General features: G+C 73.7%; 47 protein-coding genes and 1 pseudogene (1 of these 48 only partly in view). 20 read left to right on the top strand and 28 right to left on the bottom strand.

Going from position 1 to position 55,818, the window contains the following annotated elements:
- Positions 1-74 precede the first annotated feature (74 nt).
- The 4 genes from ACFVXH_RS26140 to ACFVXH_RS26155 form a co-directional block, all read right to left on the bottom strand.
- Positions 75-1,604: an FG-GAP-like repeat-containing protein gene (locus tag ACFVXH_RS26140; protein WP_387827614.1), complete on the bottom strand. Its 1,530-nt coding sequence runs from the start codon at positions 1,602-1,604 to the stop codon at positions 75-77.
- 29 nt (positions 1,605-1,633) lie between these two features.
- On the bottom strand, positions 1,634-2,650 hold the full coding sequence (locus ACFVXH_RS26145) for an FG-GAP-like repeat-containing protein (protein WP_387827617.1): 1,017 nt from the start codon (positions 2,648-2,650) through the stop codon (positions 1,634-1,636).
- Positions 2,651-2,838: 188 nt separating this feature from the next.
- The gene (locus ACFVXH_RS26150) at positions 2,839-2,997 is read right to left on the bottom strand and encodes a hypothetical protein (RefSeq protein WP_387827619.1); all 159 of its coding nucleotides are present in this window, start codon (positions 2,995-2,997) and stop codon (positions 2,839-2,841) included.
- Between the two features lie 234 nt (positions 2,998-3,231).
- Entirely contained in the window at positions 3,232-4,467 is a 1,236-nt protein-coding gene (locus tag ACFVXH_RS26155) for an RNA-guided endonuclease InsQ/TnpB family protein (protein ID WP_387828010.1), read from the bottom strand.
- 25 nt (positions 4,468-4,492) lie between these two features.
- Between ACFVXH_RS26155 and tnpA the strand changes: the two are divergent.
- Positions 4,493-4,783: pseudogene (tnpA, locus tag ACFVXH_RS26160) on the top strand (IS200/IS605 family transposase); the annotation flags it as partial.
- Positions 4,784-4,804: 21 nt separating this feature from the next.
- Positions 4,805-5,176 (top strand): LuxR C-terminal-related transcriptional regulator, encoded by a 372-nt coding sequence (locus ACFVXH_RS26165; protein WP_387828013.1) that lies wholly within the window; start codon positions 4,805-4,807, stop codon positions 5,174-5,176.
- Between the two features lie 54 nt (positions 5,177-5,230).
- Here ACFVXH_RS26165 and ACFVXH_RS26170 read toward each other — a convergent pair whose 3' ends face one another.
- On the bottom strand, positions 5,231-6,295 hold the full coding sequence (locus ACFVXH_RS26170; protein WP_387828016.1) for a polyprenyl synthetase family protein: 1,065 nt from the start codon (positions 6,293-6,295) through the stop codon (positions 5,231-5,233).
- 352 nt (positions 6,296-6,647) lie between these two features.
- Here ACFVXH_RS26170 and ACFVXH_RS26175 point away from each other — a divergent pair, with 352 nt between their 5' ends.
- The 10 genes from ACFVXH_RS26175 (at position 6,648) to ACFVXH_RS26220 (ending at position 18,116) form a co-directional block, all read left to right on the top strand.
- A complete protein-coding gene (locus ACFVXH_RS26175) occupies positions 6,648-8,564 on the top strand; it encodes an alpha/beta hydrolase family protein (RefSeq protein ID WP_387827622.1) in 1,917 nt (638 codons plus the stop codon).
- Positions 8,561-8,719: a hypothetical protein gene (locus ACFVXH_RS26180; protein WP_181970410.1), complete on the top strand. Its 159-nt coding sequence runs from the start codon at positions 8,561-8,563 to the stop codon at positions 8,717-8,719. Before ACFVXH_RS26175 ends, ACFVXH_RS26180 begins: the two co-directional genes overlap by 4 nt.
- Before the next feature lie 92 nt (positions 8,720-8,811).
- Positions 8,812-10,737 (top strand): RiPP maturation radical SAM C-methyltransferase, encoded by a 1,926-nt coding sequence (locus ACFVXH_RS26185; protein WP_387827625.1) that lies wholly within the window; start codon positions 8,812-8,814, stop codon positions 10,735-10,737.
- Entirely contained in the window at positions 10,718-11,434 is a 717-nt protein-coding gene (locus tag ACFVXH_RS26190) for a DUF5825 family protein (RefSeq protein ID WP_387827628.1), read from the top strand. Before ACFVXH_RS26185 ends, ACFVXH_RS26190 begins: the two co-directional genes overlap by 20 nt.
- Positions 11,435-11,481: 47 nt before the next feature.
- On the top strand, positions 11,482-12,681 hold the full coding sequence (locus ACFVXH_RS26195) for a cytochrome P450 (protein WP_387827631.1): 1,200 nt from the start codon (positions 11,482-11,484) through the stop codon (positions 12,679-12,681).
- Positions 12,674-13,945, top strand: coding sequence for an MFS transporter (locus ACFVXH_RS26200; RefSeq protein WP_375873009.1), 1,272 nt, complete (start codon positions 12,674-12,676; stop codon positions 13,943-13,945). Before ACFVXH_RS26195 ends, ACFVXH_RS26200 begins: the two co-directional genes overlap by 8 nt.
- Before the next feature lie 282 nt (positions 13,946-14,227).
- A complete protein-coding gene (locus tag ACFVXH_RS26205; RefSeq protein ID WP_387827634.1) occupies positions 14,228-15,064 on the top strand; it encodes an alpha/beta fold hydrolase in 837 nt (278 codons plus the stop codon).
- A gap of 144 nt (positions 15,065-15,208) precedes the next feature.
- Positions 15,209-16,819: a benzoylformate decarboxylase gene (gene mdlC, locus ACFVXH_RS26210; RefSeq protein ID WP_387827637.1), complete on the top strand. Its 1,611-nt coding sequence runs from the start codon at positions 15,209-15,211 to the stop codon at positions 16,817-16,819.
- A gap of 79 nt (positions 16,820-16,898) precedes the next feature.
- Positions 16,899-17,534 (top strand): TetR/AcrR family transcriptional regulator, encoded by a 636-nt coding sequence (locus tag ACFVXH_RS26215; RefSeq protein ID WP_387827640.1) that lies wholly within the window; start codon positions 16,899-16,901, stop codon positions 17,532-17,534.
- 114 nt (positions 17,535-17,648) lie between these two features.
- A complete protein-coding gene (locus tag ACFVXH_RS26220) occupies positions 17,649-18,116 on the top strand; it encodes a nuclear transport factor 2 family protein (protein ID WP_387827643.1) in 468 nt (155 codons plus the stop codon).
- Between the two features lie 39 nt (positions 18,117-18,155).
- Here ACFVXH_RS26220 and ACFVXH_RS26225 read toward each other — a convergent pair whose 3' ends face one another.
- The 3 genes from ACFVXH_RS26225 to ACFVXH_RS26235 are packed head-to-tail and all read right to left on the bottom strand — an operon-like array spanning position 18,156 to position 19,535.
- Positions 18,156-18,470 carry a DUF6968 family protein gene (locus tag ACFVXH_RS26225; RefSeq protein WP_387827646.1) on the bottom strand — a complete coding sequence of 105 codons (315 nt, stop codon included), beginning with the start codon at positions 18,468-18,470 and terminating at the stop codon, positions 18,156-18,158.
- Positions 18,460-18,963, bottom strand: a complete 504-nt coding sequence (locus tag ACFVXH_RS26230) for a hypothetical protein (protein ID WP_387827648.1) — start codon at positions 18,961-18,963, stop codon at positions 18,460-18,462. The genes ACFVXH_RS26225 and ACFVXH_RS26230 overlap by 11 nt, the downstream gene beginning before the upstream one ends.
- Positions 18,960-19,535, bottom strand: coding sequence for a hypothetical protein (locus ACFVXH_RS26235; protein ID WP_387827651.1), 576 nt, complete (start codon positions 19,533-19,535; stop codon positions 18,960-18,962). The genes ACFVXH_RS26230 and ACFVXH_RS26235 overlap by 4 nt, the downstream gene beginning before the upstream one ends.
- Before the next feature lie 188 nt (positions 19,536-19,723).
- On the opposite strand from ACFVXH_RS26235, the gene ACFVXH_RS26240 reads away from it, so the two are divergent.
- Together ACFVXH_RS26240 and ACFVXH_RS26245 are read left to right on the top strand one after the other, a co-directional pair.
- Positions 19,724-20,095, top strand: a complete 372-nt coding sequence (locus tag ACFVXH_RS26240) for a hypothetical protein (RefSeq protein WP_375873002.1) — start codon at positions 19,724-19,726, stop codon at positions 20,093-20,095.
- A gap of 11 nt (positions 20,096-20,106) precedes the next feature.
- The gene (locus ACFVXH_RS26245; RefSeq protein ID WP_387827655.1) at positions 20,107-21,471 is read left to right on the top strand and encodes an ammonium transporter; all 1,365 of its coding nucleotides are present in this window, start codon (positions 20,107-20,109) and stop codon (positions 21,469-21,471) included.
- A gap of 45 nt (positions 21,472-21,516) precedes the next feature.
- On the opposite strand, the gene ACFVXH_RS26250 is transcribed toward ACFVXH_RS26245, so the two are convergent.
- The 8 genes from ACFVXH_RS26250 to ACFVXH_RS26285 all read right to left on the bottom strand — a co-directional run bounded on the left by ACFVXH_RS26250 (position 21,517) and on the right by ACFVXH_RS26285 (position 34,501).
- The gene (locus ACFVXH_RS26250; RefSeq protein ID WP_079272181.1) at positions 21,517-22,701 is read right to left on the bottom strand and encodes a cytochrome P450; all 1,185 of its coding nucleotides are present in this window, start codon (positions 22,699-22,701) and stop codon (positions 21,517-21,519) included.
- A gap of 160 nt (positions 22,702-22,861) precedes the next feature.
- Positions 22,862-23,893 (bottom strand): NAD-dependent epimerase/dehydratase family protein, encoded by a 1,032-nt coding sequence (locus ACFVXH_RS26255; RefSeq protein ID WP_387827658.1) that lies wholly within the window; start codon positions 23,891-23,893, stop codon positions 22,862-22,864.
- A gap of 16 nt (positions 23,894-23,909) precedes the next feature.
- Entirely contained in the window at positions 23,910-24,386 is a 477-nt protein-coding gene (locus tag ACFVXH_RS26260; RefSeq protein WP_387828018.1) for a flavin reductase family protein, read from the bottom strand.
- A gap of 98 nt (positions 24,387-24,484) precedes the next feature.
- Positions 24,485-24,982, bottom strand: coding sequence for a thioesterase family protein (locus tag ACFVXH_RS26265; protein WP_074002823.1), 498 nt, complete (start codon positions 24,980-24,982; stop codon positions 24,485-24,487).
- Positions 24,982-30,864 (bottom strand): SDR family NAD(P)-dependent oxidoreductase, encoded by a 5,883-nt coding sequence (locus ACFVXH_RS26270; RefSeq protein WP_387827661.1) that lies wholly within the window; start codon positions 30,862-30,864, stop codon positions 24,982-24,984. The genes ACFVXH_RS26265 and ACFVXH_RS26270 overlap by 1 nt, the downstream gene beginning before the upstream one ends.
- A 289-nt stretch (positions 30,865-31,153) precedes the next feature.
- On the bottom strand, positions 31,154-32,221 hold the full coding sequence (locus tag ACFVXH_RS26275) for a carboxymuconolactone decarboxylase family protein (protein WP_387827664.1): 1,068 nt from the start codon (positions 32,219-32,221) through the stop codon (positions 31,154-31,156).
- A 97-nt stretch (positions 32,222-32,318) separates the two neighbouring features.
- The gene (locus ACFVXH_RS26280) at positions 32,319-33,974 is read right to left on the bottom strand and encodes an FAD-dependent oxidoreductase (RefSeq protein ID WP_074002826.1); all 1,656 of its coding nucleotides are present in this window, start codon (positions 33,972-33,974) and stop codon (positions 32,319-32,321) included.
- On the bottom strand, positions 33,971-34,501 hold the full coding sequence (locus ACFVXH_RS26285; RefSeq protein WP_387827667.1) for a DUF5987 family protein: 531 nt from the start codon (positions 34,499-34,501) through the stop codon (positions 33,971-33,973). The genes ACFVXH_RS26280 and ACFVXH_RS26285 overlap by 4 nt, the downstream gene beginning before the upstream one ends.
- Before the next feature lie 578 nt (positions 34,502-35,079).
- On the opposite strand from ACFVXH_RS26285, the gene ACFVXH_RS26290 reads away from it, so the two are divergent.
- Complete coding sequence (locus ACFVXH_RS26290; RefSeq protein ID WP_234348608.1) at positions 35,080-35,871, top strand: helix-turn-helix transcriptional regulator; 792 nt, start codon at positions 35,080-35,082, stop codon at positions 35,869-35,871.
- A gap of 117 nt (positions 35,872-35,988) precedes the next feature.
- Here the strand turns inward: ACFVXH_RS26290 and ACFVXH_RS26295 are convergent, their stop codons facing one another.
- The 3 genes from ACFVXH_RS26295 to ACFVXH_RS26305 form a co-directional block, all read right to left on the bottom strand.
- On the bottom strand, positions 35,989-37,347 hold the full coding sequence (locus tag ACFVXH_RS26295) for a cytochrome P450 (RefSeq protein WP_387827670.1): 1,359 nt from the start codon (positions 37,345-37,347) through the stop codon (positions 35,989-35,991).
- A gap of 2 nt (positions 37,348-37,349) precedes the next feature.
- Complete coding sequence (locus tag ACFVXH_RS26300) at positions 37,350-38,324, bottom strand: DUF1702 family protein (RefSeq protein ID WP_380740991.1); 975 nt, start codon at positions 38,322-38,324, stop codon at positions 37,350-37,352.
- An 88-nt stretch (positions 38,325-38,412) separates the two neighbouring features.
- On the bottom strand, positions 38,413-39,450 hold the full coding sequence (locus ACFVXH_RS26305; RefSeq protein ID WP_387827673.1) for a DUF1702 family protein: 1,038 nt from the start codon (positions 39,448-39,450) through the stop codon (positions 38,413-38,415).
- 318 nt (positions 39,451-39,768) lie between these two features.
- Here ACFVXH_RS26305 and ACFVXH_RS26310 point away from each other — a divergent pair, with 318 nt between their 5' ends.
- The gene (locus ACFVXH_RS26310; protein ID WP_387827675.1) at positions 39,769-40,500 is read left to right on the top strand and encodes a maleylpyruvate isomerase family mycothiol-dependent enzyme; all 732 of its coding nucleotides are present in this window, start codon (positions 39,769-39,771) and stop codon (positions 40,498-40,500) included.
- A gap of 90 nt (positions 40,501-40,590) precedes the next feature.
- Here the strand turns inward: ACFVXH_RS26310 and ACFVXH_RS26315 are convergent, their stop codons facing one another.
- The 4 genes from ACFVXH_RS26315 to ACFVXH_RS26330 all read right to left on the bottom strand — a co-directional run bounded on the left by ACFVXH_RS26315 (position 40,591) and on the right by ACFVXH_RS26330 (position 46,214).
- Positions 40,591-41,604, bottom strand: coding sequence for an enediyne biosynthesis protein (locus ACFVXH_RS26315; RefSeq protein ID WP_375872994.1), 1,014 nt, complete (start codon positions 41,602-41,604; stop codon positions 40,591-40,593).
- Positions 41,601-43,529, bottom strand: coding sequence for a CRTAC1 family protein (locus tag ACFVXH_RS26320; RefSeq protein WP_181970774.1), 1,929 nt, complete (start codon positions 43,527-43,529; stop codon positions 41,601-41,603). Before ACFVXH_RS26320 ends, ACFVXH_RS26315 begins: the two co-directional genes overlap by 4 nt.
- A gap of 412 nt (positions 43,530-43,941) precedes the next feature.
- On the bottom strand, positions 43,942-44,961 hold the full coding sequence (locus ACFVXH_RS26325; protein ID WP_387827677.1) for an alcohol dehydrogenase catalytic domain-containing protein: 1,020 nt from the start codon (positions 44,959-44,961) through the stop codon (positions 43,942-43,944).
- A gap of 20 nt (positions 44,962-44,981) precedes the next feature.
- The gene (locus ACFVXH_RS26330) at positions 44,982-46,214 is read right to left on the bottom strand and encodes a cytochrome P450 (protein ID WP_387827680.1); all 1,233 of its coding nucleotides are present in this window, start codon (positions 46,212-46,214) and stop codon (positions 44,982-44,984) included.
- A gap of 279 nt (positions 46,215-46,493) precedes the next feature.
- Between ACFVXH_RS26330 and ACFVXH_RS26335 the strand changes: the two genes are divergently transcribed.
- Both ACFVXH_RS26335 and ACFVXH_RS26340 read left to right on the top strand, forming a co-directional pair.
- Positions 46,494-46,907 carry an SgcJ/EcaC family oxidoreductase gene (locus ACFVXH_RS26335; RefSeq protein WP_049650275.1) on the top strand — a complete coding sequence of 138 codons (414 nt, stop codon included), beginning with the start codon at positions 46,494-46,496 and terminating at the stop codon, positions 46,905-46,907.
- A gap of 257 nt (positions 46,908-47,164) precedes the next feature.
- Positions 47,165-48,322 carry an epoxide hydrolase family protein gene (locus ACFVXH_RS26340; protein WP_387827683.1) on the top strand — a complete coding sequence of 386 codons (1,158 nt, stop codon included), beginning with the start codon at positions 47,165-47,167 and terminating at the stop codon, positions 48,320-48,322.
- A 106-nt stretch (positions 48,323-48,428) separates the two neighbouring features.
- On the opposite strand, the gene ACFVXH_RS26345 is transcribed toward ACFVXH_RS26340, so the two are convergent.
- The 3 genes from ACFVXH_RS26345 to ACFVXH_RS26355 form a co-directional block, all read right to left on the bottom strand.
- Positions 48,429-49,820 (bottom strand): FAD-dependent oxidoreductase, encoded by a 1,392-nt coding sequence (locus ACFVXH_RS26345; protein WP_387827686.1) that lies wholly within the window; start codon positions 49,818-49,820, stop codon positions 48,429-48,431.
- 153 nt (positions 49,821-49,973) lie between these two features.
- A complete protein-coding gene (locus ACFVXH_RS26350; RefSeq protein ID WP_387827689.1) occupies positions 49,974-50,777 on the bottom strand; it encodes a TIGR03084 family metal-binding protein in 804 nt (267 codons plus the stop codon).
- Positions 50,778-50,959: 182 nt separating this feature from the next.
- The gene (locus ACFVXH_RS26355) at positions 50,960-52,450 is read right to left on the bottom strand and encodes an MFS transporter (protein ID WP_387827692.1); all 1,491 of its coding nucleotides are present in this window, start codon (positions 52,448-52,450) and stop codon (positions 50,960-50,962) included.
- Positions 52,451-52,602: 152 nt separating this feature from the next.
- Between ACFVXH_RS26355 and ACFVXH_RS26360 the strand changes: the two genes are divergently transcribed.
- Positions 52,603-53,283 (top strand): TetR/AcrR family transcriptional regulator, encoded by a 681-nt coding sequence (locus ACFVXH_RS26360; protein WP_117486082.1) that lies wholly within the window; start codon positions 52,603-52,605, stop codon positions 53,281-53,283.
- Positions 53,284-53,439: 156 nt separating this feature from the next.
- The gene (locus ACFVXH_RS26365) at positions 53,440-54,072 is read left to right on the top strand and encodes a streptomycin biosynthesis protein StrG (RefSeq protein WP_241852903.1); all 633 of its coding nucleotides are present in this window, start codon (positions 53,440-53,442) and stop codon (positions 54,070-54,072) included.
- Between the two features lie 65 nt (positions 54,073-54,137).
- Here ACFVXH_RS26365 and ACFVXH_RS26370 read toward each other — a convergent pair whose 3' ends face one another.
- Together ACFVXH_RS26370 and ACFVXH_RS26375 are read right to left on the bottom strand one after the other, a co-directional pair.
- Entirely contained in the window at positions 54,138-54,827 is a 690-nt protein-coding gene (locus ACFVXH_RS26370) for a DUF899 domain-containing protein (protein ID WP_049650269.1), read from the bottom strand.
- A gap of 131 nt (positions 54,828-54,958) precedes the next feature.
- A protein-coding gene (locus ACFVXH_RS26375; protein ID WP_387827696.1) for an MFS transporter crosses the window boundary here: on the bottom strand, positions 54,959-55,818 show its 3' portion. It continues 727 nt past the right edge of the window; only the last 860 of its 1,587 coding nucleotides appear in the window; the start codon falls outside the window, past its right edge; the stop codon is at positions 54,959-54,961.

Below are 55,818 nucleotides of genomic sequence, written 5' to 3' on the forward strand. Positions count from 1 at the left end.
TCGCGGAGTTCCCCACCGCGAAGACCACCGCCCCGCGCGTTCGCGCCACGCGGGTCGATCAACGACCCGCCGGCTCAGACGCCCGCCGCGATCCGGCCGTAGTCGGTCCAACCGCCGTGGCCGTCACCGCCGTTGTTGAGGAAGGCTGTGGTGGGGCCGGTGGTGACGAGGTAGTCGGCATGGGCGTCACCATTGATGTCGGCCAGCGCCACCGTGGCCTGGTCGGTGGTGAGCCCGGTCGCCGTCCGGCCGTAGTCGGTCCAGCCGCCGTGGCCGTCGCCGCCCTTGTTCAGGAAGGTGGTGATGGAGCCGTCCTGGTTGATGACGTTGTAGTCGGCACGCCCGTCACCGTCGAGATCGGCGAAGCGGACCCGGCCGCGGTCGGTGGTGAGACCGCCGGCGACCTTGCCGTCGTCGATCCAGCCGCCGTGGCCGTCGCCGCCCCGGTTGAGGAAGGCGCCCACGGCGCCGTCCGGCTGGGTGATGAGGTAGTCGGCGCGGCCGTCGCCGTCGAAGTCGGCGAAGGTGACCTGGGAGGGGTCGGCGGTGAGCCCGCTCGCGACCTGGCCGAGGTCGTTCCAGCCGCCGTGGCCGTCACCGCCCTTGTTCAGGAAGACCCGGACGGACCCGTCACCGTTGATCAGGATGTAGTCCGCGCGGCCGTCACCGTCGAAGTCGGCGAAGCGGACCCGGCTGCGGTCGCTGGTCATCCCGGTCGTGACCTGCCCCAGGTCGCTCCAGCCGCCGTGGCCGTCACCGCCCTTGTTGAGGAGGACCCGGGCCGAGCCGTCGTCGTTGAGGACGATGTAGTCGGCGCGGCCGTCGCCGTCGAAGTCGGCCCAGCGCACCCGGCCCGCCCCGCCCGACTCCGTACCGGCGTGGTGCACCGGGGCCGGGGCGGCCAGGCCGTCCGTGAAGGCGCGGTCCAGGGCCTGGTCGAAGGTCTGCGCCAGCCGCTGGTAGCCCAGGTCGTCGGGGTGCAGGCCGTCGGCCATCTCGGCCGGGGTCAGCGCGGGCGCGGCGGTGTAGCGGACCTTGCGGCCCTGGGCCTGCTTCGCGAGGACGGCCTGGCTCAGGGCGCTGTTGTAGTCGGCCACCTGGGCGGTCAGGTTCGGCGTGGTCGGGATCAGGCCCATCACGAGGACGGTCACCCCCGGCCGGTCGGCCAGGATCCGGTCGATCAGCGCCGACGTCCGGTCCGCGGCGTGCGCCTTGTCGGTGCCCCGGTCCAGGTCGTTGATGCCGATGTGGAGCAGGACGACGTCCGGCTGGGCGGCGGCCAGCCATCCGTCGACTCCGGCGAGGAGGTCGTTGACCATGGACCCGCTGTGGCCCTCGTTGTCCGGGTCGAGCACCGCGCCGTTGCCGCGCGAGCCCACCAGGTCGACGGTGTAGCGGTTCTGCTCGGCCACCAGGTCGGCGAGCGGTCCGCGGTACCCGGCGTCGGTGGTGCTCCGATACCCGGCGGTGATCGAGTCGCCGAGCGGCATCACCCGCAGGACCGGGGCGGGCGTCGGTGCGGCGGCGGACGCCGTGGGGGCCACGGCGGCGAGTGCGGCCACTGCGGTCACCGCGGCCATGGCGAGTGTGGTGGTGCGCTTCACGGGGTTCCTTCCCTGTTTCCGGTCGCGGTTCAGGCGCCGGCGGCGATCTGGCCGTAGTCGATCCAGCCGGGGTTGTTCCGGTCGTCTCCGCCGTTGTTCAGGAAGGCGGTGGTCGGACCGGTGGTCACGAGGTAGTCGGCACGGCCGTCGCCGTTGATGTCGGCGAGGTCGACGGTGTTCTGGTTGCTGGTCAGACCGGTGGTGATCTTGGGACGCAGGGTCCAGCCGCCACCGGTGTCACCACCGTGGTTGACGTAGCTGGTGATGCTGCCGTCCGGGTTCACGATGTTGTAGTCCGCGCGCCCGTCACCATCGATGTCCGCCCACTTGATCCGCGAGGTGTCGGCCGTGACACCGCCGGCCACCTTGCCCAGGTCGCTCCAGCTGCCGATCCCGGTGTTGCGGAAGACACCCACCGCACCGTCCGGCTGGGTGATGACGTAGTCCGTACGACCGTCACCGTCGAAGTCCGCCCACCGCACCCGACCCGCCCCACCCGACTCCGTACCGGCCGAGGACCCCCGGCCGCCGATCGGCGACACGTAGCCGCTGACATGCTTCGACCCGTGCATCCCGCCGGCGGTGATGGTGCCGCGGGTGACCTGGCTGTTGCCCTGGTTGCCGCCGATGGTGCCGACGGACCCGTCGGAGTTGACCGAGACGACCAGCGAGACGTGCTCCGCGCAGCCGGAGCTGTAGTTGAGGACGGCGGCGTCACCGACGCGGGGAGTCGAGTGCAGACCGGAGCCGTACTGTCCGAAGCGGCCGGCCCCGGAGGTCAGCCCCGAGACGTTGACGCCGTTCTGCGCCCAGACCCAGCGGGCGAAGTCGGCGCACCAGGACTCGCCGCAGCTGGTGTAGTAGCCGCTGCCGCCGGCGCTGTTGGTGTCGCAGGCGCCGTGGCCGAGGTTGGCCTCGGCGGTGCCGACGATGTTCGACCCGACGCCGGCGACGGCGATCTGGGCTCCCGCCAGCATGAGGACGGGTGTGACCGCGGCGGTGGCGAACGCGGCGGTGACCAGCGTGCGGGCGGAACGCTTGCGCATGGTGGGTTCTCCTGTTTCGGGCATGGCTGGGACAGGCGTGGTACGGCAGTGGAGGAACGGTCCGCGGGTCGGGCGGTGGCGACGGGCACGGAGACCGGGACCGGTGTTCAGTAGGCGCGGGGCGGGACGGCTGCCCTGCAGGAGCAGCGGTCGTGGGCGCCCGCGGCGGTGCCGGTTAGCGGTGCCGTTTACTGCCAGATCATGTTGTCGTCGTGCACGTCGGCGGCCTCAACGCGGGGGACTGAGGCGGTGGCGTGCCCGGCGACGGACAGGGCGACAACGGGCAGGGCGGCGGCGACGGCAAGGGTGACGACCGCGGCGGCCCTGGCGAGACGGATGCGCAGCATGGTGGGGCCCTTCAACGGGGGCGGGGCCGGGTGGGTGGAGCGGCCGGACCGTGCGTCCCGCGGTGCCGCTTCGTCCTGGTGGCCTCGCCGGCCGGTGCTCCCGGCCGGCGACCTCTACCTTCGTCGTGGCCCGAGGCGGACGGAAGGGCTGTCAGGTGGACGGAAACGTCCCCTGCCGGTTTCGTCCAGCGGGGCCGGATCGGGACAGTTCCAGTTCTTGACATCCTCACCCGCCTAAAGGCGAGTGATTCCCGCCTGTCGCACCGTTGCCCGGTGCGGCTTCGGGTGGGTTCCTGCTTCACCGCGCTGTGCCGGAACGCGTTCCGGTCTCACCTGCGCTCCACAGGCTGATACCGCCAGTCCGGCGGCCTTGGCGACGTTGACCGCCGCGTTGACGTCCCGGTCCAGGACAGCCCCGCACGCCCCGCACGTCCACTCCCGGACACTGAGGGGTTTGGGCCCGTCCTTGACGCCGCAGTCCGAGCACACCTGTGAGGTCGGCTCGAAGCGGCCTGTCCGGTGGAAGGCACGCCCGTACCGCACGGCCTTGTACTCCAACATGGTCACGAACGCCGACCACCCGGCGTCGTGCACGGACTTGGCCAGGCGCGTGCGGGCGAGTCCCTTCACCGCCAGGTCCTCCACGGCGACCGCTTGGTTCTCGCGGATCAACCTGGTGGAGAGCCGGTGGTGGAACTCGCGCCGCGCATCGGCCACCCGCGCGTGCGCACGGGCGACCCTGACCCGGGCCTTGTCCCGGTTCTTCGACCCCTTCACCTTGCGACTGAGCACCCGCTGCGCCTTCTTGAGCTTCTTCTCGGCGCGGCGCAGGAACTTCGGGCTGTCGATCTTCGTGCCGTCCGAGAGCACGGCGAAGTGGGCCAGTCCGAGGTCGATGCCGACCGTGGCGTCGGCCGCGGGCATCCGCTCACGGTCGGCGGCCGGGTCGGTCTCGACCACGAAGGAGGCGAAGTACCGCCCGGCGGCATCCTGGATCACGGTCACCGTGGACGGCACCGACGGCAGCGCCCGCGACCACTTCACCCGCACGTCACCGATCTTCGGCAGGCGCAGTTTCCCGCCGTCGGTGATCCTCCATCCGGCGTTGGCGGTGAAGCGGATCGCCTGCCGGTTGTCCCTACGGGACTTGAAGCGGGGCGGTCCGGCCTTCGGCCGCTTGCCCCTGATGCCGTCGAAGAAGTTCCGGTACGCGGTGTCCAGGTCCCGCAAGGACTGCTGCAGGATCACCGAGGACACCTCGCCGAGCCAGGCACGCCCGGGGGTCTTCTTCGAGGCCGTCAGCCGCTTGGACAGCTCGGCCGACGTGACGAACGGCAACCCGGCCGCGCGGGCGTCCTCACGGACGCAGAGCGCGTCATTGAAGACCACCCGTGCACACCCGAACGACCTTGCCAACAAAGCACGCTGACCAGCGCTCGGGTACACGCGGAAGGCATACCGAAGCTGCACGATGCCCACCGTAGCAGTTTGGTTCATGGCACCGCGATGGAATCCGAATCCCGATATGCGCACCGGCCGCCATGTCGTCCACAACCTGCACGTCCACTTGGTTTTCGCCACGAAGTACCGGCGCAGGGCCTTCACGGACGCCATGCTGACCCGCTGCGAAGAGATCACGCGGGACGTATGCGCAGACTTCGAGGCCGAGTTGAAGCAGTCCAACGGCGAACAGGACCACGTCCATCTGCTGGTGCACTACCCGCCCGAGATCCAGCTCTCCAAGCTGGTCAACAGCCTCAAGGGCGTCAGTTCCCGAAGGCTCCGACAGCCGTCGCTGCCGACGCGGATGATCGTGGTCGACCGCGCCACCGCCGTCATCCCGGTGAACAGCGAGGACACGGCGGCGGCGGCCGTGGTGCTGACCGGGCACGGCACGCTGACGGCCCTCTGCGCGCTGTTCGAGAACGTCTGGGACGCCGCGCGGCCCCTGGTGGGCCCCGCCGTCCGCGACTCCCGGGGCCTCAGCGGCCAGGAGTCGGCCGCCCTGCGGCTGCTCTCCGAGGGGCACACCGACGAGGCGATCGCCAAGCGGCTGGGCGTCTCGCCGCGCACGGCGCGGCGGATCGCCACCGAGCTGATGGAGCGGCTCGGCGCCCGCAGCCGGTTCGAGGCCGGTGTGCGCGCCGTCCAGCACGGCTGGCTCCCGGCCCGCGTCTGAGCGGCGCTCCCTCGGACGCGGGCCCGCACCGCCCGGTCAGTCCGGTCAGTCCGGTCAGTCCGGCACCACGTTCGACAGCGGCAGGCCCGCGAAGAAGGCCACCGCCTCCTCCCGCCAGTGCGGGCGCCAGCCCTCGGCCTCGGCGCGGGCCGCCTCGGCGCAGCGGCGCATGTCCGAGCGGAGCCTGCCGTCCACGCCCAGCCGCCGGGCCAGCTCGCGGACGTTCTCGACCGTGTCGTCCGGGCAGTGCGGGTCGCCGAGCGCGGACTCCACCACGGCCCGCTGGGCCTCGTCCGCGGCGGCGAGCAGGGCGCTCACGGCGTAGCTGCGGCGTCCCGCGCGGAGGTCGGCGCCGGTGGACTTGCCGGTGGCGTCCTCGTCGCCGAACAGGTCGAGGTAGTCGTCGCGCAGCTGGCCGCCGATGCCGACCAGGGTCGCGTAGCGGCGCAGCCGTGCGTCGTGGGCGGCCACGTCCTCGCCTGCGGCCAGCAGCCCCAGCCGCAGCGGGGCGAGCACCGAGTACCGGGTGGACTTGTACTCGCAGACGGTGTGCAGGAACTCCTCGTCCGGGAGCGACCGGAAATCGCGTTCGAGGTCGACGATCTGGCCGGTGACGGTCTCGGCGCCCGCGTTCAGCTGCACCTCCAGCATCGCCTGGCGCAGCTCAGCGGGGACGTCCGCCTCCAGCAGGACCCGCATCGACAGGAAGGCCGCGAGGTCACCGGCCAGGACGGCCAGGCCGAGGGCGGTGCGGTCCGCCTCCGGGAACTCCCGGCGGTAGGCGTAGTAGGTGGAGGGGCCGCCGCGGCGTACGGGCGCGTCGTCGATGATGTCATCGTGGACGAGCCCGTGCGTCTGGAGCAGTTCGATGCTCAGCGCGGCCTCCGCCAGGCCGGGCACCGGGTCGGTGGTCACCAAGCGGGCGGCCTCGTACAGCAGGGCGACCCGCAGGCGCTTGCCGCCGCGCAGTGAGAGGTCCCGCAGCAGTTCCAGGCAGCGCGGGGTGAAGCGGCTGAGCGGCGGCGTGTCGAGGCGCTCCGGCAGGGCGGCGAAGTAGGCCTCGAAGCGGAGGTCGAACCGGCGCCGGTGTCCGGCGGCTCGTTCGCGGGCGGCTGCCATGATCGTCTCGTTCACGGGGCCTACCCTCGCATCCGTACGGGCGCGGCCGCGCGGCCGGGGTCGGAGTCGGGGTCGGGGCGGGCCCGTGGGCGGACACCCGTTGCCGGTGGCCTCCGCGCCTTGCCGGCGCATCCGCATCACCGCCTACCGGCGGTCACTTCAGCCGTCTTTCGGCCAACTGTGCGAAAGGTCTGGTCGCCGCCACGGCGTCTCCCTAGAGTGGCCGCAATCTTCCGCAAGTGACCCTTTCTTCACGCTGGTTCACCGGACCTTCACACCGGCGCACCGGCCCCGGGACGTTCAGCGCAGCCTGTTCCCACCATCGAGCCGTCGAGCCGGAAGGGCCGGGTCCATGACGCAGGCGTTCCAGTCCCCCGGCTTCGCCGCGCTCGCGGCCGACCGCGCGGTCGAGACCCGGCTCGTCGAGGAGCGCTGGCAGGCGGTCGCCTGGGACCTGGGGACGGGTCGGCGCCGGGTGGTCACCGACCGACCGGAAGGCGTCCACCTCAGCGAGATCGAACCGGACGGCGAGGCAATCTGGTGGTTCGACGCCGACAGCACCGGGGAGGGGCGGTGGTGGCGCGAGCCGTTCGCGGGCGGAACAGGCGGAGCGGGTGGAACGGACGGAACGGGCGGCGCGGCGCTGCAGGGCGTGCCGCCCGGGCGGGCCTACGGCGTCGCCTTCGACCGGACGGGCGCGCTCGCGGCGGTGGCCGTCGGCGTCGACGGCGCCTCGCACTGCTACGTCGGACCGCCCGCGGGCGAGGCCCGGCTGGTCGGTTCGGCGCCGGGCTACCTGAGCCTGGCCGACCTGTCGCCGGACGGCCGGCTGCTCGCCCTCGGCGGGCGCCCCGACGGGGACGACTCGGTGGTCCTCTGGCCGACGGACACCCGGCCGGACGCCCAGCACGACACCCCGGTGGACGGTCCGCTGCGGCTCGCCGGGAACCGCCGACTGCGGCTCTGGCCGATCGAGTTCAACCCGCTCGCGGTGCACGAACCGGAGCTGCTCCTGGTGGCCGAGGAGGACGAGCGGTACACCGTCGCGACCTGGCGGGCGAGCACGGGCCTGCGAAGACACCCGGGGCTCTCCTTCGACTCGCAGATCTCGGCCGGCTGGTACCAGGGGCCGCGCGGGGTGCTGATCCAGCACGAGCGGGCCGGGCGGAGCCGGCTCCTCCTCGCCGACCTCGACCCGCCGCCGGGACAGGAGGCGACGCACGTACAGGCACACGCACAGTCGCGCGTACAGTCGCACGCACAGCCGCGCGTACAGGAGATCAGCACCCCCGGCGGCACCATCCACGACCTGTCCTGTGCCCCGGACGGCACCCTGCACTGCGTCTGGAGCCGGGAGTCGACCCCGCCCCGCCCGCTGGTCCTGCGCCCCGGCACGGCGACGGCCGACCACCCCGATCCGGACGGCGGCGACACCTCCCGCACCCGGCGCTGGACGCCCCGGCCGTACGGGCGGATCCACAGCTTCGTCAGCACCCCGGTCGGCCCCGGCCCGTGGCCGACCCTCTTCCTGGTCCACGGCGGCCCCGCCACCCACGACCGGGACTCCTACGACCCGCGGGTGAACGCCCTGGTCGACCGCGGCTACGCGGTGGTGCGCACCAACTACCGCGGCTCCACCGGCTACGGCGCCCGCTGGCAGCACGAGTACGGCCACCGGGTCGGGCTGGCGCAGATCGAGGACCTGGCCGCCGTCCGCGCCGAGCTGGTCGCCGACGGTACGGCGCTCGCGGAGCGTACCGGCCTGTGCGGCTTCTCCTGGGGCGGCTACCTGGCCCTGCTGGCGATGGGCGCGCAGCCGGAGCTGTGGTCGCTCGGCATGGCCGCGCAGCCGATCGCGGACTACCCCGCCACGTACCGCACCACCACCCCCGCACTGCGCGAGCTCGACCGGCAGCTCTTCGGCGGCACCCCGGACGAGGTGCCCGAACGCTACCGAGCCGCCGACCCGCGGACGTACGTGCACCAGGTCCGCTCGCCCGTCCTGCTGGTCGCCTCGCGGACCGACGAGCGGTGCCCGCCCGACCAGGTCGCCCGGTACGCCGCGGACCTGCGGCGGCTGGCGGTGCCGCACGAGCTGCTCTGGGTGGACGGCGGCCACTACAGCCGCCGGACCGCCGACCACCGATCGGTGCTGGCCGCGATGGTCCGGTTCGCCGAACACGCCTGGCCGCCACCGCTCCCCCGGCCACCCCGGGGCGACCGCCCCGGGGTTCCCGCCGAGTCGATGGAAGGAGGTGAACAGCCATGAAGCGACGCAGCATCCAGAACGACCCGATCAGCACCCCGGAGCGTGACCGGGGCGCCGTGGTGGTCCAGAACTTCGCGCTCGACATCACCAAGGCCGCGCCGGTCGCGCCTGCCCTGAAGGGGCAGCCGAAGCCGAAGCCGGAAGCGAAGAAGTGACCCCCCGTCGCTCCGGGGCGCCCGCGGTGCCCCGGAGCGACACCCCGCCGACACCCCTGACCGACCGCCTGCGACCGACGGAACTGGCCACCATGCGTATCGTTCTTCTGCACATGCCCTGGGGCGCGATCGACGTGCCGTCGCTGGCGCTCGGGATCCTGCACACCACCGCCGCGCGCGCCGGCCACCAGGTCGACGTCCGGTACGCCAACCTGGACTTCGTGGACTGGGCCGCCGAGACCGCGGGTTTCGGCGCGGACGACTACCAGTACTTCTCCGAGAAGTCCTACTTCCAGGGCGCGGGCGACTGGGCGTTCGCCGGCGCGCTGTACGGCGACGACGGCGGCGACGGCGAGGCCGACGACAACAGCACCGACAGCACCGGCTACTTCGAGTACCTGGCCGCCAACGGCGCGAGCGAGCAGGAGATCGCCCTGACCCGGGCCACCCGCGCGATCGCCCCCGCGTTCATCGCCCGCCTGGTCGAGGAACTCGCCGCCGACCCACCGGACCTGGTCGGCTTCACCACCACCTTCCAGCAGAACACCGCGAGCCTCGCCGCCGCGAGGCTGCTCAAGCAGCGCTGCCCGCAGGTGCGCACGGTGTTCGGCGGCGCGAACTGCGACGGTCCGCAGGGCGCCGCGCTGCACCGCAACTTCCCGTTCCTGGACTACGTGGTGCGCGGCGAGGGCGAGGCCGCCTTCCCGGCGCTCCTGGCGGGCCTCCCGGCGGGCGGCGACCTCTCCGCCGTCCCCGGACTGTGCTGGCGCGACGGCTCCGGGATGTCGACGGCCAACACGATGACGAGGCGTCCGCTGCCGCCCTCCGCGATCCTGGCGCCCCGCTACGACGGCTTCTTCGAGCGGCTCGACGCCTCCGTCGCGGCCGGCTGGGTCGATCCCAAGCTGGTCGTCGAGGGCTCCCGGGGCTGTTGGTGGGGCGAGAAGCACCACTGCACCTTCTGCGGGCTCAACGGCTCCTCGATGGAGTTCCGCTCCAAGCCGCCGGCGGACTTCCTCGCCGAGGTGCTCGCGCTCGCCGAACGCCACCAGCTGCTGGACGTCTACGTGGTCGACAACATCCTGGACATGGGCTACTTCGACACCGTCCTGAAGTCGCTGGCCGAACTCCCGGTCGACCTGCGGCTGCACTTCGAGATCAAGGCCAACCTGCGCCGCCACCAGTTCCAGCTGCTCGGCGACTCGGGCGCGGCCCAGGTGCAGCCCGGCATCGAGAACCTGAGCACCCGGGTCCTGCGGATCATGGACAAGGGGGTGACGGGCTGCCAGAACGTCCGCGCGCTGCGGGACGCGCAGAGCGCCGGGGTCTCGGTGACCTGGAACTACCTCTACGGCTTCCCCGGCGAACAGCCGGAGGACTACGAGTCGGTGATCAGCCAACTGCCCGTCCTGCACCACCTGGACCCGCCGACCGGGGCGGGGCGGATCGCGATCGAGCGGTTCAGCCCGTACTTCGACCGCCCCGAGCTGGGCTTCGCGATCACCCGGCCGGCCTTCCAGTACCGCGCGACGTACCGCCTGCCGGAGAGCGAACTCAACGAACTGGCCTACGTGTTCACCGCGCCGCCGCGCGGGATCGGCGGCGGGCTCGCGGAGCGGCTGGGCGCGGCGGTGGACACCTGGCTCGCGCGGTTCCCCGACAGCCGGCTCAGCTACCGGGACGCGGGCGGACGGGTCGTGCTCGTCAACACCCGTCCCGGGTACGACTGGCGGGTGGTCGAGCTGACCGATCCGGTGGAGCTCGCCGTCTTCCGGCTGCTGGTCCAGCCCCGCTCGGCCGCCGCGCTGGCCGCCAAGGTCCCCGGCGGGGCGGCGGCGGTCGAACCGGTGCTGGAGCGTTTCACCGCGCTGGGCCTGCTGTTCCACGACGGGGCCGGCTACCTCCAGGTCGCCGTCGAGTCCGACAACCAGGTGCTGATGCGGATGCGGCACCGGCACGGCCCCGCCGCCGCCCTCCCCCGCACCGAGGAGGTGCCCGATGCCGTCGCGATCGGCTGAACGGAACGATGCCGGAAGGACGGACGCCGCAAGGACCGGTGCTGGAACAACCGACGCCGCCTGGCGCGCGGCCGGCCCGGAGGTCGAGCTCTGGCTCGACTACGACCCCGCCGCCCGGGAGCTGCCGGGCTTCGCGCTCGGCCGCCGCACCCTGCCCGGCCCGGCGCAGGAGGAGGTCACCGGGCTGCACCGCACCGGGGTCCGCTGCCTGCGGCTGACCGAGCCGGTGCGGCTCTGCGCGGACGCGCCCGCGGCCTCCGCACGGGCGCTGATGCTGCTGCGCGAGGCGACCGGACAGGGGCTGGCCGTGCTCTGGCAGGCGGTCTGCACGGACGGCTGCGCCGCGCGGCGCCGGTTCCACCACCTGTACCCGCCGGAGCGGTTGACCGGCGGGCCGGAGGACGTCGTCGCCGACTGGCGCGCCACGTACTACCCGAGCAAGTGCGTCTTCCGGCGCGGCCCCGGCTTCGTCGAGGTGCGCGACCGCCGGTTCGGGACGCTGGAGCTGTTCACCATCGACGAACCGGGCCACCTGGCGCAGGTGGACGCGCTGGCCGAGGGTGTCGAGGTCGGCCGGCTGCCGGAGGCCGTCCACCGGGACTTCGCCGAGGCCGGTCTGATCGCCGAACAGGCCGGCCGCGCCTGGTTCCTGCCGATGCGGGTGCGCCGCTGGCCCTTCCCGTCGCTGACGGTGTAGCCGCGTGACCGCGTAACCGCGAGAGTTCCGAGCCCGAGGAGAGATCCATGACCACCGCGGTCGACGACGCCGCCGGACGGATGTCCGCCTTCATCCGCGACCCCTACCCCACCCTCGCCCGGATCCGCGAGGCCGGCGCGGTCTCCGTCGTGGAGTTCGGCGAGGGCCTGCCGGTCTACCTGGTGACGCGCTACCAGGACGTCCGGGCGGCGCTGATGGACCCGCGCTTCGGGCAGGACGTCCGCCGCAGCCAGGCCATCGCGAGCGGGCGGGGCTCCGGCCTGACGCTCGGCTCCGAGGTCGTCCACATGCTCAACAGCGACCCGCCGGACCACACCCGGCTGCGCCGCCTGATCCAGGGCGTCTTCACCCGCCGACGGGTCGACCTGATGCGGCCGATGGTCGAGCGCATCGCCGGCGGCCTGCTGGACGGGCTGCGCGGACGGGAGACCGCCGACCTGGTGGCGGACTTCGCCTTCCCGCTGCCGATCATGGTCATCTGCGAGCTGCTGGGCTTCCCCCCGGAGGACATGCACGCCTTCCGCACCTGGTCGACGGCGATCCTCACCCAGGGCGGCGAGATGACCTTCGACCAGGCCACCGCCGAGATGAACGACTACCTCCGGGAGTTGATGACGGCCCGACGGGCCGCCCCGGGCGAGGACGTCCTGACCGACCTGGTGCGGGCCCGCGACGCCGGCGAACTCACCGAGCAGGAGGTGTTCTCGATGGTCTTCCTGCTGCTGATCGGCGGTCACGAGACCACCGTCAACCTGCTCGGCACCGCCACCCTGGCCCTGCTCCACCACCCCGACCAGCTCGCCCGGCTGCGCGCCGACCCGGCGGCGATGCCCGTCGCGATCGACGAGTTCCTGCGCTACGAGTCCCCGGTGAGCATGGCCACCCTGCGGTTCACCAACGCCGACGTGATGGTCGACGACGTGGAGATCCCGGCGGACGAGCTGGTGCTGCTCTCACTCGGCGCGGCCAACCGGGACCCGGCCCGCTTCACCGATCCCGACCGGCTGATCCTGGACCGGGGCGATCCGGGCCACCTGGCCTTCGGACAGGGCCTGCACCGATGCCTCGGCTCCTTCCTCGGCAGGCTGGAGAGCGAGGTCGCGCTGACCGGCCTGCTGGAGCGCTTCGCGCGGATCGAGCTGGCCGCCGCCGAGGAGACCCTGCCCTGGCGCAACACGATCATGCTGCGCGGCCTGGAGTCGCTGCCGGTCTCCCTCGATGGCTAGCGGCGCGAAGGCGGACGGCGCGAAGACAGCGGGCGCTTCGGGCCTGCTGCGGTTCCGCCCCCGGTTCGGCGTCGCCCCGCTGCGCTCCCGCGGCTTCCGGCTGCTGGTGATCGGCCAGGCCACCTCGGAGTTCGGCAACGCGTTCCAGGTGGTCGCCCTGCCGCTGCTGGTCTACTCCCTCGGCGGCGGCGCCCGCCAGTTGAGCCTGGTGGTCGCCGCCTACGGCGCGGGACGGCTGGCCGCCACCCCGCTCGGCGGGATCCTCGCCGACCGGTTCGGCGCCCGGCGGGTGATGCTGACCGCCGACCTCGGCCGGCTGCTCGCCACCGCCGGGCTCTGCGCGGTCGCCGCAGGAGGGGCGGCCGCGTTCTGGCTGATCGGCGGACTCGCCCTGCTGGTCGGCCTCGGGGCGGGGGTCTTCCTGCCGGCCGCCTGGGCGATCACCCCGGCCCTGCTGCCCGCCGAGGACCTGCACGCGGGCAACGCCCTGAACAGCACGGTCACCTTCGGCGCCGGCCTGCTCGGCCCGGCGGTGGCCGGCCCGCTGGTCGCCTGGCTGAACCCGGCCACCGCCCTGGGCGTGGACGCGGCGACCTTCGCCGTGTCCACGGCGACGCTGCTGCTGATCGGTCGCGGCGGCCTCGTCGCACCGGCCCGCCCGATCTCCGAACGCGCCTCCGTACCACGGAACTTCCGTACCCTGCTGCGGGAATCGCCGCTGCTGCGGGCGGTGCTGACGGTGACGGCGATCGCGAACCTGACGGTGGGCGGCGCCACCCGGGTCGCCCTGCCGGCCCTGGCCACCCACGGCTTCTCCGCCGGCGCCGCCGGGCTGGGCCTGCTGCTCGCCGCGTTCACCGGCGGCGCGCTGGTCGGCGGCCTGTTCGCGGCCGGCCTCACCGAGGTGCGCTCCCGGGGCCGCACGGCGATGCTCTCCGGCCTGGTGATGGGCGCGGCGATCGGCCTGGTGCCCTTCACCGGCCTCGTCGGCGCCGTCCTGCTGCTCTGCGTGGCGGGCGGCGCCAGCACGGTGACCAACGTCCTGGTCGTCACCGGCGTGCAGAAGAGCACCCCGCCCGCGCTGCTGGCCCGGGTCATGGCGGCCGTCACCTTCTGCGCGCTGGGCGTCTTCCCGGTCTCGGTGATCGCGGCCGGCGCGGCGGTGGACGCCTTCGGCAGCCGGTGGGTGTTCGCGACGACCGGGCTGTGCCTGATCGGCGCCTTCGGATACGCGCTGACCAGGCGCGAGATGCGCGAGCTGTAGGGCTCCCGACGCCGCTCCCGGACGACACGCGGTGCCCGCAGCGGCAACCATTCGTACCCGGCCGGTCCGGGGGCGTGTCTGACAATTCCCGCCGGGCGCGCGACGCCGGTGCACGCACCTCGCCGCGTTGTCGTCGGTCGCCAATGCTCCGCAGTGGCTCCCTCCTCCGCCTTGCGATGCACGCACCCCAACGCCGCGCGCTGATCCGACGCCAATTGTCAGACACGCCCTAGCGTGTGACCCACCGCAGCCCTGACGCTGCCCGAGAGAAAGGAAGCGCCCATGCCTTTCGTCACCGTCGGCCAGGAGAACTCCGCCCCCGTCGAGCTCTCCTACGAGGACCACGGCTCCGGGCAGCCGGTCGTCCTCATCCACGGGTTCCCGCTGGACGGGCACTCCTGGGAACGGCAGAGCGCCGCACTGCTGGACGCCGGCCACCGGGTCGTCACCTACGACCGCCGCGGCTTCGGCCGCTCCTCCCAGCCCACCACCGGCTACGACTACGACACCTTCGCCGCCGACCTGCACACCCTGCTGGAGACCCTCGACCTGCGGGACGCCGTCCTGGTCGGCTTCTCGATGGGCACCGGGGAGGTCGCCCGCTACGTGTCCGCGTACGGCTCCGGCCGCGTCGCCAAGGTGGCCTTCCTCGGCTCGCTGGAGCCCTACCTCCTCAAGACCGACGACAACCCGGACGGCGCGGCCCCGAAGGACTTCTTCGACGGCATCGTGGCTGCTGTGAAGGCCGACCGGTACGCCTACTACACCGCCTTCTACCAGGACTTCTACAACCTCGACGAGAACCTCGGCACCCGGATCAGCGAGGAGGCCGTCCGCAACAGCTGGAACGTCGCGGCGGCCGGCGGCTGGTACGCCGCCGCCGCGGCACCCTCCACCTGGTACACCGACTTCCGCGCCGACATCCCCCGCATCGACGTGCCGGCCCTGATCCTGCACGGCACCGGCGACCGCATCCTGCCCATCGACAGCACCGCCCGCCCGTTCCACCGGGCCCTGCCCTCCGCCGAGTACGTGGAGATCGAGGGCGCACCGCACGGCCTGCTGTGGACCCACGCCGAAGAGGTCAACACCGCCCTCCTGACCTTCCTCGCGAAGTAGCCGGATCCGTCCGGCCCCGAGGGCCCCGCACCCGCCCGTCCGGTTGCGGGGCCCTCGGGGCCGGTGCTCTCCTGCTGGTGTCGGGCCGTGCGACGGCCGGAGCCGAATCGCCCCGACGTCCCCGAGGGAAAGCCGGTGGCCCCCATGGCCGAGCGATCCACCGTCCGCACCGTGACGTACGACCTGCTGCGCACGCTCGGACTCACCACGGTCTTCGGCAATCCGGGCTCCACCGAGGAGCCCTTCCTCCAGGACTTCCCCGCGGACTTCCGCTACGTCCTGGCGCTCCAGGAGGCCTCCGCGATCACCATGGCCGACGCCTTCGCCCAGGTCACCGGCCGCCCCGCACTGGTCAACCTGCACTCCTCGGCCGGCACCGGCAACGCCATGGGCAACCTGGTGTCGGCCTCCCACGCGCACACGCCCCTGATCGTCACCTCCGGCCAGCAGCACCGGGACCTGCTGATCGGCGAGCCGTACCTCGCCAACCGCGAGGCGACCCTGCTGCCGCTGCCCTCGGTGAAGTGGTCCTACGAACCGGCCCGCGCCGAGGACGTCCCCGAGGCCGTCATGCGCGCCTACGCGCACGCGCTCCAGCCGCCCGCCGGGCCGGTCTACCTGTCGATCCCGCTGGACGACTGGAAGCAGCCGCTGTCCGCCTTCACCCGGGTGCGGACGGTCAGCCACCGGGTGGCCCCCGACCCGGCACGGCTGCGGGCCTTCGCCGAGCGCCTCTCCGCCGCCCGTCGGCCCGCGCTCGTCTTCGGACCCGAGGTCGACCGCGGCGGCGGCTGGGACGCGGCCGTCGCCCTCTCCGAGAAGCTGCGCGCCACCGTCTACGGCCCCCCGCTCGCGGAGCGCACCTCCTTCCCGGAGGACCACCCGCTCTACGCCGGCCCGCTGGGCCTGTCGGTCAAGGCCGTCGGCGAACGCCTGACCGGACACGACCTGGTCGCCGTGATCGGCGCGGAGGTCTTCCGCTACTACCCGTACGTACCGGGCGACTACCTCCCCGCGGGCACCGCCCTGCTCCAGCTCACCGGCGACCCGCACGCCGCCGCCACCGCCCGGGCCGGCGACAGCCTGCTCGGCGACCCCCGGCTGGCCCTCGAAGGGCTGCTGGACCTGGTCCAGGAGGGCACGGCCCGCACCGCCCCCGACCCGATGCCCCGGCCCCGGGTCCTGCCGGCCTCCCCGACTCTCCCGCTCCCCCCGCCCGCCGTCTACGCCGCCCTGAGCCGGGTCCGCCCACCGGACGCCGTCATCGTCAACGAGTCGACGTCGACCATGGCCGAGCAGCTCGAATGGCTGCCCACCTCCCGCCCCGGATCCTTCTTCTCCACGGCCAGCGGCGGCATCGGCTGGGCCGTCCCCGCCGCCGTGGGCATCGCGCTCGCCGACCGGGAGCGCGGAGTACGCCGCCCGGTGGTCGGCCTGATCGGCGACGGCTCCTTCCAGTACTGCGTCCAGGCCCTCTACACCGCGGCCCGGCACCGCCTCCCGATCGTCTACGTGGTCATGCGCAACCACGAGTACGCGATCCTCAAGTCCTTCGCCCGACTGGAGGACACTCCCGGCGTGCCCGCACTCGACCTCCCCGGCCTCGACATCGCCTCACTCGCCCGCGGCTTCGGCTGCCACGCCGTCGACGTAGAGACGACCGAGGACCTGGAACGGGAGTTCACCACGGCCCTGACCGCCGACACCACCACCGTCATCGTCGTCCCCACCCAACCCCAACCCGCCACGCTGTAGGGGGTACGGCCGGGCCCGGGCGGCAGGAACTCAATCAGTCGCTTGACAATCATCGCGAGCCCCTGCTTGAGTCCGGACCATGGCACGGGCAGAGAAGACGGACCAGCGCCGGGAGACCGGCCGGCGCACCCGGGACGGCCTGCTGGCCGCCGCCCTGGACCTCCTGGCGGAACGCGGCCAGGACGGCGTGAAGCTCCGCGACGTCACCGACCGCGCCGGGGCCAACGTCGCCGCGGTCAGCTACCACTTCGGTTCGCTGAGGGCGCTCTGCGACGCCGCGATCGAGCAGGCGCTGGAGCGGTACCTGGACGCCCAGATCCAGGCGCTCGACCCGCTCGGCCCCGACGCGACCCTCCAGGAGCTCGCGGCGGCGTTCGCCCGGCCGATGATCAGGGCACTGGCCGCCGGCGGACCGGAACTGGCCGTGATGCGCACCGTCGCCCGGGTCGGCATCGACCCGCCCCAGGGCTGGGACCGCCTGAGCGGCAAGTTCGAACGGGCTCGTCAGGACGCGGTCCGCGTACTGACGGCCAACCTGCCCGGAACCGACGAGCGGGAACTCGTCTTCCGCACCCGCTGCGCCGCCGGCCTGCTGAACTGGCTCGCCCTGGCCCCCATCGGCGCCGAGCTGGCCAGCGAGCCCGCCGAACGGATCGAGCGGCAGCTGCTGCCCGTCCTGACCGGCGCGTTCCACGGCCAGCCGTACCCGGGCTGACCTGCACGGACCCCCGTCCGACCAGAACCATTCAAGCAAATGCTTGACCACTCGCCATGACGCTCCCATAATTTCAAGCAAGCATTTGATTGCTTTCATGGAAGGGGACGTGCGATGACCACCGACGCGGAAGCCGTGGTGCGGGCCGCCTACCACGCGGCCGAGGGCCACGTCCTCGACGTACCGGGCTTCATCGACGAGTTCGCCGAGGACGGGGTGTTCAACAACGTCGTCGCGGGCGAGAGCTACCGCGGCGAACACCTCGGCGACCAGGTCGTCTTCATGGCAGCCCTGGCACCCGACATCCACCGCGAACTCCACCGGGTCCACGTCATCGGCGACGTGGTCGCCGTCGAGCTGACGATCGAGGGCACCGTCACCGGCCCCTTCGAGACGCCCGCCGGCACCGTCCGGACGACCGGCGCCCGACTCAGCATCCCCACCGCCGACTTCTGGTACGTCGAGAACGGGAAGGTCAAGGAGTTCAACTGCTACGTCGGGCTCAGCGTCATGCTCGCCCAGCTCGGCGTGCACCCCGACTTCGCCGCCGCCGTCGCCTCCTCGGCGGCCGCACCGTCCTGACCGCCCGGGCCCGGCCCCCGATCCGTCAGGCTTCCGCCCTCACGAACCCCCGCTCCCCAACATCAGGTCCGTCCCGCCCAGGAAGGTCAGCCCGGCCGCGTCGCTCAACTCGTCGGGGAGGCAGGTGAGGGCGAGCTGCAACGCCTGCAGCGAGTCGACGCCGAAGATCGCCGTCACGCGGTCGGCGACGCCGGGGTGCCCCGTGATCCGGTACGGGCAGTACCAGTCCGGCCCCTCCGGGTCGCGGGACGGCACCCCGACTTCCACCAGCACCGGCACCCGCGTGCCGTCCGCAGCGGTGAAGACCAGCTCACGGCTGGCTACGGCCCGACCAAGTTCGTACTCAGTGCTCACCGCCGCAGTACACCACACGACGTACCACCGGGTGATCGACGGCAGGTCCCCCGCGCGGCCGGGCGCCGGTCCTCGTCCCGATGATCCTCGGGTCCGCTCCGGGCGGCGGAGGAGCGGAAGGGCGCCGCTCGGCGCGGACTCCCGCCGGGTGGTGCCGGAGCGCGGTCTCGCCGGCTCCGGGGTGGGCGGTGGCGGCCTGCTGCTGGTAGACGGCCATGTGGGCCGAGAGCCCCGTCGCGCGGGCGCTGCCGACGGTCTCGCGCAGCAGGACCAAGCGGCGCGGTCCGGGCGGCACCCGGGCTGCGGCCAGCGCGGACAGGGCGGTGCGGACGGCCTCCCGGAGGGTAGCCCAGGCCGCGTCCTGCTGCTGCGGCCAGGCCGTGTCGGGCACCTGGAGCATTCGCGCCGCGCACCCGAGGTGGCACTGCGCGTCCCACTCCGCCACCTCCCGGGGGTGGCCACCGGACGCGGGGCGGGAGGCGAGGGAGATCATGCCGACCGTCCCCTTCGGCGGGCGGCGACCAGGAACGAGTGCAGTGGCCCGGCCAGGTCCCCGGCGCGGGTGAAGGAGTAGTAGCGGGCGTCCACCAGCGGGGCCAGGTCCTGCAGGAGGGTCGTCCTGATCGGGCAGGAGGCGTGGACGGCGAAGAAGACGGGCAGCCGGGGCCCGGCGTGGACGTTGTAGGCCACCTCGTAGGCGCCGGACTCGCTCAGCTCGGTGCGCACCACCAGCATCGCGTGGGCGCTGTCGAGCAGGCCCAGCCGCCAGGCGCGGAACGCCGCGGGCGTGAACAGCAGGCCGGTCTCCTCGGTGAAGGCCTCCTTGAACGTCCCCGCGTGCTGGGCGGCGGGGTAGGGCAGCAGGGTCACCGGGCCGCTCGCCACCCCTGGGTCGGCGGCCAGGTCGACCACGCTCTGCACCACGTCCCGGTCGCCCGGGCCGGAACGGGTCAACGGCTGGCGGACGAACAGGCGCAGCGGCCCCGCTCGGGGCGTGGTCGTCGGCGTCGCGATCAGGGAGGAGGAAGCGGTCAGGGAAGGGGAGGAGGTTGGGAGGGGAGGCATCACGATCACCCCATAGTGGTTTACCTTTCCGAAATCTCTCCGTAATCTCAAGGTTACCCAATGAGGTGTCCGGCCGGTGCTCCGCACGCCTCCGCCCCGGCCTCCCCCGGCAGGCGCCGATCGAGGAGCCGCCTTAGCATTCCGGTGGAGCAGGGGGCCGTCCCCAGGAGATCCCGAGGAGCTTCGCGATGAGTACGCACCTTGACCCTGCTCATGACCGCCATTCCCGGCCGCTCCGGGTGCGCTGCCATCTGTGGCCGCACGGGCAGGCCGCCCGGCGGCATCCGCACCCGCCGACGGTCCACGGCGTGGCCGCCCACCTGGCGGAGGCGGCGGCGGCGCTGCACAGCCTCGGCGAGGACGACGACCAGGAGCGCACCGCGATCCTGCGGACCGCGCGCCAGGCGACCGACACCGCGCTCGGCGTGCTCACCGCCCTGGGCGCCGCCCCCGGCCCCCACCGACTGGAGCTGCTGCGCGACTCGGTCCGCGCCGCGCACGGCACGGTGGAGTCCGGGAAGACGGCGATCCACCGGAGCACCGGCACCCGGCTCGGCTGAGTCCGCCACCGATGCCGGCCGGTTTCAGTGCGGGCGACACCGCCTTCGTGCTCATCAGTGCGGCCCTGGTCATGTTGATGACCCCCGGGCTGGCCTTCTTCTACGGGGGCATGGTCAGGGCCAAGAGCACGCTGAACATGCTGTCGATGTGCTTCGTCGTGCTGGCGATCGTCAGCGTGCTGTGGGTGCTCTACGGCTACTCGCTCAGCTTCGGCTCCGACGCCTTCCACGGCCTGATCGGCAACCTCGACCACCTGGGGATGCGCGGCATCGGGCGGGACGAGCTGCACGGCTCGATCCCGGTCACCGTGTTCGCCGTGTTCCAGCTGATGTTCGCGGTGATCACCCCGGCGCTGGTCAGCGGCGCGATCGCGGACCGCGCCAGGTTCACCGCCTGGACGCTGTTCGTCACGGTCTGGGCCACGGTGGTGTACTTCCCGGTCGCGCACTGGGTGTTCAGCACCGACAACGGGCACGGCGGCTGGCTGGTCGACCGGGTGGGCGTGATCGACTTCGCCGGCGGCACCGCGGTGCACGTCAACGCCGGGGTCGCGGGCCTGGCGCTCTGCCTGGTACTGGACAAGCGGGTCGGTTTCCGGAAGCACCCGATGCGCCCGCACAGCCTGCCGCTGGTGATGCTCGGCTCCGGGCTGCTCTGGTTCGGCTGGTTCGGCTTCAACGCGGGCTCGGCGCTGGCCGCCGACGGCGTCGCCGGCGCGGCGTTCCTGAACACCCAGATCGCCACCGCCGCCGCGATGCTCGGCTGGCTGGCCTACGTACGGGCGAGGAACGGCGCCTTCACCTCGCTGGGCGCGGCCTCCGGCGCGGTGGCCGGACTGGTCGCCATCACCCCGGCCTGCGGGTCGGTCTCGGTGCTCGGTTCCATCGTGATCGGGCTGGTCGCGGGCGCGGTCTGCGCGGCGGCGGTCAGCCTCAAGTACCGGCTGGGCTTCGACGACTCGCTCGACGTGGTCGGCGTGCACGCGGTCGGCGGGGCGATCGGCTCGCTGCTGATCGGCCTGCTCGCCACCGGGCACGTCGGCGAGAGCGCCAGGGGCCTGTTCTACGGCGGCGGCTTCGGGCAGCTCGGCAGGCAGGCGGTCGGAGTCGTGGTGGTCGCCTGCTACTCCTTCGTGCTCTCCTGGCTGCTCGGCCGGGCGATCCAGGGGACCATCGGCTTCCGGGTCGCCGAGGAGGTCGAGGTGGTCGGCATCGACCAGACCGAGCACGCCGAGACCGCCTACGACTTCACGGCGTCGGGGGCTCCCTGGCCCGAGCCCCCGGCGTCCCGGCCCCGGCCCCGGTCCCGGTCCCGGGGAGTGGCGGACGGCCTGGCCACGGCCGTGCGGAAGGCGTTGCGGAGGAGGGCCCCGTAGCCGGCGGGACGTGCCGGGGCCCCCGTCACCGGCCGAGGGCCGCCGTCACCAGGTGACGGGCAGTGCGTGCAGCCCGTAGACCTCGTTGTTGACCCGGTAGGGCACCTCTTCGGCGGGGCACGCGAGCGCGAGGCCGGGCAGCCGCCGCAGCAGCGCGGGCAGCGCGATCCGCAGTTCGGCGCGGGCCAGCGGTGCGCCGAGGCAGTGGTGCGGGCCGTGCCCGAAGGTCAGGTGCGACACGGGTTCGCGTCCGATGTCGAGGCGGTCCATCCCGGCGCCGAGCGCCGGGTCGCGGTTGGCCACCGGCAGCTGGCAGACGACCTGCTCGCCGGCCTTGACGGGCACGCCGCCGATCTCGGTGTCGCACCGTGCCGTCCGGGCCAGCGCGGTGCTGGACACGGACAGGTACCGCAGCAGTTCCTCGACGGCGGCGTCGACCACCGGATCGCCCTCGGGCGCGTCGCGCAGCCGGTCGGCCTGCTCCGGGTGCGACAGCAGGGCGAGCACGCCCAGGCCGATCGTGTTGGACACCGTGACGTGGCCGGCGAGCAGCAGCAGCTCGCAGACCCCGACCAGTTCGGAGTCCGACACCGCGCCGCCGTGCTCCCGGACGAGCATGCCGATCATCCCGTCGTCCGGGCTGCGCCGCTTCTCCGCCACCAGGGAGGCCACGTACGCGTGCGACTCCCGGCCGGCCGCGAGCCGTTCCTCCATGGGGAGCCCGAGGTCCAGCGTGGTCCGGGACCAGCGGTGGAAGTCCCCCTGGTCCGGGTCGGGGACGCCGAGCATCGCGCAGATCACCCCGAGCGGCAGCGGCAGGGCGAAGGCGTCCATCAGGTCCGCCGCGGGCCCCCGCGCCTCCATGGCGTCGAGCAGTTCGCCGACCAGGGCGCGGATCATCGGCTCCAGGGAGCGGATCCGTTTCCCGGTGAACTCCGGCGTCAGCACGTGGCGCAGCCGGGTGTGCTCCGGCGGGTCCATGTTGAGGAGTTCGTTCGGCAGGACCGGGGCGCGTTCCGGGTCGTACATCGCGAAGGTCTCCTGGTCGGCCAGGACGCGCCGCACGTCGGCGTGCCGGGTGACGAGCCGGTACTCGCCGACCCGGTGCAGCCAGAAGTCCCGGACCCGCCGGGCCGGGTCCCCGCGCTGGGCCTCGCCCAGGGCCGGGCCCGGGTCGAACCCGTCGCGACGGTAGAAGATCGAGATCGGCGGCACGTCCTGCTCGCTCATGGAACCTCCCGTGATCATCCGGTATCCCCTTCCCGATACCCCCGGCCCCGGGCCACCGCGCACGCCGGCGGCTATCCCGTACGGCGCGCGGGGGCGCGGCGGCCTCGCACGCGCCCCCTCCCCCGAGCCGGAGCCGCCCCCGGCGCGCCTCACCCCAGGCTCACCTGCCCTTCCCGTCCGCCAGGAGGCCCGCCTGCCGGTCCGTCAGGAGCCCCTCGGTACGGAGCCAGCGCACCGTGTCGGCCATGGTCTCCGCGATCGGCCTCGGCAGCAGTCCGCAGGTGCTCGCGGCCGGGTGGACGGGAGCCGCGCAGGCGCAGGTGTAGACGGCGCCGTACTCAGCGGGGATGTGCCAGGGCCAGCCGCGCTGCACCAGGGTGGCCAGGGCGCCGACCGGCAGCATGGCGCGGGCGGGCAGGAAGACCGCGGGCAGCCGCCGCCCGGTGACCTCCCGCAGGGTCCGCACGTACTCCCGGGTAGCCAGTTGGCGGCCCGGGGCGAAGTGGCGGTCGAGGCCCGTCCTCGGTGCGGTCAGCAGTCGGGCGTGCAGCCGCGCGGTGTCGCGGACGTCGCCGACCGGGAAGCCGCCGAGCGGCCAGACCGGCATCAGCCCGCGCAGGGTGTTGCGCAGCCGGGTGTTCTGGTCGCCCGGCCCCGGGTCCAGCGGGCCGAGCAGCGCGGGCGGGTAGCTGATCACCACCGGTGCGCCGTCCCGCTGGTGGCGGCGGGCGACGCGCTCGGCGGCGGCCTTGGTGGCCATGTACGTCTCCCGGGGGCGGCCGACCGGGGAGTCCTCCCGGAGCGGCCGCCGGCGGGTCGGCAGCAGCGCGACGATGCTCGACACGTGGATGACCGGATCGGCGCCCGACCGGCGGGCCGCGGCCAGCACCAGGTCGGTCCCCCGCTCGTTGGTCCGGCGCATGGCCGCGTACCGCCGGCTGTCGAAGGAGTACACCGAGGCCGCGTGCAGGACGGCGTCGGCGCCGCGCACCGCGCGGGCCGCGCCGCCCTCGTCCGTCACGTCCCCGACGACCAGGTCGACGGCGCCCGGGGCCACCTCCAGCAGGGCGAGGGCCCGTTCCGCGCGGGCCGGGTCGCGCACCAGCATCCGCACCCGGTGCCCGCCCCGGACCATCGCCGCGACCGAGTGGATGCCGACGAACCCGGTGCCGCCGGTCACGCTCACCAACATCGGACCACCCCTCCGCTCAGCCGGTCCCGTCGCCGGCACCGCCGACGCCCCGGTGGAATCCTCCGCCGTAGAACAGCAGCGCCTGCCGGCCCTCCGTCCAGCCCGACCCGAGCACGCTGCCGAGGAAGACCGAGTGGTCGCCGCCGTCGTACTGCCCGGCCAGCTTGCACTCCAGCCAGGCGAGCGAGCCCGACAGCAGCGGGGCGCCGGTGAACGGGCCGGGCCGCCAGTCGACGCCGTGGAACTGGGCGGCGCCGCGCGGCCGGCCGCGGCCCGCGAAGTACCGTGCCAGCGGCTCCTGTTCGGCCCCCAGGACGGAGACCGCGAAGGACCCGGTCGCCGTGATCGCCCGGTGCATCGTCGCGGTGCGGGCGACGCAGCACAGCACCAGCGGCGGCTCCAGCGACACCGAGCTGAACGCGTTGGCGGTCATCCCGTGGACGTGCTCGCCACCGGTGGTCAGCACCGTGATCCCGGTGGCGAACCGGGCCATCGTCTCGCGCAGCGCGTCCGGTGGAACGGCGGCGTGCCGGGAGGACGGCGAGGTCGTGGACGGTGACGGGTCGTCGACCAGGGCGCGGCCGTTGTCGCTCACCGCGCCCTCCCCGTGCCCACCGGCCGGCCGGGCGGGGCCGGCGCCGCCAGGACCCGGGCGGCCACCGCGTCCTCGGCGTACGGCGCCAGCGCCCGGCGCAGCTCCTCCGGCACCGGGGCCGGGACGGTCGCCGTGTTCGGCCCGCGCATGCACGCGATCCGCTGGCGGCCGCGGGCGACCGGGCTCCCCTGCCCGCCGTCGATCCGCAGGTAGTCGAAGCTGAACTGGACCTGGGTCCGGGTCAGTTCCTCCAGCCGCATCCGGACCGACAGCTCGTCGAACGCGGTGATCTCGGCGAAGAACTCGCACTCCACCTTGAGGGTGAACAGCTTCAGGTCCTCCCGCAGCTCGGCGAGCACCCCGGGCGCCTTCTCCTTGAGGAACATCTCCCGGCAACGCCCCTGCCAGCGCAGGTAGTTCACGTAGTAGACGTTGCCGACGAGGTTGGTCTCCTCGAACCCCACGGTGTGGCGCAGCTCGTAGTAGCCCGACATCAGTTCTCCTTTCCGGCGAGTACGGCGAAGACGACCGGCCCGGGCCGTCCGTTGACGGTGGTCACCCAGGTGGCGACGGCGGCGTCGCCGGCGGACAGGACGGCCCAGCCGTCCGGGTGGACGCGGTCGAGGGTCAGCGCCTGCGTGGTCGCACCGGACTTGCGCAGGCACTCCAGCGCGCTCCAGACCCTGGTGCCGGCCACCTCCGGGGCCTCGGCGGCCTCGGCCGCCAGCAGGTCCCGCAGGGCGTGTTGACCGGGGCCGAGCAGCGCGTCCCAGTCCTCGGGGGTCCGTTCCAGGACGGACTCGGCGTCGCAGGCGAGGCGTCCCCGGCCCACCACCGCCAGGGTCAGGCCGCCGTCGTGCGAGGCCGACACCGTCCAGCCCTCGAGCCCCGGCCCGCCGCCGAGTTCGGGCCTGCCGTCCGGCCGGTGGTTCAGCTCCACCGGCCGGCCCAGCGCCCGACCGACGGCGGTCGCGGTGCGGGCCCGGCGGTCGCGGTGCCCGGCGTCGCCGTCCGCGGCGGGTTCGACGACCACCGCGCGGCTGCCGCCCAGGACCCGTTCCAGGCTGCGTTCCAGGTACGAGCCGAGCATCGCGGGCACCCACGGGCCGGCGCCGTCGCGCCGTCGCACGGCGACCAGGGTCAGCCCCTGCCAGTGCTCGACCACCGCTCCGGAGGGCGTGCGCACGACGAGGTCGTAGACGTAGCGGTCCCCGTCCTGGGAGCGCTCCCGGGCGTCGAGCACGACGAACCCGGTGTCCTGGTCCGCCCGGTCGGCCAGCCAGAGCCGCTCGATGCTCTGCGGCAGCAGGGTGGCGTCCGGCACGCAGCACTGGATGGCGTGCATCATCGCGTCCCGGGTGCCCGGGTCGGCCAACTGCTGCTCCTGTGGCAGGAAGGCCGCGAACCAGGGCGCCTGGGCGGCGGTGGAGATCTCCGCCAGGGCGTGCCGGGCGCTCGCCCGCCGGTACTCCAGCAGGCGCTGGAACCGCTTGCCCTGGAACAGCACGCCGCCGTACAGCTCCGTCACCGGGTCGACCGGCACCGTCGGCAGGCCGGACCAGACCGGCGGCGGTGTGCCGGGCGGCTCGGGACGGGGGTAGCGCAGCCTCGCCCGGAAGTGGTCGGCCGTGAAGCCGGTGTCCTCGCAGCGCAGCACCACGTCGACCGTCCCGGGGGCCTGCACCAGCGCGGCGATCCGGATGGTGGTCGAGCCGCCCGGGCGGACCACCACGGGGCGGCGGAACTCGACGTCCTCCAGCAGCGGCGAGCCCTGGTGCCCGCTCACCGCGGCGGCCACCTGGGCCATCGCCTCCATGCCCAGGACGGCCGGGAAGAGCAGGTCGCCCTGGAGCCGGTGGTCGGTCAGGTACGGGTCGCTGCCCTCGGACAGCTCGGCCTCGGTGATCAGCTCGATCTCCGGGTGGTGGGCGACCACCCGCTCCACGAACCTGGTCAGCGGCAGTTCGCGCTGGACCGTGGCCAGGGTGGGCAGGCCGCCGGCCCGTCCGCTCACCACCAGGACGGGGCCGGCCGAGGGGTCCGCGAGCACCTCGCGGAGCACCCGGATCCCGTCCTCGGTGGAGATCGGCGTGATGCCCTCCCGGATCAGCGCCTCGACGACGCCGAGCCGTTCGCCCATCCCCGCGCCCGACCAGACCGACCACTCCAGGGCGATCGCCCGGGCCCGCGGGTGCCGGTCCCGGAAGCGGAGGGTCAGCTCGGTCATCCAGTCGTTGGCGGTGGCGTAGTGGGCCTCGCCGCGGAGCCCGGCCCGGCCGATGATCGAGCCGAAGGTGACCAGCAGCTTCAGGCGGTCCGGATCGACGGCCGCCAGCACCGCCGCCAGGCCGTCGGTCTTGGGCGCCAGGGTCCGCCGGAAGTCCTCGGCGGTCAGCGCGTCCAGGGCGGCCGGCTCGTTGCGGCCGGCGCCGTGCAGCACGGCGGTGACCGGGCCGAGTTCGCGCTCCAGCCGGCCCACGGCGGCGGCGACCTCCTCGGGCGAGGTCACGTCCGCCCGGGCGTAGCGGTAGCGCAGGCGGGCGGCGTCCATCCTGGCCAGGTTCCCGGCGAGTTCGCGGTCGGCGGCCGGGTCGGCGCGGCCGATCAGGGCCAGGGCCGCCCCGGAGTCCCGGGCGACCGCCAGGGCGCACTCGGCGGTGATGCCCTTGCCGCCGCCGGTGACCAGGAGGACGTCCCGCGCGTCGAGCGGTGACTCGCCCTCCGCCACCGGGCGGCGCGGCAGGGGGCGGAGCACCGGGACGGTGCGGCGGCCGTCCCGCTGGTAGCGGACCTCCGCGAAGCCGGCCGTGGCGGCGGCCTCGGCGACGACGCGGGCCACCGCCTCGTCGCGGGCGGACCCCTCGGGGGCGGTGTCGGGCAGCTCGACCACCGTGGTCGGGACGGACGGGTGTTCCAGGTGCAGGGTCTTCGCCAGGCCCGCGGCCCCGAGGCGGTGCTGGACCACGACCAGCCTGGTGCCCTCGGGGGCGGCGAGGACGGCTCGTGCGGCGGTCAGGAAGAGCTCCGTGTCCTGCGCGCCGCACTCGTCCGGGAGGCAGAGCAGGACGCCGTCCCCGAGGCCCGCCGCGGCGAGCGCGGTGCGCAGCGGTGCGGCCAGCGGGTGGCCGGGCGTGGCGAAGACCGTCCAGCCGTCGGCCGCGGCCCGGGGGTCGGACGCCCGGGGGCCGGGGTGCGGCCCGGCCGGCAGGGGAGCCGCCACGTGCTCGACCGCGAAGGGGCGCACCCACGGGGCCACTCCGGGGACCTCGCCCGCCGGCTCCGCCCCGGCCTGCGAGGTGTCCGCCAACCGGTCGATCAGCTCGGCGAGTTCGCCCAGCCGTACGGTCGCGAAGCCGGTCGTGGCGGCGAGCGCGGGCTGGCCCAGCGCCCGGGTGACGTCGTTGACGATCTGGCCGACCGTGATGGAGCTCAGGTGCAGGTCGTCCATCGGGTGGGTCCGCGCGGTGACGGAGTCCAGCGGCAGCTCGACCCGCTCGGCCGCGAGCCGGCGCAGCAGGTCCAGGGTGGAGACCGGGCCGGTGCCGGTGTCCGCGCCCGCCGGACGCCCGGACCGCTCGGCGCCGTCCGCTCCGTCCTCCGCCCCGTCGTCCGCCCCGCCAGCCCGCGCCACCAGGGCCGCGCCGATGGCCGGAGCCGCCTCGCAGGGGCTGGCCAGGAAGGTGGGCTCGCTCTCCGGCGGCAGCGGCCGGACCAGGCGGTCGCCGAACAGGGCCGCGGTCCGCACCGGCGCACCGAGCACGTACGCGGCGCCGGCGACCCTGAGCAGCGGGCCGAGCGAGGCGCTGTCGGTGTCGACCGCCAGCACCGCGAGGTCCGGCGCGATCTCCGCCAGCAGGCCGGACAGCACCCGGCCGGGGCCGACCTCCACCACCAGGTCGGCGTCGGCGGCCGCGGCCTCGGCGGCCTCGTGGAACCGGACCGGGAGCAGCACCTGGGCGCGCAGCAGCTCCCGCAGGTCGGCGGTCGGGTCCAGCAGCCGCCCGGTGACCGTGGAGGCGACCGGGCGGACCGGCGGGCGGAGCTCGAACCCGGCCAGTTCGGCCGCCATCGCGGCCGCGGCCGGTTCGACCAGCGGCGAGTGGAAGGCGTGCGACACCCGCAGCCTGGTCGCCGTGACGCCCTCGGCCGCCGCCCGGCGGCAGACCTCGTCGACCGCCCCGGCGGGGCCGGAGACCACGGTCTGCCGGGGGCCGTTGTAGCCCGCGACGACGACGTCCGACCCGTCCGACAGCCGGGCGGTCCGCTCCGGGGTCGCCGCCAGGCCGGCCATCGCGCCGCCGCCGAGGCTCGCCCGCGCCATCACCCGGCCGCGGACCGTGGCGAGGCGCACCAGTTGCTCCTCGCTCATCGCCCCGGCCCAGTGCAGCGCCGTCAGCTCGCCCAGGCTGTGCCCGACCGCGGCCCCGGCCCGGATGCCCAGTCCGTCCAGCACCCGGAGGGCGGCCAGCGAACCGGTGACGATGCGCGGCTGGGCCACCTCGGTGGCGACCTGGTCCGCACCGGCGGGCGGTCCGGCCGCGCCGAACACCTCCTCCGCGGTGGCGAACCGGCGCCGGATCGCGCCGACGGCGCCGTGTCCCGAGCCCTGCCCGGGGAAGAGGTAGACGATCCTCGGCGCGGTCCGCGCCCGGCCGAGGAAGACCCCCTCGGCGGCCGAGAACGCCTCCCGCGCGCCCGAGTCGAGCAGCGCGGCCAGCCGTTCGAGGGCCCGCGCGGCGTCGTCCGGCGAGGTCGCGACGACGGCGGCCCGGACCGGGGCGCCGGAGAGCCGCTCGGCCAGCGTTCCGGCCAGGTCCGCGAGTTCGGCCTGGGCCAGTCGGGGCACCAGGTCGAGCAGTGGGCCCAGCTCCGCGCGCAGCGCGGCCGGGTCCGCGCCGTCCAGCAGCAGCAGTTCGGCGTCCTGGCGTCCGGCGACCAGCCGGGTGGTGCGCTCGTCGAGCGCCTCGCGCCGGGTACGGCCGGGGCCCTCGGCGACCGCGACGTGGGTGTTGATCCCGCCGAAGCCCATGGCCGACACGCCCGCCCGGACGGGCTGGTCGGCCGGCCAGAGCTCGGCCCGGCCCGGCACGTACATGGCCGCCGTCTCGCCGAGCAGGCCGGGGTGCGGGTCGTGGTGGCCGGTCGCCGGGGGGATCACCTGGTGGTGCACGGCGAGGGCGGCCTTGATCAGGCCGGCCACGCCCGCCGCGGCCTTGGTGTGCCCGAAGTTCCCCTTGACCGTCCCGAGCGCGGCCGGTCGGGCCGTCGGGTCGGCGGCGCGGCGCGCGGAGGACAGCGCCTCGATCTCGGTCGCGTCGCCGAGGGCCGTGCCGGTGCCGTGGCCCTCGAAGTACGAGACCGTCTCGACCCCGTAGCCCGCCCGCCGGTAGGCGCGGTCCAGTGCCAGCCGGTGGCCGCCCGCCTCGGGCCGGGTGATGCCGCCCCTGCCGTCCGAGGAGACCCCCCAGCCGCTGATGCTCGCGTAGATCCGCCGCCCCTGCGCCACCGCGTCCCGCTCGCGCATCAGCACCAGCATGCCGGAGCCCTCGCCGGGCCAGAAGCCGTTGGAGTCCTGGTCGTAGACCTTCATCTCCCCGGTGGCCAGCGCGCCGGTCTTGGCGAAGCCGATCACCTCGAACGGGTCGATGGACAGGTCGACCCCGCCGGCGACGGCCACGTCCAGGTCGCCGTCGCAGAGCGCCCCGGCGGCCGTGACCACGGACAGCAGGGAGGAGGAGCAGGCGCCGTCGACGGTGTACCCGCCTCCGCGCAGGTCGAAGTGGTTGCAGATCCGCCCGGCGATGGTGTTGGCGAGGCCGCCCGCCAGCGAGTCCTCGTCGATCGGCGGGAAGGGCGCCTTGTACTGCGGCTCCAGCTCCCCGAGGAAGGCGGCGACGTCGCCCTCGGGCCAGCCCTTGCCCGCGAGGGCGGCGGCCACCGTCCGGCGCACGTAGGGCCAGCGCAGCCGCATGGTGTTGGCGCGCGAGAACTCGCCGGTGAGGCTGTTGCCGACCACCACGCCGGTGGCCTGCCGCGGCAGGCCCGCGCCGTCCGGGAACCCGGCGTCGGCGAGCGCCTCGGCGGCCACGTCGAGGGCCAGCCAGTGCGTCAGGTCGGTCGCCCGGTACGTGCTGCCGGCGACGCTGTACCCGACCCGGTCGAAGCTGTAGTCCCGGAGGACGGCGGCCTTGGTCGCGTAGTACCGGTCGGGCGCGGTGCGGTCCGCCGACCAGTAGTCCGCCTGGTTCATCCGCTCGTCCGGCAGCCTCCGGAAGGCCCGGCGGCCGCCCAGTACGTTGTCCCACAACTCGCCCGGGGAATTGGCGTCCGGATAGCGGAGGCCGATTCCCACGATTGCGATCCGTTCACTGCTCATGTATCCACCACCCATGGAGATGAATTGACGGCGAATCCCTTCGCCAACCCGGCGATCCACCCATCGGTCAAGCGTGCGACCAAGGCCGGGAAAATGCCTTCTCCGAGTTTGCTTTACCACCCGCGCGGGTCGCGCTCTTTCAATAACGGCGTTATTTCCCCGCGTTCGCATTCCATAACGCCGTGATATTCCGCGCGGCGCACCGGAGCCGACGGCCGTGAACGCACCGGGGCCCCCGCCGCGGGGCGGGGGCCTCGGTGCGTCCGGAGTGCCGCGGGCGGCTTCGGTGTCAGCCGTGACCGCCCGTCAGAGCGCGCTCCCCCAGCCTGGCGCCCAGCTCCCGGGCCGCCGCCAGGGCGGCCCAGGAGGCGAGCTCGACCAGCGCGGCGTCGCCGGGCCGGCCGCGCCGGAACTCGGCGACGAGACCGTCGTCGACCCGGTACGAGGCCTTGGCCACCAGCAGCGCCAGCCGGCCCGCCGGGCGCTGCTCCTCGGGCAGGGCCGACACCTCGTCCTCGACCCAGGCACGGCCGGTCCCGGGCGGCCCGCCGTCCCACCCGGCGAGTCCGGACGTCACCAGCCGCCGGACGCCGTCCGGCACCGAGCGGGCCCCCGCCTCGTCGATCGCGGCGGCGGCCCGCGCGAACGCGCCGGCGATGCTCGGGGTGCCCGCCGCCCACCGCAGGTCCGCCGGCAGCGGCGCGGAGGGCAGCAGGTCCAGCGAGGCGCCGGCCGGCGGGGTGCCGCGCGCGCTGCGGCGCATCAACCGGCCGAGCACGGCCGTCGCCGCCGACCGCGCGGGCGCCGGGAGGCCGGCCGGGAGCGGGCTCTCCTCCAGGAACAGGTTGACCATGCGGTTCAGATAGTGGAAGGTGACCGCCACGCCGACCAGTTCGGGCACCCGGTCCGCGGGGAACGGCGGTCGCGCACCCCGGCCGCCCGCGCCGTCCCCGGTCTCCCGGAGCCAGTCGGCCACCTCCCGCTCCCTCCCCGCCGCCGCCCGGGCCCCGGCCGACGCCCCCGGTCCGGGCCGCAGCGCGGCCAGCGTCGCGCCGTGCACCTCCGTGCAGAACGGGCAGGCGTTGGCCTCCGACACGGCGACGGCCACCGCCTCCTTGAGCGCCCGGTCGACCCGCCCGGCGGCGAGCAGGGTCTCCCGGAGCATCACCCACGAGGCGGCGAGCACCGCCGGCGAGGGCGCGTGCAGGCCGATCGGCGGTGCGAGCAGGCCGAACTCCCGCTCGACCTCGGCGTAGACCCGGGCCACCTCCTTCCCCGCGTCGGCCGGGCGGACCGGGGCGACCCGGCGGATCTGCGCCAGCGGCCGCAGGGCCGGCCGCAGCAGCGGTATCACCATCGCTCTCCTCCTCTCTGGCTCGATCTGTCGCCGTGGCGCACTTGGGACGTGTCTGACAATTCCCGCCGGGTGCGCGACGCCAATGGTCAGACACGCCCTAAGGCCGCGTCAGGCCTGGCAGTTGCGTCCGCACCCCGCGCCGTCCGCTGGTCCCGCCGTCCGGCGAGGGCGCGCCGTACCGGACGTTCACGCCGCGCTCGCGCGCTGCGCGCACGATGCCGGGGACCGCGCGTTCGGCGAGCGCGGAGATGGTCAGCGCGGGGTTGACGGTGAGCGCTCCCGGGACGGCGGAGCCGTCGGTGACGAAGATGCCCGGGTGGTCGCGGAGTTCGTGCCGGTCGTCGAGCGCCGAGGTCCCCGGGTCGTCGCCGATCCGGCAGGACGCCAGCGGGTGCACGGTGTACGCGCCGACCAGGTCGTTGGTCCACGGCATGACGCGGGCCAGGCCGTCGCGCTCCAGGATGTCCTTCACCACGGCGTCCGACTCGGCCCAGCCGCGCAGGGTGTTCTCGGTCGGCCGGTACCTGATCGGTCCGCGCCCGAGCATCTGCTGGGAGATCCGGTCCGCGTTGCCGGTGGCCGGCGGCGGGCCGAAGACGCCCTCGTTGTCGTCCTCGACCATGGTGAAGACGGTCAGCCAGGACTGCCACCGCCGGACCATCTCCTTCTTCTCCACGCCGAACCAGCCGGGGCCGGTCGCGTCGGGCACCTGCGCCAGGATGGTGCCGAACCCGGGCGGGAAGTAGAGCTGTTCCAGGGAGAACCGCGAGTGCTCCGGGAGCGAGCCGTCGAGGTTGTCCCAGCTCGCCACGACCGGCCCCTTGCCGATCTGGTTGGCCCTGAACGCCAGGCCGTCGGAGCGCTTGAGCCCGAGCAGGTCGCGGGCCCGGTCCTCGTCGACGACGGCCGTGTTGAGGCGCTCCCCGTTGCCGGAGAAGTAGCGGCCGACGGCGGAGGGCATCGTGCCGAGGTCCGCCTCGGAGCGCTGGAGGATCACCGGGGTGGCGCCGGCGCCGGCCGCGAGCACGACGATCTTCGCGTCGATCGTGCCGCTGCCGACGTGCACCCGGTAGTCGGTGTCGTCGACGACGTCGTAGTGCACCCGGTAGCCGCCGCCGTCCGTCCGGGAGAGCCGCTGCACCTCGTGCAACGGCCGGATCTCGGCCCCGTGCGCGAGGGCGGCGGGCAGGTAGTTCAGCAGCAGCGACCGCTTCGCGTCGAAGCGGCAACCGGACATCATCCAGTTGCAGTTGGTGCACTTCGCCCGGTCGATGGCGGCCGGGACGGGGTTGGCGGTGCGCCCCGCGTGGTCGCAGGCGGCGGCGAACAGGCCGCCCGCGTAGGTGACGTCGTTCCAGTCCTGCTGGGTGATCGGCAGCGCCTCGGCCACCCGGTCGTACCAGGGGTCGAGGGTGTCCCTGGTGATGGCCGCCGGCCACATCCGGCGGCCGATGCCGCCGCGGCGCTCGAAGGCGAACCGGGGCGCGCGCGGCATCGCGGCGAAGTACACCACGCTGCCGCCGCCGACGCAGTTCCCGCCGAGCAGGCTCATGCCGTCGCCGACCACGAAGTCGAAGATGCGGGTGTACGAGGACCCGAGCAGGAAGTCGTGCTCGAAGTCGGGCGCCTCCAGCCACGGGCCGCGCTCCAGCACGGTGACCCGCGCGCCGCCGGCCGCCAGGTGGTAGGCGGCGATGGCGCCGCCGAAGCCGCTGCCGACGATCAGGACGTCGGTGCTCTCGGTGCTCGTCATGCGGGGCTCCCTGTGGACGTGGTGCCCGGGTGGGGTTCGGCCAGCTGCCGCCGGTACGAGAAGTCGGAGAACCGCCACAGGCCGTCGGCGTCCGGGTCCATGAACCCCATCGCCGTGAGACCGGGGTGGCCCGCCGCGATCGCGTCCGCGGTGTGCAGGTGGGCGGCGGTGTCGTAGGCCATGTTGCTGAACAGCGCCAGCAGGACCCACAGTTCGCGCTCCGGGTGGTCCGGGCCGGTCAGCGTCCGCACCAGGCCGGTCCGGTCCGCGAACGGAAGGGCGACGAACGGCGGCACCGCGTCGTCGAGCGGCAGGCCGTGCTCCTGCGCGTAGGCGCGGGCGTGGCGGTTGAGCGCCTGCTCGTAGTCGTCCAGGGCGTTCGAGAGCCCGGTCGCGGGCGTCTCCAGCAGTTCGATGGCGCCTGCCTGCACCGCGCCGCCTCCGGTCGAGGCGCCGGCCACGGCCTGGTCGTCGGGGGAGCGCTTCTCCCCCGGGACGATCGTGTCCGCGAACGCCTCGAGCGTCATGGTGCGGTAATCCTGCTGATCTGGGATACGCGAGCCCACCGGCATCTCCTCAGGTGGTCGTCGAAAAAACGGGCCCGACGCACCGGCCGACCCCGATTCGCATACGCGACTTTGGCATCGTCCGGGCAATACCTCCACCTCCGCATCTCCTGCGTTGCTGAGGAGCGTTGATCGGCTTCGGCGGCCTCAACCCGGCGGCCGCGCGGCGGCGTTGACCCGTGAGCGCACCATCCCCCACCGCGGGTCGGCAGTGGTGCGCACCCGATCCCGCCCGTTCCGGCAATCGCCCTTGACAATCGGGTTCAAACATACGAACCCCCCCGGCATCCCAACTTTCAGACATGCCAACGGAATGTGCCAACGCGCCATTGCACTTGTCATGCACCAACTGATAACGTCGTCTCTCGTTATGGCGGCGGCCCCCTTTCGTCCTCCCCTTTCCGGCGGGGGACGCCTTCGCATGCCATGGCCTCTCTGACCGCCGGCCCGGAAACCACGGCCGCGACTTTCGTACCCGACCATCGCACGGGCGGAATTTCTGTTCATTCGCATGTACAGCAGAGAACCTGGAGTCGATCATGAAATCTGCCATCGAGCAAGCCGTGACCCGGGCCATCGAGACCATGCACGAGAACATCGGCGAGCTGCTGACCATAGACGATATGGCGCAGGCGGCCATGTACAGCAAATTCCATTTCTCCCGTGAGTTCCAACGGATGACCGGGGTCTCGCCACGGCGATTCCTCTCCGCCATACGCCTGGAGACCGCGAAACGCCTCCTCATCGAGACGACGTTCACCGTGACGGAGATCAGCCACCGGGTCGGGTACAACAGCGTCGGCACGTTCAGCTCCCGGTTCACCAGCAGCGTCGGCGCCTCCCCCACGATGTTCCGTCAGCTCCGGGGCTTCACTCCCCGGATCGAGGTCGACTTACACGGCCGGGGCCGCGGCGCGGAACTCTCGACGTTCCGGGGCGAGATCCGGGCCTCGGTCGCGGGGGACCTCGGCCGGGTGTTCGTCGGACTCTTCCCGACCCGGATCCCGGAGGGACGGCCGGCCGCCTGTTGCGTCCTCCCCCGCCCCGGGGCCTTCCTGCTCGACCGGGTGCCGAGCGGCACCTGGTACCTGCTGGCGCACTCCGTCCCCGTCTCCTTCGACGAGGTGCTGACCGGCGACGGCGAGGTCTCGGTGGGATCGGTCGGACCGATCGAGGTGCGGCCGGACGTGCCGCTGCTGCCGATGGAACTGCGGCTGCGCCCGATCCGGGCCCTGGACCCACCGGTCCTGCTGGCGCTGCTGGACGTGCGGTCGACGGCTTTCAACGAGCTGTCCCAGGTCGCCGAGGCCCCCCGGGCCGACAGCGCCTGAGCCGCCGCCCGCCCCGACAGGACGGTGAAGACCCGACGGACGGCGAAGTCCTTACGGCCCGGATCCCCCCGCGGAGGTCCTCTGCGGGGGGATCCGGGCCGCGACGGAGGGTGTGCCTCAGCCGGCCGGGTGCACGGTCATCGGCAGGCCGCCGGCCACCCGCAGCGACAGCATCGGCTCGGGCGTCACCCGGTGGCCGGGCACCTTGACCAGCCGGAGGTCCCGGGCCACCACGGCGATCGTGAAGACGGCCTCCAGCAGCCCGAGGTGGTTGCCGACGCAGAAGCGCGGCCCCGCCCCGAACGGGATGTAGGCGTAGCGCGGCCGGTCCGTGGCCCGGTCCGGGTCGAAGCGCTCCGGGTCGAACTGCTCGGGCGCGTCCCAGAAGCGGGGGTGGCGGTGCAGGGTGTACGGGCAGATCAGGACGTCGGCGCCGGCCGGCACGTGGTAGCCGCCCACCTCGTCGTCCGCCTGCGCCTGCCGCGGGAGGATCCACACCGGCGGGTAGAGCCGCATGACCTCGTCCACCACCCTGGAGGTGTACCGGAGGCGGTGCAGGTCCTCGAACTCGGGCAGCCGGTCGCCGAGCACCTCGACGGCCTCGGCGTGCAGCCGCTCCCGCACCTCGGGGTGCCGGTCGATCAGGTGGAAGGTCCAGCCGAGGGTGCTCGCCGTGGTCTCGTGGCCGGCGAGCAGCAGGGTGACCAGTTCGTCGCGCATCCGCTGCCGGCCGACCCGGGGGTCGGGCTCCTCCGCGGTGGCCGTGATCAGCCGGGACAGCGCGTCGTCGCCCGTGCTCCGCCCGCCGTCGCGGGCGGTCCGGTCCGCGACCAGCCGGTCGACCACCCGCTGCAGGTCCTGCCGGGCCCGCCGGAAGCGCAGCTGCTTGGCGAGCGGCACCCAGGAGGGCACCGCGCCCATGGTGACCATGTCGAACATCGCCTGGTCCTGCACGGCCTCGAAGTCGTGGCCGACCGCCTCGAAGGCGCCGAGGTCGACGTCCAGCAGCGTGCGGCCGAGCACCCCGAGGGTGAGCGCCGTCACCTCGTGGACCACGTCGACGGGCCCGCCGCCCTCGTGCGCCCGCAGCCGGCCGACCAGCTTGACCGCCTCCTCCGCGACGACCCCGGCCTGCCGGGCGATCCGCTTGTGCTGGAAGGCGGGCTGGATCTGCCGGCGCTGCTTGCGCCAGAGCTCGCCCTCGCTGGTCAACAGGCCGTTGCCGAGGGCCCGTCGGGCCTGCACCAGGCCGATTCCCTTGTGGTAGTTGGCCGCGTTGTCCGCGAGCACGTGCTTGGCGTGCTCGGGGTGGTTGAAGAAGTAGAGCGTCTTGGGGCCGATGGAGATCCGGACCGCGTCGCCGTACTCCCGCGCGGCGGAGCGCATCAGCTCCAGCCGGTCCCCCACCAGCCTGCGCAGCAGGACCGGAGCGGCCCGGCGCGGCGGGCCGGGCGGCACCCGGCGGGTCGTGGGCACGGCTAGCACCCCCCGTCGTTCGCCAGGCGATCGGCGACGGCCCGGCGCCACACCTCGTACGCGGGCAGCGCGCCCGGCACCGGCCCGGCCGGTCGGACGTCCCGGGTGACCCTGGCCGCCTCCTCCGGTCCCATGCCGCAGAGGACCCGGGTGGCCAGTTCCGTGTGCGGGACCAGCAGACCGGCCCGCAGCCGGGCCTCGGCCGCGAACGCGCTGCCCTGCGCGACGATGGCCCGGTGCGGTCCGGCCCGGTCCCGGAACGCCCGCAGCTCCGCCTCGTCCGCGCCCCCGGCGTAGGTGGCCGCCAGCCCGGCCCCGCTGTAGAGGTCGGACCACCGGGACTCCGGGAACTTCTCGATCATGGTCGCGACCAGGTCCGCGTCGGTGCCGCCGACGAACCACAGGGCCCGGCCGATGCCCTGGTCGATCGCGCGGCCGGCGTACGACGGCGTGTCACCGGCCGGCCAGGGGAAGGCCGGCTCGCGGTACTGCTCGTGGACGTACCGGGCGGTACGGAAGTACGCCTGGTGGAACCCGTACCCGTCGAGCACGAGCCAGCGCAGCAGCGGGTCGAGCCCGTCGACGTCCGGCCAGCGGAACCTCGGCAGCCGGGCCATCGCCCAGCCGATCCCGACGTAGACCATGTAGACGTGGTCCGCGCCCCGCCCGGCGAGGAAGCGCCCCACCGAGCCGCGGCCGGACAGCGGCAGCCCGTCGAGCACGGCGAAGCCCATGCCGGCGCCCTCGTAGGCGAAGCCGCGGAACGGGGCCGGAACGCCCTCCAGGCGGAGCTCCGCCGCCGCCGGGTCCCGGGCCTCCATCGCGTACGCGTAGCCCTCCAGGAACCGCCCGCCGACCGACTCCAGCAGGTGCTGGGCGTCCGGTGACTTCCGGTGGAAGCCGCGCTTCTCCAGTAGGGTCTCCGAGGTGCTCGGGGTGAGAACGCGTCGTCGGAGCGTTCGCCATGCACTGGGCACGCCATTCTCCTCTCAGGTCTTCCTCACGTCGGTGCGCTGCCACGCGGATGGTGCCCGGCCGGCTCCGGCGGGGCTTCTCCGCACCTGCTCAGTTCGCGGGGGCCGCCGCGGGCGGCCGGGGCCGGTCCGGCTGCCCGGCGGCACGGAAGTGCGTCCGCACGTTGGCCCGCCACAGCTCGTACGCCGGCGGTCCGGCGGCGCCCGGGGCACGGCCGGCCGCGGCGGGCTCGTCCACCGCGCAGTCGTCGGCCAGCTTCGCGGCCCCGTCGACCGACAGGCCGGTCAGGGCCGTGGCGGCGGCCTCGCAGTGCGCGGGCACGAAGCCCGCGTACGCGCGCGCCTTCGCGGCGAACACCGACCCCTGGGCGAGCTCCGCCCGGTGCTCCCCCGCCTCCCCGCGCAGGACGGCCAGGCCGTCCGCCGTGGCGCCGCCGGCGAAGGTCGCGGCCAGTCCCACCCCGCTCCACAGGTCGGCCCGCCGGTCGGCGCGGAACCTCCGCACCGCGACGGCCACCTGCTCCGGCACCCCGCCGTGGATGAACCACAGCGCCCGTCCGATGCCCTGGTCGACGGCCCGCCGGAAGTACTCCGGCGCGCCCTGCCAGGGGTACGGCTTCACCTCGCGCTGCTCGTCCACCCAGCGCCGGGTGCCGAAGTAGGCGAGGTCGAAGCCGTACCCGTCGACCGCCAGCCAGCTCATCGTCGGGTGGTACGGCGTCCCGGCCAGGTCCGGCAGCACCTTGCGCCACAGCGGCCGCGGCAGGCGCGCCATGGCGAAGCCGATGCCGATGTACGCCAGGAAGATGTGCGGCTGCCCCGGCCCGGCCAGCAGGTCGCGGGTGCGGCTGCCCCGGCCCGTCGCGTCCAGGACGGTGAAGGCCATCGTGGCGCCCTCGTAGGCGAATCCGCGCTGCTCCGGGTCGACCAGGCGCAGCCGGCGCTCGACCTCCCACTGGTTGCGGGCGTCGATGCCCCACTCGAAACCGCAGACCACCGCCTGGGGCACCGCCTCCAGGCGTTCGGTGGCGGCCGTGGGGGTCACCGGGAAGCCCCGCCCCGCGAAGGCCACCGAGGCCAGTGACGGTGTCAGCACCAGTCGGCGCAGTGATCCGAAGGTCGTCGGCACGATCCCTCCCAGCCCAGCGTCCTGAATGACGGCCCCTCCATGCTCCGGGGGCGGCGGGGGCGGCCGCATCTCCGCGGTTGCGTTCTTTTCGGCCGGATGACCGTCGCTACCCGAACTCCCTTTCACGAAGCGGCCTTTCCCCACCTGAGGTTTCCTCGGCCAAGCCGTCGAAAGGCCTCGGAAACCGCGCCCGGGGGTGCCGCGGACCGTGTTGTCGAAATCCCCGGCGGCGCGGTGGAATGGGGCCGTGCGGGAGCTGATCCCCGGCGCCGTCGGGTCCGTTCCCCGTCCAGGCCGTCCCATCGAAGGAGTGCGCGCATGAACACGCGTCACCAGCAGGACGAGGCCCCGCCCGAGCCGCTCTGGGACCGGGCGCCCGACTGCGTGGCCTACCGCCGGTCCCGGCGGAACATCACCGAACTGCTGCTCGCCGCCCGGCTCGGGGCGGCCGGCGTCCCGGTCCCCGCCTGTCCCGGGTGGACCGTCCTGGACCTGCTCGGCCACCTGGTCGAGGTCTGCCGGACGGTGGCCGCCGACGTGCCCGGCAACCTGTGGGAGGTGCCGCACGCCGAGTCCGGCACCGGCCTGGCCGGCCTGCTCGAGGAGTGGTCGCGGCTGGACGGCCCGGTGGAGCGGGTGCTCTCGGACACGCCGCAGCTGCGGCACACCATGATGATGATGGACGCGTTCACCCACGAGCTCGACCTGCGCGGCGCGCTCCGGGCGCCGGTGGTCGCGGACCAGCCGTCGTACCCCTCGGCCCTGGACCTGGTCGTCCGGGGCTTCGCCAACTCGGTGCGCTCCCATGGGCTTCCGGCGCTGCGCATCCGGACGGCGGGCGCCGAGTGGCAGGCCGGTGACGGCGAGCCGGCCGCCGTCCTCCAGGGGCACCGCCACGACCTGCTCCGGTCGCTCACCGGCCGGCGGACGGTCGGGCAGGTCTCCGGACTGGCCTGGAGCACCGCGCCGGACGCCTGGCTGCCCGCGTTCACCTGGGGGCCGTTCCGGCCGCCGGAGCGGCCCGTGGAGGCCGCCGTCGCCGCGCGGTAGCGCCCGGACCGCGGAACGGCTCCGTGGCGCCGCCCGCGCGGGCGGCGCCACGGAGGGGTCACGGTGTCACCTGGCGGTCGTGGTGCGGCCTCACGCCACGGCCGCCCCGACCTGGCTCTGCTGCGGCTGGACGGCCGTTCCGCCGCCGGACGCCCCGGCGGCGGCGTCCGCCCGCCGGGAGCGCTGGCGCAGGTGCACGACCCACCACCCGAGCCCGCGCAGGGCGCAGACCAGCGTGGTGGCGAAGAACAGGGTGTAGACGACGTTGAACACCATCAGGATCGCGTACACGAAGGCGACCGAGCTGCCGAACACGAACTGGGCCCGGCCCTTCACCGGCGTCGTGCCCGGGTCGCTGATCATGTAGTTGGTGAACAGCACGAAGGCGACACCGGTCATCGGGCCGAGCGCGGAGAACAGCGCGACGTCCCAGATCCAGTGCCGGAGGAACGCCTGGATGGCGAACGCGCCGAGCCAGCCGACGATCAGCGGGGTCCGTTTGGTGAGCAGCGCGTTGATCACGGTTCCGGCCGTGGCGATGATCAGCGGGATCATCACCCGGAAGAAGGTGTTCGCGTTCTCCGTGAACTCGTAGGGCGGCGCGATGCTGAACCACGAGCCGAAGCACACCAGCGACATCGTGATCCCGAAGTTGGACGGGTTCATGAAGTGCCGCATCCGGCCGGCGATCGGGGCCTGCAGGGCGTGCTTGCCGCCGACGCCGATGACCACGCCGAAGACGATCGGCAGCAGCTGGTTGTTGCCGTAGGTCAGCATGTTGACCGCGAGCGCCGTGATGTGGGCCGGCAGCAGGAACTCGTACACGCCGCGGAACCCGTTCCCGCGGAAGCGGGGGGCGCGGCGCTGGGCCCAGGCGCTGATCAGCTCGAAGCCGATCTCGCAGGCGTAGGCGGTGAACACCGCGACGAACGGCCACAGCCAGGGCTGCTCGAAGCCGAGCAGGGTGTAGCCGAAGATGTTGAACACGCTGATCGAGAGGGCGAAGTTCCGCAGGGCGAGGTACCGCGGGTCCTTCGGCTTCGCGGGGGCGGCCGGTGCGGCCGCCGGGGCGCCGCCGGCTCGGGGTTGCACGCTCGCGCTCATCGGTTCGGGACCTCCTGGACCTGGTCGGTCAGCACGAGCGTGTGCGTGCCGGGGCTGAGCTGCTCGCTCTTCTCGTGCAGTCCCCCGGCGGCGTCCCGCCACCTCAGGTCGACGGTGACCGGCCCCTGGTGGGCGCCGAGGCCGAACCGCACGTCGAAGCTGCGGAAGCCGCCGTGGCCGCCCCCGCCGTCGAGCCGGGAGATCTGGGTGCCGGTCGGGGTGGTGACCCGCACGGTGGCGTCGTACGCGGGCGCCCCGGTGTTCACCAGGCCCTGGCCCGCGGCGCCCTCGCCGGTCGGCCGGTAGAGCCGCAGGTTCAGCTGACTGCCCAGCGCCGGCGCGGTGTTGGCGTAGAAGGCGGGCGGCCCCCACTGGCGGGCCACCGCGAAGTCCAGCCGGCCGGTGCCCGTGGTGTCGCCGGTGGCGAGGCCGCGGGTCGGCGTCGGCACGGCGATGCCCAGCCGGGAGCTGATGTTCACGTACGGGCCGTCGGGGGTCTTGGCGTAGAAGGCGATCGCCTCGTCCCCGGCGATGTCGTCGCCGGGCTGGACGTTGGGCCACATCGCGGGGTTGGACAGCAGGTCGTCGTTGGTCATGGCCATCTCCTGGAGCCACGGCCAGCGGTCGATCTTCCCCTTGACGAAGCCGGTGGCCTGGAGCACCGCGAGGTCGCCGCTGTTGAGGAAGTCGCCCATCTTGGTGTCCCAGCCCCACCCGGTCCAGGCCATGCCGTGCTCCTGGGCCTCCTGGGTGAACGGGGCGATGCCGGCGGCGAGCTTGCGGCGCATGTCGGCCTCGTCCTTGGCCTTGTTGATCCAGAGGAAGTTGCTCTCCTCCAGGCCCCAGGCGACGGTGATGTTGCTGACCATCATGTCGAAGTCGCCGTTGCGGCCGATGTCGCCGAAGTCGACGCCCATGCCCTTGAACGAGCCGTTGCCGAGGACGAAGGACTTGGGCGTGGTCGGCGTGCGCTCGCCCTTGGCCTCGCTGAACTCGATGTGCCCGGGCGTGGACCGGTTGTAGAGCAGGTGCCCGTGTCCGAAGTCGTTGGCGATGTACAGCTCGGGCAGTCCGTCACCGGTCAGGTCGGCGCCCGAGATGGCCAGCGTCCACCCGGTCGACGCGTCGTAGGGGATCGCGCCCTTCTCCTCCACGTACGACGCGGTGGGCTCCGTCCCCGAGGTGCTCTGCTGCCAGCGCAGCACGTGGTCGCCGCCGGCGTTCTTGGCGCTGGACAGCGAGTCGTTCATCACGACGTTGTTCAGCCCGTTCGGGTCGAGCACGTCGGAGTCGGGGAAGTAGTTGCCGATCACGATCGACGGGCGCCCGCTGCCGTCGATGTCGCCGACGTAGTCCGCGTCGGTGTTCCAGCGCGGGCCGTGGTACTTCCCGTCCAGGGACTCCGAGGGCACCAGCTCGCGCGGCACGTAGGAGGCCGCGGCGGGGGTCGTGGCGTCCGACCTGGCCATGAACAGGATCGGCGTGCGGCCCCAGTACGTCACCAGCAGGTCCATCCGGCCGTCGCCGTTGAAGTCGCCGGGCGTGCAGCCGGTGGGCGCCATGGTGTCGTCCATCGGCAGCGGCCTGCCGTCCAGCACGAAGGGCGTGAAGCGGTCGGCCGGCCGGGCGGTCGGGGTGTACGTCACGATCACGCTGTCGGTCCTGGTGTCGACGATGCACATGCCGTCGGCCACGCCGTGCCCGGTCAGGTCGTTGATCGCGATGCTGGCCCCGACCGAGGAGATCCACGAACGGATCTTCTGGTAGGCCGGGTTGACGGTCCGGACCGTCCGCATCGGCCGCTGCTCGTAGCCGGGCGGCATCGCGATGGGCAGTTCCTTGAAGCCGTACTGCTTCGCGACCTCCTCCGCCCCGGCCGCCGCGACCGAGGTCCGTACGGCGAAGAACAGCGAGGTGGCCACCATTATCACCACCAGGCCTGGAATCAGTCTGCGGATTCGTTCACGGTACGCCACCGGGTTCCCCTCTCGACGGATCGAATACGACCCCGTGCCCGCGTCGAGTGCAGGACGCGGCCAAAACCCCCTGCTGGCAGGACGGTTCGGGATGACGGAATTCACGACCCGAAATGCGCCGGCGATAGGCACGTCACGCGCGGGTCTACTGTACGAGGATGTACGCAAAGCACTCGGAATCGCTACTTCCCCGTTGCTCAGCGGGAGGAATTGCGGCAGCCGCCGGGACCGTCGGCCGGCCCGCGGCCGCACGACGAAGCGCCCTCCCGCGCGCGTGCCGCGGAAGGGCGCTTCCAGAACTCAAGAGAGGTTCACCGGGGGGGAATGGCTTCTCCCGTCCGCCGGTTCACCGGTTCACCGGTCAGGCGTACGTGACGACCGCGCGGAAGCGCGCCTCACCCCGCTCGACCCGGTCCAGCGCCTCGGCGACCCGCTCCTTGGGGAAGGTCTCGACCAGCGGCGTGACGGCCCCGGAGGCGACCAGGTCGAGGGCCTCGGTGAGCCGGTCGAGGCCGTTGTGGGTGGCGCCGATCACCTGCTGGCGCTGCGCCCAGAACGGGCTGGTCGGCGGGATGGCGAAGGGCTCGACCGGGTCGATGGTGGCCAGCACCATCCGGCCGTTCGGCCGCAGCCCCTGGAGGGCCCCGGCGGCGGCCCGGTAGGAGGTGCCGGTCACCAGGACGACGTCGGCTCCGCCGATCGCCCGCAGCCCCTCACCGTCGGCGACCACGTGGTCCGCGCCCAGGGTCCGGGCCAGCCGGTGCTTGTCCGGCGAGCTGGTGACGGCCACGGTCTCGAAGCCGCCGGCCCGGGCGAACTGCACGGCGAGGTGGCCGAGTCCGCCGATCCCGAGCACCGCGACCCGTTCGCGCGGTCCGGGATCGGCGGCGCGCAGCGCGCTCCACGCGGTGTAGCCCGCGCACAGCACGGGGGCGGCGGTCTCGTACGGGACGGCGTCCGGCAGCAGCACGGTGCTCGCGGCCGCCACCGCGACGTACTCCGCGTGTCCTCCTTGCACGGTGAGGCCGCTCATCACGGCCTCCGGGCAGTTCATCCCGGACTGCCCGGAGAGCGGGAGGTTGAGCCGGCAGTACGCGCACCGGCCGCAGGTCGCCTGCACCCAGGTGGCGCCGACCCGGTCGCCGACCCGGCGGCCGGTCACCCCGGCGCCGACCTCGACGACCTCGCCGGCGGCCTCGTGCCCGACCACCACCGGAGCGAACGCCGGGAAGGGGAACACGCCCTGACTGACCAGCAGGTCGTTGTGGCAGACCCCGCAGGCGTGGACCCGGATCAGCACCTGGCCGGGACCGGGCCTCGGGGTGGGGATCTCGCGAAGCTCCCAGCGCGCCTTGGCCTCGGGTACGACGGCTGCCCACATCGGCCGAACCACCTTTCCTGTCAACTGCTCCGCGGCCCGAGCCGGACCGGGAGGGCCTGGACGCCGTTCATGATGAAGGTGGCCTGCGGAGCCAACTCCTCGGCGGGTACGGCGAGTTCGAGGTCGGGGAAGCGCCGGAACAGCGCGGTGAGGGCGGTCTCGGCCTCCATCCGGGCCAGCGGCATGCCGATGCAGCGGTAGACGCCGTGGCCGAAGGAGAGGTGCTCCTTGTTCGCCCGGGTGGCGTCGAAGGCGTCGGCGTCCTCCCCGTGGACGGCGCGGTCGCGGCCCGCCGCCGCGAAGTTGATCAGGACGGGCTCCCCCTTGGCGATGGTGACCCCGCCGAGCTCGATGTCCTCCACCGCGAAGCGGAACGGCAGGTGCGCGACCGGCGCTTCGGCGCGCAGGCTCTCCTCGATCACCTCCGCCCAGCCCACCGCGCCGGACCGGAGCAGCGCCCGCTGGTCGGGGTGGGTGAGCACGGCCCGGACGGTGTTGGCGAGCAGGTTCATCACCGGCTCGGTCCCGGTGGCGAGCAGCAGGTGCAGGGTGCCGACCAGTTCGGAGTCGCTCAGCCGGGATCCGTCCTCCTCCTGGGCCTGGACCAGGTCGCTGGTCAGATCGTCCCCGGGGTCGCGGCGCTTGCCCTCGACGAACTCCAGCATCTCCCGGTGCCACCGCTCGACGTTGGCCGCGGACTCCTCCGGGGTGATGGTGGTGTCGACGTTCACCTCGCCGCCGCGCAGCATCCGCTCACGGTCCCCGGCCGGCACGCCGAACAGGTCGCAGATCACCCGGGCCGGCATCGGATGGGCGAAGCGGGCCTTGAGGTCGACCACCTCGCCGGGCGCGAGGCGGCCGAGGTCGTCCAGCAGCTCCTCGACGGCCTTCTCCACCTCGGCCCGCATCGCCTCGACCCGGCGCGGGGTGAAGGCGCCGGCGGTCAGCCGCCGCAGCCGGGTGTGGTCGGCGCCGTAGCGGGTGGTGAGGTTGTCCATCAGCACCCAGCCGATGAGCGGGAAGTCCGCGCCGATCCGGCCCTCGGCGAACGCCGCCCAGTGCCGGCGCGGGTCCTTGGACAGGCGGTGGTCGGCCAGGGCCCGCCGGGCGACGTCCTGGCCGGTGATCGACCAGGCCGGTACGCCACCGGGCAGTTCGATCCGGGCGACCGGGCCGTTCGCCCGGATCCGGGCGCCCTCCGCGTGGATGTCACGTCCGGCTCGGTCGATGACGACGGGGGCGGGGAGTGACACGGAAGCCTCCAGGCGGTCGGAGCGGGGCGCGGGCGGAGTCAGGGAGTCGCCGGGTCGCGGGGCCACGCGGCAGCGGGGCCAGGGCCGTTGACCGGCCCTGTCGAGGCTGGCACCCGCGCGGGGTGCCCGCATCTCCCGGCTTGCGGCGTCCCCCCGGCCGGCGGCTGGGCGGCCGCCCAGCGCAATCGGGAAGATGCGGCGGCCGACGGCCCGGTGTGACGCTGGCCGTCACCGGGCCGTGGTGATCGCGGCCGGGAACCGCCGGATAAGGAGAGAGCCATGTCCGCCACTCCCCCGCCCACCGCCGCCGACGTCGCCGCGCTGCGCGCCGTCCCGGAACTCATCATCGCGGCCTGGGCACGGCACGACGCCGACGGCTTCGCCTCGGTCTTCACCGACGACGCGACACTGATCCTGCCCGGGGACGTCTACCTGACCGGCCGCGAGCAGATCCGCGCCTTCATGGCGCAGGCGTTCGCCGGCCCGTTCAAGGGCACCCAGGTCACCGGTGAGCCGCAGTCGGTCCGCCCGCTGGCCGACGACGTGGCCGTCCTGGTCACCAAGGGCGGCGTGCTGGCCCCCGGGGACACCGAGGTGACGCCCGAGCGGGCGATCCGGGCGACCTGGGTGCTGGCCAGGCAGGGCGCCGACTGGCGGATCGCCTCGTACCAGAACACCCCCGTCGCCGCCTGAGCCCGGAGCCGGAGCGGCGGGGCCGTCACCCGCTCTCCCCGCCGGAGAGCGCGCGGCGGCCCCGGCTCCGCACCGACCGCCGGCCCTCCCCCGGCGGCCCGGCCGATCGACGCTCCGGGGCGCCGCGCGGCCGGTACAGTGCCGTGCGGGACGGTGCCGTACGGCTGCGGCACCCCCGCACGGACCGGCCGGTACGCCGGCCGCCATCCCTCCGGCGCCGGCCCGGGTCGGCGCACGGTCCCGCTGAGAGGACTCGGATGCGTCCCTTCCGTATCGACATCCCGCAAGAAGCCCTCGACGACCTGGACCGCCGGCTCGCGGCCACCCGCTGGCCCGGCGAAGTCCCCGGCGCCGGCTGGCGGCGCGGCGTGCCGCTCGGCTACCTGAAGGAACTGGCCGAGTACTGGCGCACCGGCTTCGACTGGCGCAAGGCCGAGGCGCACCTCAACTCCTTCCCGCAGTTCCTGACCGAAGTCGACGGTGTGGACGTCCACTTCCTGCACGTCCGCTCGCCCGAGCCGGACGCCCTGCCGCTGGTCGTCACCCACGGCTGGCCCGGCTCGGTGGCGGAGTTCCTGGACGTGATCGGCCCGCTGACCGATCCGCGGGCCCACGGCGGCGATCCCGCCGACGCGTTCCACCTGGTCATACCCTCGCTGCCCGGCTACGGCTTCTCCGGCCACCCCCGGGAGGCCGGCTGGGACACCGCCCGGGTCGCCCGGGCCTGGGCCGAGCTGATGCGCCGGCTCGGCTACGACCGGTACCTCGTCCAGGGCGGCGACTGGGGCATGCCGGTCTCGCTGCAGCTGGGCCTGGCCGACCCGGAGCACGTGGCCGGCGTCCACCTCAACATGCTCGCCACCTTCCCGCCGCAGGACCCGGCCGAGTTCGCGCGGCTGGACCCGGCGGACCGGGCCCGGCTGGAGTTCGCCGGGTACTTCGAGCAGGACGGGGCCGGCTGGCGGAAGATCCAGTCCACCCGGCCGCAGACCCTCGCGTACGGCCTGACCGATTCGCCGGTGGGCCAACTCGCCTGGATCGTCGAGAAGTTCATGGAGTGGACGGCGGCCGGGACGGTTCCCGAGGACGTCGTCGACCGGGACCGGCTGCTGACCGACGTGGCGATCTACTGGTTCACCGCCTCCGCCGGCTCCAGCGCCCAGCTCTACTACGAGTCCAACCGACTGGACGCCGACTTCCTCCGCACCTGGGCCGGCCCCTGGCCGCTGTCCGCACCGGTCGGGGTGGCGGTGTTCCCCGAGGACGCGGTCCGGCCGGTCCGGCGCTGGGCCGAACGGATCCTGCCGACCCTCGCCCACTGGTCCGAGTTCGACCGCGGCGGGCACTTCGCCGCCCTGGAGCAGCCCGGGCTGTTCGTCGACGACGTCCGGGAGTTCGCGCGTCGGGTCCGCTGAGCGGACCGTCCACGGAGTCGCCCGGCACCGGGAGTCCGGTGCCGGGCGCGGCCGTACCGGCGGGCGGCCGTTCCGGCGGGCGGCCGAACCGGCAGCCGCCGACGGCTCAGTTCCGGCCGGAGAGCTCCGGAGCGCCCGCGTGGGCGCCGGCCGGAGGCGGGACGGGCCGGCGGGCGGCGCGCAGCACCCGCAGCAGGGTGCGCGGGTGCATCAGCGACTGCGGGGTGGCCACCAGTCCGGCGATCCGCACCAGTGCCTCGGTGATCCGGGGATCGTGGACCGCCGCCCGCTGGGCCAGCGCGGCGTAGCGGTTGACCAGGTGGGTCTGCGGGGTGCGGCGGCCCGCGACGCCCGGGTAGCCCAGGTCGGTCACCGCGGCGAAGGACCAGGGGGCCCGGATCTCCCGCGCGACGTCGCGGAAGTAGGCCCGGGGGTTCGGCAGCCGCCGCCCCGCGGTGTGCCGCCGCAGCACCAGGGCCTGCAGCGCGGCGGAGGTCATGCCCTGGGCGTAGGCCGGGTTGAAGCTGCACACCGCGTCGCCCAGGACGACCAGCCCGGCGGGGAAGCGCTCCAGCCGGTGGTAGTCCCTGCGGACACTGGCCGGGAAGCGGAACCGCAGGGGCTCGTCGAGCGGTTCGGCGTCGCGGATCGCCTCGTGGATCTCGGGGACGGGCAGCGAGCGGACGAAGGCGTGGAACCCCTCGGGGTCGACGGGCGGGTGGTCGCCCACGATCCCGGTCACCGACAGCTCCACCCGGTTGTCCTCGCCGGGCACCCGGTAGAAGAAGGCCCCGCGCGGGTGCGAGGGCGTGGCGGCGGGGATGATGGCGATGTCGCTGCCGAACGGATCCCCCTTGAGGCGGTAGTGGCGGGTGGTGTACGCCAGGTCGATCTCGATCCGCTCCTCGGGGGGCGCCTCGTACCCGAGGTCGGCCAGCCAGCGCGGGGTGCGCGAGCCGCGGCCGGTGGTGTCGACGACCAGGTGCGCGGAGAGCGTGCGCTCCGTACTCCCGGGGGCGCGCCGCTGCACCCGGACCCCGGTGACCCGGCGCCTGGTGGTGTCGGTCACCGGGGCGATGACGTCGTGTTCCTCCAGGAACGTCACCTCCGGCAGCGCCCGTACCCGCTCGCGCAGGTGGTGTTCGAGCACCGGCCGGGTGGCGGGCACGGACGGCAGGCCGGTGCGCGCCGGCCGCAGCCGCAGCCCGTTGAAGTACCAGCGGATGTCGGCGCTGAAGTCGCCGGGCCGCACCCCGGCGGCGACCAGTTCGTCGGTGAGGCCGGGGAACAACGACTCCATGATCTGGTGGCCGCGGGCGACCAGCCCGTGGGCGTGGTTGCCGTGCGGGACGCCGCGCCGCGGCCCGCGGACGCCGAGGATCCGGTCGCGTTCGACGACGACGACCCGGGGATAGGACTCGGCGAGCACCCTCGCTGCCAGCAGGCCTGCGATGCTTCCGCCGAGAACCACGGCGCATTCGTCGGTACGGGTGCCCATGACGGTCCCTTCTGTCGGGTGTGGGACGGGTGGCGGTCCCCGTGCTGGTGCGCCGCCGCGCTGTCGGTCTTCGCCCGGAGCGCGCGTGCGCGCGGGTCCGCGGCACCCCCGCCCGGTGCCGCGGACCCGGTGGCGCTTGCGGTCAGTGCCCGGTCAGTGCCCGGTCGACCGGAACTGGCCGGGCGTGCGGCCCGGACCGGCCGGGCCGCGGTAGGCCTGGGCGAGGTCGAGCCAGGCCTCGGCGTCCTCGCCACGGGCCGTCAGGGCGAGGTCGTCGCGGTGCCGGCGCCTGGTCACCAGCAGGCAGAAGTCGACGGCGGGTCCGCTGACGCGCTGCTCCGCGCCGGCGGGGCCGAACTCCCACCGGGCGCCCGACGGAGCGGTGATCTCGAAACGGAACGTTGTCTCCGGCGGCGTGAGCCCGCGGGCCTGGTAGCCGAAGTCCCAGGTGCGGACGGCGAACTCGACCAGGTAGCGGATCCGGTCGGTGTGCTCGCGGCGCTCCCCGAGCGCGTCGGCGATGTCCTGGCCGTGGCCGAACAGTTCCATCATGCCGGCGGCGGCGAGCACGGGGGCCGTCAGCGGGCGGACCAGCCACGGCAGCGGCCGGTCCGCCGGAACGGCCGCCAGGGCCTCCTCGGCGGCCCGGCGCTCGGTCTGCCAGCTCTCCAGCAGGAGCTTCGGCGCCTTCGCCAGGTAGGGCTTGAGGGCCTGCTGCACCGCACCGTCCATGTCCTGCCCGATGCCGGCGGCGACCGCCCGGAAGGCCTCGGGGTCGCCCGCCGCGAGTCCGGCCAGCCTGAAGGTGGCCGTGAGGTGGGCGACCTGATGGGCGACGGTCCAGCCGGGTGCCGGCGTGGGGCGTGCCCAGTCGGCTTCGGGCAGGTTCGCCACCAGCGCGTCGACGGCCTCGCCGTCCAGCACCAGCGCGGAGATCACGTCCTGTCGGTCGACCATGCCTCTTCCTTCCGTTGAGCGGAACCGGCCGGATGCCCGGCGCACTCCCAATCCGCCTCGAACCATGGCGAGTTGGGCGAATCCAGTATCTGCTCCCGGAGATCGGCGGGCTTCTCCGCCCGTGCTCTGCCACCGGCCGCACCCTCGCCCCCGTCACCCGCGCCCCTGTCACCCGCGCCCCGTCACTCGGACGCCGCGCCGAGCGCCGGGGCCGCGAGCCGGCTCCGGCGGCTGATGTACCAGGCGGCCGCGCCGCACAGCAGCGCCAGCACGGAGACCGCCAGCAGGACGTCGGAGGCCGAGGACACCAGGCCCGCCAGCAGCAGCGGCCCGCACAGGCCGCCCAGCCGGTTGAAGAAGGAGACCCAGCCGGTGGTCCGGCCGCGCCGTTCCGGATCGGCCAGGTCGGCCGCGATCGGCAGGAAGATCGCGGCCATCGAGTTCACCGAGAACAGCGCCGCCACCAGCGCGCCCGCGCAGATCCAGCCCACCTGCGCCACCGCGCCGCTGGCGGTGAGCGCCAGCAGCAGCACGGCGGTGACGGTGGCCAGGCCCGCCGCCATGCTGGTCGGGCCGAACCGGCGGTAGCCCAGCATCAGCAGCAGGGCGCACGGGACCATCACCACCGCCGCCACGGTCAGCATCAGGTTCGCGGTGCGCACCGGCACACCGCCGATCCGGGCCAGGCTCGGCACCCAGGTGGTGAGGCCGAAGGTGAGCAGGCCGATCAGGGTGGCGAACGCCCGCTGGAGGCCGTGGGTGAGGGCCCGCGCGGACCGTGAGTCCCGCCGCGGGACCGGTGCGCTCCGCGCCGCCGGGGCGGAGAGCGCCACGTAGTCGGGAACGAAGGGCGTCAGCACGGCCAGCACGGCGCCGGTGGGGGCGCCGATCAGCCAGAGGATCCGCCAGCCGAACACCGGCTCCAGCCACAGGGCCGAGCCGGCGGCGATCAGGTAGCCGACGGCGGTGGCGACGACGGAGAGCGCCACCACCACCGAGCCGCGGACCCGCCCGCCGACCGCCTCGGTGAGCAGGGTGATCAGCAGCGGGGCGAGGCCGCCGACCGCCAGGCCCATCAGCCCGCACATCAGCAGGTTCCCGCGGAAGGAGGGCATCGAGCCGCACATGCTGGTGGCGGTGAAGCCGAGGGTGGCGATCAGGTAGGAGCTGCGGCGCCCGATCCGGTCGGTGAGCACGCCGAACAGCAGCGCCCCGGCCGCCGTCCCGGTCAGTCCGCAGACCGCCAGCAGGGAGGCCGTCCGGGGGTCGAGGCCGTAGTCGGCCCGCATACCGGGGATGACGAAGCCCAGCGTGGAGGTCTTGCTGATGTCGACGGTCAGGGCGGCCGTACCGATGACGGCGATCAGCAGCCGGCCGCGCCGGCCGCCACGGAGTTCGGTCGGGGCCGAGCGCGGCCGTCCGCGCAGGGCGGCGCCGGCCACCACGAACAGCAGTCCGGCGAAGGCGGTGAACATCTCCGGCATCTCCGCCAGCGGCATGCCGCCGAGCTTCCGTCCGGCGTCGGCCGGGGCGTGCGCCATCTCCATCGGCATCGGCATCGGCATCGCGGGGTCCATGGCGAAGGCGTGGTGGAAGGCCAGTGCGGAGGAGACCAGCACGATCGCGCTGCCCGCGTACAGGAGCATCGCGGCGCCGAGGGGTCTGGAGAACACGGGGCGGCCTTTCGGTCGGGGGCGGCGGTCGCGCCGGGTGACTGGGAAGCTACGCCGGGCGTCCTGAGGGCCGCTTCTCGCAGTGTGCTGGGATCGGGAGTTGTGGACCCGCGACCGGTTCCGGCACCACGGCGTTTTGGTTGACTGGGGACATGAGTCCGCGTCGCTCGGATCCCCGTGCCCGCCCGGGGCTGGTGACCATCGCCGCCCGGCTGCTGGCGGAGGAGGGGCCGCAGGCACTGTCCACCCGCCGCATCGCGAGCGAGGTCGGCACCTCGACGATGGCCCTGTACACCCACTTCAACGGAATGCGCGGGCTGGCGCGGGCCATCGTCCACGAGGGGTTCGCCCGGCTCCAGCAGCACTTCACCCAGGTGCGGCCCAGTGACGACCCGGTGTGCGACCTCGCGCTGCTGGGCCGTGCCTACCGGTGCAACGCGCTGGCCAACCCCCACCTGTACGCGGTGATGTTCGGCGGTTCCTCGCTGGCCGGGTTCTCGCTCGACGAGGAGGACCGCCAGTACGGCCGCTACACGCTGGCCGGTGTGACCGAGTGCGCGGCCCGGTGCGTCGGGGCGGGCCGGTTCCGCCCGGCGGACCCGGAACTGGTGGCGCACCAGATGTGGTCGGCGGTGCACGGCCTGGTCGTCCTGGAGCTCGGCGGCTACCTGATCGAGCCCTGCGACGCCGACCGCCTGCTGGAGGCGCAGCTGGTGGGGCTGATGGTCGGTGTCGGCGACACCCGGGAGGCCGCCGCCGGATCGGTGGCGGCCTCGGCCCGGCGGCTGCGGGAGGAGGTGGTGCCGGTGGTGGAAGCGGCGGGGCCGGAATAGTCCGGCGACGGGCACCCGAACTCCTTCCGGACCGTTTTCTCCCGTCGTGCTCTTGCCGCTCGGAACGTCTTGGTGGAGAAGGGACGCTGCGCTAGCTTCTCGAACAGGAGGCATTGTCCGCCATCCGCCAGGAGAATTCGGGGAGTGTGGGAGAGCATGCAGCCGAAGACCTACGAGTACGATCCGGCCGTGTTCGACTTCGCCGCGGCGGTGCGGTCGATCTACCGGACCGAGGACCTGAGCGCGTTGCGGCCGGACGCCCCGATGGAGCTGCTCACCTGGCGGACCGACCAGTCCACGGAGTTCCACGCCGCCTTCTACCGGGAGTTCGAGCCCAGGCTCCGGGACCTGTACCGCGGCTTCGTGAAATCCTTCGTGCCGGACGTGCTCGGCACCGACGAGTTCTGCTTCCAGCGCGTTCCCACCTTCCGGATCCATTTCCCGGGAAATGTCGCGGTCGGCGAGTTCCACAAGGACGGCGACTACCACCACGCCGACGGCGAGGTGAACTTCTGGCTGCCGCTGACCCGGGCCTGGGGGACCAACTCCGTGTGGGTCGAGCGGGAGCAGGGGTCGGAGGACTACGCGGCGACCGAACTCGACGTGGGGCAGCTGCTGGTCTTCGACGCGGTCGGCTGGAACCACGGGAACAAGGTGAACGACACCGACTCGACCCGGGTGAGCTTCGACTTCCGCTGCATCCGGCTCGCCGACTACCGCGCCTCGGACCTGCGGACGGTGGACGCCGGCCGGGGGCTGTGGATCGGGGACTACTTCGACGTCTTCTGACCGGTTCCGCTCCGGCGCCGCCGGCCCCGCGTCCGTGACGCGGGGCCGGCGGCGCACCGGCGCGGTCATCCCAACTGCCGGCCCAGCGGCGTCAGGTCCAGGTAGTTGTGGACGGCGAGGAGGATGTCCAGCCCGCGCGAGAAGGTCGAGTAGGTGTGGTAGACCTCCTCGCCGTCCCGCAGGAAGACGCTGACCGCGGGGAGTTCGTGGCCCCAGATGTCCCAGGGGCCGACGGCGGCCTCGTGCTCCTCCCTGGTCCGGAAGTTGATCAGGAGCGGGGTCACGGACTCGTCCAGCGTGGCGTGGAAGTCGTAGTTGAAGCGGCTCCCGTACGACGAGTAGTACGGGATGTCCCAGCCCATCCGCTCCTTGTACCGGCGGATCTTCTCCTGCGGCGCGCGGGAGACCAGCACCAGCGTGGTGTCCCGCTCGTGCAGGTGCGGCAGGTACCCGATCTCCCGGATCTGGAACCGGCAGCTGGGGCAGCCCTCCTCCCACTCCGGGTCGAACATCACGTGATGGACGATCAGTTGCCGGCGTCCCTCGAAGAGGTCGGCCAGGGACGCCTTGCCGTCGGGGCCCTCGAAGACGTAGTCCTCCTCGACCCGGACCATCGGGAGCCGCCTGCGCTCGGCGCTCAGCGCCTCCCGGGCATGCGTGAACTCCTTCTCCCTGACCAGGAACTCCCGGCGGGCGGCGAGCCACTCCTCCCGCCCGACGACCCGGGGGAGCTCCGACTGCGGTTCCGTGTCCATGGTGCCGTTCTTCCTCTCGTGCGGTGCGGTGTTCCGTACTGCCGTGCTCCGTACTGCCGTGTTCCGTGCCGCCGTGTTCCGTGCCGCGGTGTTCCGGGCCGCGGTGTTCCGCGGCGCTCTGCTGCGGCGGGTCATTCCACGGCCGTGGCGGTCGGTGCGGGCGACTCCTCCGCCGCCGGGGACACCGCCCCGGCCGCGGAGCGCGACCCGAGCGCGCCGAGCGCCAGGACACCGAGGGCGGCGACCAGGACGGCACTGACCACGGCGGCGGCGTTCAGGCCCGAGGTGAACGCCTCGCGCGCGTGCTCCAGCAGGCGCGCGCCCGCGTCCCCGGACAGCCGCCCGGCCTCCTGCGCGGCGGCCTCGACGCTCTGCCGGACGTCGGGGAGCGCGCCGGCCGGGGCCCCGGACGGGCTGAAGCCGTCCATCCGGGCACCGTAGACGGCGGCTCCTATGCTCCCCAGCGCGGCCACCCCCAGCGAGATGCCGAAGTCGCCGCTGGTCTGCGAGAGCGCCGCCGCCGCCCCGGCGTTCGCGGGGGGCACGGAACCCACCACGAGGTCCTGGCCGAGCGCGCCCACGAACCCGATCCCGAGGAAGACCAGGATGATGCCGCCCACCAGCTGGGACAGCCCGTCCGAGGTGTCAAGGACCGCGAGCAGCGCGAAGCCGACCGCGGCGAGGCCCATGCCGGCGGCGATCACCACCCGGGGGGTGAACCGGCGTGCGGCGAGCGGCGCCAGCATGCTCCCGACCACCATCGCCAGCGAGGACGGGACGAGCCACAGGCCCGCGTGCAGCGGGGTGAACCCCTCGACCGACTGCAGGTACCGGCTGATCAGGAACATCACCCCGCCCTGGGTGGCCACCCCGAGCATCAGGATCACCAGCGCCGCGGTGAACGCGAGCCGCTTGAAGAGCCGGACGTCGAGGAGCGGGTCGGCGAGCCGGCGCTGCCGCGCCACGAACACGGCCCCGAAGGCCAGGCCGG

The sequence above is a fragment of the Kitasatospora sp. NPDC058184 genome (genome assembly GCF_042883725.1).
Lineage (GTDB): Bacteria > Actinomycetota > Actinomycetes > Streptomycetales > Streptomycetaceae > Kitasatospora.

What these genes read in the sequence shown, in the direction of transcription:
- ACFVXH_RS26325 (WP_387827677.1), bottom strand. Translation starts at nt 44,961, where the DNA reads ATGTGGGCAGCCGTCGTACCCGAGGCCAAGGCGCGCTGGGAGCTTCGC.
- ACFVXH_RS26150 (WP_387827619.1), bottom strand. Translation starts at nt 2,997, where the DNA reads ATGCTGCGCATCCGTCTCGCCAGGGCCGCCGCGGTCGTCACCCTTGCC.
- ACFVXH_RS26180 (WP_181970410.1), top strand. Translation starts at nt 8,561, where the DNA reads ATGAAGCGACGCAGCATCCAGAACGACCCGATCAGCACCCCGGAGCGT.
- ACFVXH_RS26370 (WP_049650269.1), bottom strand. Translation starts at nt 54,827, where the DNA reads ATGGACACGGAACCGCAGTCGGAGCTCCCCCGGGTCGTCGGGCGGGAG.
- ACFVXH_RS26285 (WP_387827667.1), bottom strand. Translation starts at nt 34,501, where the DNA reads ATGACGCTCGAGGCGTTCGCGGACACGATCGTCCCGGGGGAGAAGCGC.
- ACFVXH_RS26215 (WP_387827640.1), top strand. Translation starts at nt 16,899, where the DNA reads ATGGCACGGGCAGAGAAGACGGACCAGCGCCGGGAGACCGGCCGGCGC.
- ACFVXH_RS26250 (WP_079272181.1), bottom strand. Translation starts at nt 22,701, where the DNA reads ATGAGCGAGCAGGACGTGCCGCCGATCTCGATCTTCTACCGTCGCGAC.
- ACFVXH_RS26235 (WP_387827651.1), bottom strand. Translation starts at nt 19,535, where the DNA reads ATGCCTCCCCTCCCAACCTCCTCCCCTTCCCTGACCGCTTCCTCCTCC.
- ACFVXH_RS26255 (WP_387827658.1), bottom strand. Translation starts at nt 23,893, where the DNA reads ATGTTGGTGAGCGTGACCGGCGGCACCGGGTTCGTCGGCATCCACTCG.
- ACFVXH_RS26190 (WP_387827628.1), top strand. Translation starts at nt 10,718, where the DNA reads ATGCCGTCGCGATCGGCTGAACGGAACGATGCCGGAAGGACGGACGCC.
- ACFVXH_RS26345 (WP_387827686.1), bottom strand. Translation starts at nt 49,820, where the DNA reads ATGGGCACCCGTACCGACGAATGCGCCGTGGTTCTCGGCGGAAGCATC.
- ACFVXH_RS26175 (WP_387827622.1), top strand. Translation starts at nt 6,648, where the DNA reads ATGACGCAGGCGTTCCAGTCCCCCGGCTTCGCCGCGCTCGCGGCCGAC.
- ACFVXH_RS26315 (WP_375872994.1), bottom strand. Translation starts at nt 41,604, where the DNA reads ATGAGCGCGAGCGTGCAACCCCGAGCCGGCGGCGCCCCGGCGGCCGCA.
- ACFVXH_RS26335 (WP_049650275.1), top strand. Translation starts at nt 46,494, where the DNA reads ATGTCCGCCACTCCCCCGCCCACCGCCGCCGACGTCGCCGCGCTGCGC.
- ACFVXH_RS26185 (WP_387827625.1), top strand. Translation starts at nt 8,812, where the DNA reads ATGCGTATCGTTCTTCTGCACATGCCCTGGGGCGCGATCGACGTGCCG.
- ACFVXH_RS26290 (WP_234348608.1), top strand. Translation starts at nt 35,080, where the DNA reads ATGAAATCTGCCATCGAGCAAGCCGTGACCCGGGCCATCGAGACCATG.
- ACFVXH_RS26205 (WP_387827634.1), top strand. Translation starts at nt 14,228, where the DNA reads ATGCCTTTCGTCACCGTCGGCCAGGAGAACTCCGCCCCCGTCGAGCTC.
- ACFVXH_RS26320 (WP_181970774.1), bottom strand. Translation starts at nt 43,529, where the DNA reads ATGGTGGCCACCTCGCTGTTCTTCGCCGTACGGACCTCGGTCGCGGCG.
- mdlC (WP_387827637.1), top strand. Translation starts at nt 15,209, where the DNA reads ATGGCCGAGCGATCCACCGTCCGCACCGTGACGTACGACCTGCTGCGC.
- ACFVXH_RS26275 (WP_387827664.1), bottom strand. Translation starts at nt 32,221, where the DNA reads ATGGTGATACCGCTGCTGCGGCCGGCCCTGCGGCCGCTGGCGCAGATC.
- ACFVXH_RS26170 (WP_387828016.1), bottom strand. Translation starts at nt 6,295, where the DNA reads ATGGCAGCCGCCCGCGAACGAGCCGCCGGACACCGGCGCCGGTTCGAC.
- ACFVXH_RS26310 (WP_387827675.1), top strand. Translation starts at nt 39,769, where the DNA reads ATGAACACGCGTCACCAGCAGGACGAGGCCCCGCCCGAGCCGCTCTGG.
- ACFVXH_RS26240 (WP_375873002.1), top strand. Translation starts at nt 19,724, where the DNA reads ATGAGTACGCACCTTGACCCTGCTCATGACCGCCATTCCCGGCCGCTC.
- ACFVXH_RS26195 (WP_387827631.1), top strand. Translation starts at nt 11,482, where the DNA reads ATGACCACCGCGGTCGACGACGCCGCCGGACGGATGTCCGCCTTCATC.
- ACFVXH_RS26280 (WP_074002826.1), bottom strand. Translation starts at nt 33,974, where the DNA reads ATGACGAGCACCGAGAGCACCGACGTCCTGATCGTCGGCAGCGGCTTC.
- ACFVXH_RS26245 (WP_387827655.1), top strand. Translation starts at nt 20,107, where the DNA reads ATGCCGGCCGGTTTCAGTGCGGGCGACACCGCCTTCGTGCTCATCAGT.
- ACFVXH_RS26165 (WP_387828013.1), top strand. Translation starts at nt 4,805, where the DNA reads ATGATCGTGGTCGACCGCGCCACCGCCGTCATCCCGGTGAACAGCGAG.
- ACFVXH_RS26340 (WP_387827683.1), top strand. Translation starts at nt 47,165, where the DNA reads ATGCGTCCCTTCCGTATCGACATCCCGCAAGAAGCCCTCGACGACCTG.
- ACFVXH_RS26265 (WP_074002823.1), bottom strand. Translation starts at nt 24,982, where the DNA reads ATGTCGGGCTACTACGAGCTGCGCCACACCGTGGGGTTCGAGGAGACC.
- ACFVXH_RS26260 (WP_387828018.1), bottom strand. Translation starts at nt 24,386, where the DNA reads ATGGCCCGGTTCGCCACCGGGATCACGGTGCTGACCACCGGTGGCGAG.
- ACFVXH_RS26350 (WP_387827689.1), bottom strand. Translation starts at nt 50,777, where the DNA reads ATGGTCGACCGACAGGACGTGATCTCCGCGCTGGTGCTGGACGGCGAG.
- ACFVXH_RS26270 (WP_387827661.1), bottom strand. Translation starts at nt 30,864, where the DNA reads ATGAGCAGTGAACGGATCGCAATCGTGGGAATCGGCCTCCGCTATCCG.
- ACFVXH_RS26360 (WP_117486082.1), top strand. Translation starts at nt 52,603, where the DNA reads ATGAGTCCGCGTCGCTCGGATCCCCGTGCCCGCCCGGGGCTGGTGACC.
- ACFVXH_RS26230 (WP_387827648.1), bottom strand. Translation starts at nt 18,963, where the DNA reads ATGATCTCCCTCGCCTCCCGCCCCGCGTCCGGTGGCCACCCCCGGGAG.
- ACFVXH_RS26365 (WP_241852903.1), top strand. Translation starts at nt 53,440, where the DNA reads ATGCAGCCGAAGACCTACGAGTACGATCCGGCCGTGTTCGACTTCGCC.
- ACFVXH_RS26220 (WP_387827643.1), top strand. Translation starts at nt 17,649, where the DNA reads ATGACCACCGACGCGGAAGCCGTGGTGCGGGCCGCCTACCACGCGGCC.
- ACFVXH_RS26200 (WP_375873009.1), top strand. Translation starts at nt 12,674, where the DNA reads ATGGCTAGCGGCGCGAAGGCGGACGGCGCGAAGACAGCGGGCGCTTCG.
- ACFVXH_RS26145 (WP_387827617.1), bottom strand. Translation starts at nt 2,650, where the DNA reads ATGCGCAAGCGTTCCGCCCGCACGCTGGTCACCGCCGCGTTCGCCACC.